Below are 55,206 nucleotides of genomic sequence, written 5' to 3' on the forward strand. Positions count from 1 at the left end.
GGTGTCGCTGGTGGTCGGGGTCGTCTTCCTGCTCTGGTTCCTCGCGCACGTCCGCTCCCTGGAGCGCGCGGGCAGGGAGCCGCTGCTGTCGACCTCGCTGTTCCGGGACCGGACCTCCAACATCGGTCTGGTCACGCAGAACATCCAGTGGGTGATCCTCATGGGGACGTCGTTCGTCGTCGCGGTGTTCCTGCAGACCGTACGGGGCTACAACGCGATCGAGACGGGGGTCATCTTCACCCCGGCGACCGTGGGTGTCCTGATCTCGTCGCTGGCCGCGGAGCGCCTCGCGGCGAGACGCTCGCAGAAGACCCTGATCGTGACGGGGTTCGTCGTGGCGGTGGCCGGGATCGTGGTCCTGCTCGCCCTGGTGCGGGCCTCGTCGAGCGTCATCGCGTTCGGGCCGGGGCTGCTGCTGATCGGCCTGGGCCTGGGCGGGATGCTGACCCCGTCGGTCAACATCGTGCAGTCCAGCGTCCCGGAGAGCATGCAGGGCGAGATCTCCGGGCTGTCGCGCAGCGTCTCCAACCTCGGCTCGTCGTTCGGCACGGCCATCGCCGGCACGATCCTCGTCTCCGGCCTGGCGACGGGAAACCGGGCCTACGCCCTGGCGATGGCCACGCTCGGCGTCTTCGCCCTGATCGGTCTCGTCGCCGCCACGCGCCTTCCCCGGTCCAAGCAGCCTTCAGGACCGGCGCACCTGCCCGGTTAGCCCTGGCAGGCCAGGGTGATGCCCTGGCAGGCAGGGTGATGATCGGTCAGGCCAGGGTGATGATCGTGACCCCGATGACGAGGTCCACGACCGCGCACCATTCGGCGTAGCCGCGCGGGACGACGCGGCGGGTGACGAAGTGGGCCGCGTCCCAGGCGGCGTGGGCCAGCCAGCCGGCGCCGATCAGGTACCGGGCCGTGTCCGGGTCCGCCGCGAGCGCCGCCACCGTGAGGGCGGCGTACCCGGCCAGGCCGGCGAGCTGGAGCGCGACGACGCCGGGGCCGCGCAGCGTGCGGCGGAGCAGCCCGATCGCCAGGTACGCGCCCGGCAGCACCAGCAGGATCGGCGCGGGCGTGACCGCCGGGTCCAGCCAGCAGCCGACCGTCATGACCAGGCCGAGCAGCGTCGGCCAGCGCCGCGCCAGCGCCCCCCGCGAGCCGGTCGGGTGGTGGTGCGCGGCGCGGTACTCGTCCCGGCGCCGCAGCATGACCAGCAGCATGGCCGGGAGCATGAGCACGTGGCCGCCGATCATCAGGGCGTCCCCGGGCAGCAGCCCCATCCAGTACGGCACCAGCAGGACGGCGAACGGGACGTACATCGCCGCGCCCATCTCGGCGATCGGGGCCCAGCCGTGGCCGCGGTAGCGCATCCACAGGGACATGCCGATGGTCATGTCCGTGGCCATCGCCAGGGCGCCGGCGTCGGGGCGGGCGAGGAGCGCGGGGCCGCCGGGCAGCGCGTTCCAGACCGGGTCGAGGAGCAGCATCCCGGCCAGCATCGCGACCACCATCTCGGCGAAGTGGCCCAGGAAGCGCCACCGGCTCGCGGGAGCGTGGGCCCCCGCGTCGCTCTGGGGGGAAACGTGAGTCGTCATGCCCACACTGTCGGGCCGCCCGGGGCCGCGCCGGGGCCCGTGGGCATGGCTGGTCCGAAAACGCGCGCCACCACCCACTGGCAGTGGGCGCGGACGTTCGCCGTGCGCTACCCGGCCGTCTCCTTCGACCCGGATCCGATCTTCGTCAGGGACGGGCGGGTGGCCACCGCCGCCGGCGTGACGAGCGCGCTCGACCTCACCCTGGCGTTCATCGAGGAGGACCACGGCGGCGAGGTGGCCAGGGCGGTGGCCCGCGAGCTGGTCACGTACCTCCAGCGGCCGGGCAACCAGGCGCAGATGAGCATGTTCACGGCGGCGCCGCCGCCGGGCGACGGCGTCGTGCGGCGGGTGGTGGAGCACATCACGAGCGATCCGGGCGGCGACCTCGCGACGGCGGCGCTGGCGCGGCGGGCGGGGGTGAGCGAGCGGCACCTGTCGCGGCTGTTCCTGCGGCAGCTGGGCGTCACGCCGGGCCGGTTCGTCCGGCGGGCCCGCACGGAGGCCGCGGCCCAGCTCCTCACGACCACCCGGCTGCCGATGGCGGCCGTCGCGGCGCGCTGCGGGTTCGGCAACGCGGAGACGCTCCGGCAGGCGTTCCTGGACCACTACGGCGTGCCGCCGTCCCACTACCGCTCGACCCAGTCCGCGCGCTCCTCCTGAGAGCGGCGATTTCCCGCACGGGCCATGGCAGATCTCTCCTTTGTTCGGCCCGCCGATTTGTCAGCTTCGCAATAATCCATTTCGCCGCACCGGCCATACTCCGGGGACGCGGCCGCATTAACCGGGGTCGCATCTCGCGATGAAGGCGATGGGCCAGGATGCGGCGGCCATGGCCAGGGCTCCCCACGGCCGGCCTGGATCGTTCCCACGGTCGCGTGACGGCGTCGCCCGCCCGCCGCCTGCCGTTCACCTGGCGCCACGCGGTCCGACCGGGGGCGAAGAGGACAGAGACCGCCCCCTATCCCTCACCCGAAGAAGGCCCATCGAACGTGAAACTTCCACGCGTCTTTCGTGAGATCTTCATGTGCCGATATGTCGGATACACGCTTTTGTGGAGGATATGTCCTTAACGTGGTCAGAATGGTGAAGTCCCACCCGGCGGGTCGAGGCGAGAGAAGTCCCGCCAGATCGTGACCGAATTTCCGAGAGCACGTTAAGGGGGACGTTCTCCCAATGGAAGTCAAGCTGTTAGGACCACTCGTCGCGTACCAGAACGGGATGTCGATCACCCCCATCCCACGCAAGCCCCGGCAGGTCTTCTCGCTGCTGGCGCTGCACGCCGGCACCGTGGTCACGGTGTCGTCCTTCGTCGAGGAGCTGTGGGGGATGCACCCGCCCACGAGCGCGCTGTCCACCCTGCAGACCTACATCCTCCAGGTCCGCCGGGGGATCGCCGCGGCGCTCGGCGCCAACCGCACGGACGCGGCGAAGACCGTCCTGCGGACCTGCTACGGCGGATACCTGCTCGACATCGACCCGGGTGACGTGGACGTCCACCGGTACGAACACCTCTCCGGCGCCGGCAAGCAGGCCTTCGAGGCCGGCCGGTGGGAGGCGGCCTCCGAGTTCTTCCGCGAGGCCCTGGGCATGTGGCGCGGCGAGGCCCTCGTCGACGTGCACGCGGGGCTGCGGATCGGGGTCGAGGTCGCGCGGCTGGAGGAGAGCCGGCTCGGCGTGCTGGAGGCGCGCATCGAGACCGACCTCAGGCTCAACCGGCACGTCGGACTGCTGGCCGAGCTGTCCGCGCTGACCGCCCGGTATCCGATGCACGAGAACTTCTGGGCCCAGTTCATGATCGCGTTGCACCGGTCCGGCCGTAAGAGCCAGGCCCTGGAGAACTTCATCAAGCTGCGCACCACGCTGGTGAGCGAGCTGGGAGTCGAGCCGTCGGCCCGCCTCCAGCACCTCCAGCAGGCCATCTTGCGCTCGGACCCGAAGCTCGACCTGGTCAGGATCGCCGGATAAGGAGAGCCCCATGTCAACCTATGTGTGGAACTATCTGCAGGAGTATCACGAGGAGCGCGCCGACATCCTGGACGCGGTGGAGACCGTTTTCGAGTCCGGCCAGCTCGTGCTCGGCAAGAGCGTGGAGGCGTTCGAGCGGGAGTTCGCCGCCTACCACGGCCTGCCCCATTGCGTCGGCGTCGACAACGGCACCAACGCCATCGTGCTCGGTCTGCAGGCGCTCGGGATCGGCCCCGGCGACGAGGTGGTCACCGTGTCCAACACGGCGGCGCCCACGGTGGTGGCGATCGACGCGGTGGGCGCCACGCCGGTGTTCGTGGACGTCAGGGCCGAGGATTACCTCATGGACACCCGGCAGCTCGAAGCGGCGATCACCTCGCGTACCCGCTGCCTGCTCCCCGTCCACCTGTACGGCCAGTGCGTCGAGATGCGCCCCGTGCTGGAGCTGGCCGAGCGGCACGGGCTGCGGGTGCTGGAGGACTGCGCGCAGGCCCACGGCGCCCGTCATCACGGCGCGCCGGCCGGCACCATGGGCCACGCGGCGGCCTTCTCCTTCTACCCGACCAAGGTGCTGGGCGCGTACGGCGACGGAGGCGCCACCGTGACCCGGGACCCGGAGGTGGACGCGAACCTGCGCCGGCTGCGGTACTACGGCATGGAGCAGCAGTACTACGTCGTCAGGACGCCCGGCCACAACAGCAGGCTCGACGAGGTGCAGGCCGAGATCCTGCGCAGGAAGCTCCGGCGGCTGGACGCCTACATCGCCGGGCGGCGTGAGGTCGCCCGGCGCTACGAGGAGGGACTGGGCGGCATCCCGGAGCTGGCGCTGCCCTCGCTCGCCGAGGGCAACGACCACGTCCACTACGTCTACGTCGTCCGGCACCCGGAGCGGGACCGGATCATCGAGGCGCTCGGCGCCTACGACATCCACCTGAACGTCAGCTACCGGTGGCCGGTGCACACCATGACCGGCTTCGCCCACCTCGGCTACGGCGAGGGGTCGCTGCCGGTGACGGAGCGCCTGGCCGGCGAGATCTTCTCGCTGCCCATGTACCCGTCGCTGCCCGCCGAGACGCAGGACAAGGTGATCTCCGCCCTGCGCTCGGTGCTGGACGTGTGAGCCACGGGGTGACCCCGTGACCCGTGACCGGGCCCGGCGGGGGCGGCTCAGGCCGTTTCCGCCGAGGCCAGCCACATGGCCCGGATCGACTCGCGCGGCGCGATGCGCGGCCGCCACCCCAGGCGCTCGCGGGCGCGCCGGATGTCGAGCCGGGTCCAGTCCCCGCCCTTGCTGCGCACCTCCTGGTCGAGGTGCTTGATCCGGTCGTGGGGGAAGGCCGCGGCCTCGATCAGCCACTCGACCAGGGACCCGATCGGCAGGGCCTCCCCCCGGCCGATGTTGATCACCTGGCCGCCCACCGGCGCCCTGGCCGCCCGCTCGACGGCGTCGGCGACGTCGCGCACGTCGACGAAGTCCCGCCGCGCGTCGGCGACGCTCAGCTCCAGCGTGTCGCCGGTCTCCAGGGCCCGGTGGATGCGCGCCACCAGGGCGGCGAGGAAGCTCTCCTGCGGCGGGTACGGACCGGACATGTTGGCCGCCCGCAGGACCACCGCGTCGATCCCGTGCTCCCGCGCCGCCGACAGGACCGCCCGGGAGGTGGCCAGCTTGGCCCGCGCGTACGGGGTGACGGGCGCGGGGTCGACGTCCTCGGTGAGCAGCGTGCCGTACGGCACCGGACCGTACTCGTGCACCGATCCCACGTGCACCAGCCGCGGCCGGCCGGAGGCCGACGCGAGCCCCTCCAGCAGCCGGTCCACCAGCCTGATGTGCGAGTACGTCATCTCCTCGGTGGTGTCGCCCCACCCGCCGGCCGCGTTGACGACGGCGCGGGCGCGCGAGAGCAGCTCGGCGACGCGCCGCGGCTCCGTCGCGGTGACGTCCAGGGGCGCGAACGGGTACGGCTCCAGGTGCGGGGCCCACCGGCGGGCCACCGCGAGCACCTCCCAGCCCCGGGCGGCGAAGGTCTCGCACACCTGCCTGCCGACGCTGCCCGAGCCGCCGAGGACCACCACCCGGCCGGGCGCCCCCTCCCCGTTCACCGACCGGACCACAGCGCCCGCTCCACCGCCCGTGAGGCCGCGTAGTCCGGCAGCAGCCCCGCCTTCCTCGCCTCCTCCAGCGTCGGCGCCGCCCGGTCCCGGGGCGAGACGACCGGCTCCCCCAGCTCCTCGGGGATGGGCAGGCCGAGCGCCGGGTCCAGGGCCGACAGCGCCAGCTCGTGCTCGGGCGTGTACGCCTGGGAGAGCATGTAGGACATCACGGTGTCGTCCTCCAGGGCGACGAACGCGTGGCCCACGCCCACCGGGAAGTACATGCAGCGGAAGTCCCGGGGGTCGAGCAGCACCGCCTCCCACCGGCCGTAGGTCGGCGAGCCGGTCCTGACGTCCACGATGATGTCCAGCGAGCGCCCCTGCGGGCAGTAGACGTACTTGGCGGTGCCCGGCGGGGTGACGGTGTAGTGGATGCCGCGCACGACGCCGCGCCGCGAGCGGCTGTGGTTGGTCTGGTGGACGGGGAAGAGCGGGTGGCCGACCGCCGCCTCGAAGGCGGCCTGCTGGAACGGCGAGACGAACAGCCCCCGCTCGTCGGGGAAGATCTCCGGGACGAACTCGTAGGCGCCGGCGACGGCCAGCTCGCGGGCCTTCACCGCAGCGCCTGGCCGCTCAGGTAGTCGACCGCGTCGGCGTGGTTGTAGGGGTGCATGAAACCTCCTGCCCGGACGTCCCGGTACAGACGCGACAGCGGGTGCGAGCCCGTGTAGGCGGCTCCGCCGACCACGGTCATGCAGTCGTCCACGACGGCCACCGCGTGCTGGTTCACCAGGAGCTTGGCGTACTGGAACGGGGTCATCATGGCACGCCCGCGCTCGCCGGGGTCGCCGCTGTGGTCCTCGGCCAGCCGGTCGGCCTCGCCCAGCGCGTCCGTGACGGCGCAGCGCAGCGCGTACAGGCGGGCGTCGACCTCGGCGAGCAGCGTCCGCACGCCCGCCTGGGCCTGGCCGCGCCTGCGCACGGCGGCCACCGCCAGATCGCGGGCGGCCTCGGCGAGGCCCACGTAGATGCCGAGCATGGTGATCGAGGACACGGTCTGGCCGGCCAGGGCGGCGTCGCTGGGCTCGTCGAGCAGCCCGCGCGGCAGCACGTTCTCCTCCGGTACGGGACAGTCGCGGAAGACGATGTCCACGCTGCCGGAGGAGCGCATCCCCATGCCGTCCCAGTTGTCCTCGACGGTCATGCCGGGGCTGTGCCGCGGGACCACGGGCGCCGCCAGCCGTACCGGCCGGCCCTTCTCGTGGAGCTGGGCGGAGATCACGAAGTGGGTGGCGATCTGGGCCATGCTGACCAGCGTCTTGCGGCCGGTCAGCCGGTACGTGCCGTCGTCCGCCCTGGTGAGGGTCGTCACCTGCTTGGTGTCCTTGACCGCGCCGCAGAGCACGGCCTCGCCGGCGGCCATCTGGCGCAGCATGTCACCGGCCAGCCGCCGGGCGTTCGGGGCGCCGTGCTTCCACTCGTAGGTCATCGTCAGGCCCCGGCTGAGCTGCATGTGCAGGGCGAGGGCCACGCCCGCGTCGGCCTGGGCCAGCTCGCGCAGCGCCACGGCGACGTCGTGCATCCGCGTGACCCCGACCCCGCCGAGCTCACCGGGTACGGTGGCGCCCATGATGCCGTCCTTGCGCATCCGGGCGAAGACGTGCGCGGGCAGGGTGGCCGCGCGGTCGTTCGCCGCCGCCTCCGCCTCGAGGATGGGCAGGTAGGGGCGCAGGAGTTCGAGCAGGCGCCGCCCCTCGGCGGACACCGGTGTTCGCAGATCAGCTGACATGGTCGCTCCGTGGCTCGTCGGGTGGACCGTTCTCGTCGGGTGGACCGCTGAGGCCAGCGTGCTGATCGTCACCTCAACGTCACTGGAGAAGCGCTTCGGCCCGTTTGGTCCACCCGCGCTCCAACCGCCCTCCAGGGTCCGCCGGTGTGCTCGTAGACGACGATCCCGCTGGTCCGCGGGACGGGCCGCTGATGAGCGGCGGGACAGGCGGCAGGGAGGCATCGGTGCGGTTGGTCGACATCAGCAGCGCGGTGGACGCGGCGGCGTGGGAACCGGATCCGGTCGAGCACGAGATCCTCACCCCCGCGGAGGGGGCCGCGCACATGGCCGAGGAGATGAAGGAGCACTTCGGCGTGCACTTCGACCCGGCCGAGCTGCCCGACGGGGAGTTCCTGTCGCTCGACCGGATCAAGCTCACCTCGCACACGGGCACGCACGTGGACGCCCCCTCCCACTACGGGTCGCGCGCGGCCTACGGCGACGGCAGGCCGCGCGACGTCCACGAGCTGCCGCTGGAGTGGTTCTACGGCCCGGGGCTGCTGCTCGACCTGACCGGCTGCGAGACGTCGGTGGCCGGCGTGGCCGAGCTGGAGAAGGCCATGGAGCGGGCGGGGCGGCGGCCGGCGCCGGGCGACATCGTGCTGCTGAACACCGGCGCGTCGGCGTGGGCGGGCACCCCCCGCTACTTCACCGAGTTCACCGGGCTGGACGGTCCCGGCGTCCATCTCCTGCTGGACCACGGGGTGCGGGTCATCGGGACCGACGCGTTCAGCCTGGACGCGCCATTCGGGGACGTGATCGCCCGCTACCGGGCCGGCGGCGACCGCTCCGTGCTGTGGCCGGCGCACGTCATCGGCCGCAGCCGGGAGTACTGCCAGATCGAACGGCTGGCCAACCTGGACGCGCTGGAGCGGCCGTACGGCTTCCAGGTCGCGTGCTTCCCCATCAAGATCACCGGCGCCGGGGCGGGCTGGGCCCGCGCGGTCGCCATCTTCGCCGAGTAGAAAGAGCCCGATGTGACCAGATGCCGTATCTGTGGTGGCCAGGTCAGGAAGTTCTTCGACTTCGGCAGGCAGCCGCTGTCCGACGACTTCCGCGCCGAGGAGGATGTCGCCGGCGCGTACTACTTCCAGCTCGCCGTGGGAGCGTGCGCGTCGTGCTCCATGGTGCAGCTCCTGGAGGAGGTGCCCCGGGAGCGGATGTTCAACTACGACTACCCGTACCACTCCTCGGGCTCGCAGCGCATGCGCGAGCACTTCGCCCAGACCGCGCGCGACCTGCTCGCCGCCGAGCTGACCGGTCCCGACCCGTTCTGCGTGGAGATCGGGTCGAACGACGGCGTCATGCTCGGCGTGGTCAAGGACGCGGGGGTGCGCCACCTCGGGGTCGAGCCGTCCGGCGGCGTCGCCGAGCTGGCCAGGAAGGACGGCGTGCGGGTGCGGACCGACTTCTTCGAGGAGTCGACCGCGGCGCAGATCGCCGCCGAGGAGGGCCGCGCGGACGTCATCTACGCGGCCAACACGATCTGCCACATCCCCTACCTCGACTCGGTCTTCCGCGGCGTCGACGTCCTGCTCGCGCCGGACGGGGTGTTCGTGTTCGAGGACCCGTACCTTGGCGACATCGTCGAGCGCCACACCTTCGACCAGATCTACGACGAGCACTTCTACCTGTTCACCGCGACGTCGGTGCGGGACGTGGCGCGGCGGTTCGGCTTCGAGCTGGTCGGCGTGAAGCGGCTGCCGGTGCACGGCGGGGAGGTGCGCTACACCATCGCCCGCGCCGGGGCCAGGCCGCCCGCGCCCGAGGTGGAGGCGCTGATCTCCGAGGAGGCCCGGCGCGGGCTGCACGACCTCGACACGCTGAAGGGGCTCGGCGCCGGCATCGACCGGATCTGCGAGGACCTCGTCGCGCTGCTGCGCGACCTGCGTGACCGCGGGGCCCGCGTGGCCGGCTACGGGGCGACGGCCAAGAGCGCCACGGTGCTCAACTACGCGGGCATCGGCGCGGACCTGCTGCCCTGCGTCTACGACACGACGCCCGCCAAGATCGGCCGGCTGATGCCGGGCTCGCACATCCCGATCCGGTCCGCGGCGGAGTTCGGCCGGCCGTACCCGGACTACGCGGTGCTGTTCGCCTGGAACCACACCGAGGAGATCGTGGCCAGGGAGGCGGAGTTCACCGCGCAGGGCGGCCGGTGGATCGTGTACGTGCCGAGCGTGCGCATCCTCTGACCTCAGGGCCTTCTCACTCAGGGCCTTCTCGGGGCCGGGACGCCGGGCGGCAGCGGGCCGCCCGGCGTCCTGCCGTCCGCTACGCGCTGCCGTCCGCTACGCGCCGGGCGGGCGCACCGACAGCGCGTGCCGGAACACCTCGCGCGGGTCCCAGCGGCCCTTGACCTCCTGCAGCCGCGCGTAGTTGCCGCGGAAGTACAGGCGGTGCCACGGGACCCCGCTGCGGTTCAGCTCAGGGTCGGTGAAGTCGGCGTCGGCGTAGTTGACGAACGCGCCGCCGTACCCGCGGCCCGGGTCGGGCACGCCGCCGGCGTCGGCGAACAGCTCGTGGTAGGTCTCGCGGATCCAGCCCAGGTGGACGTCGTCCTCGCGCTCGTCCCACCAGAACACCGACCCGTACGCCTTGAGCACGGCGTCGCGATGGGCCATGGCCGTCTCCCCCTCCCCCACCGCGTTGATCGCGCCGCCGTGGGAGAGCAGGTAGAACGCCGCGGCCGGGTGGTGGTAGCCGGACCGGTCGGTGAGCCGGCGGTACAGCCGCGCGACGGCGTCCTCGTCCCAGCAGGCGCGCAGGAACGCCGCCTTGGACTTGAACCGGCCCTTCACCCCGGCGAACTCGTCGGGCACGAGAGTGGCCGCCAGGAAGGGCCGCGTGTCGGCCGCCACCTCGGGCGTCGTCCCGGCGGCCCGGCAGACCTCGGCGATGAGGGCGTCGGCCTGCTCGGCGGCGTCCGGGCGGCCGGCGTCCACGGCCGTCTCCAGGGTGATCTCGCCCCCGCCGGCCCGGGGCAGGGTGAGGCTGTTGTCGAGCTGGGCGCCCGGGTCGCCGGGGGCGCTGTTGCGCTCGTGCCACCGGCCGAACGCGCGGACCAGCGCAACGAAGCGGGTCTCGTCGAGGTCGTCCCACGACCAGCGGACGGTCTTCTTCGTGACGGCGGCCGGCGCCGGCGGGAGCACCCTGCGCCCCTCGGCCTCCTCGGAGCGGAACAGGTAGCGGGTGACGATCCCGAAGGCGCCGGCGCCGCCGCCGGTGTGCGCCCACCACAGGTCCCGGTTCGGGTCGCCAGGCTCCCTGGTCGCGGTCACGAGCCGGGCCCGGCCGGAGCCGTCCGCGACCACGACCTGCACGCCGTAGAGGTGGTCCACGGACAGGCCGTACCGGCGGGACAGCGCGCCGCCGCCGCCGCCGGGCACGTGGCCGCCCAAGCCGATCTCCGGGCAGCGGCCGGCCGGGACGGTGAGGCCCCAGCCGAGGAAGAGCGTCCGGTACAGGGCGCCCAGGCTCGCGCCCGGCTCGACGGCGAAGGCCCGCGTCTCCGGGTCGAAGCCGACGGCCTTCATCTCCGACAGGTCGATCACCACGTCCACCTCGGCGTGGTCGACGAGCGACTCGAAGCAGTGCCCTCCGCTGCGTACGGCCAGCCGCCGGCCCGTGTCCACGGCGTCCTGGACCAGCCGGACCACCTGGCCGGCCGTGGCGGGCAGGCCGATCGCGGCCGGAGCGGCGGGGAAGCGGGCGTTGACCCCCCGGCCCACCAGGTCCGGGTAGCGCGGGTCGGCCTTGTCGACGGTCACGGGCTCCGGCCACGGGCCGGGGGCGGTGCGGGTGTTGTCGTCCACGGAACTCCTCATCGGTGTGGGGGGAAGGGGAGATCAGGACCACCAGCCGGGGTGGGCGGCGTACCAGCGGACGGTCTCCGCCAGCCCCGTCTCGAAGTCGATCTTCGGGGCGAAGCCCAGCGACCTGAGCCTGGTGTCGTCGAGGGAGTAGCGCCGGTCGTGACCCTTGCGGTCCGCCACGAACTCGACCCTGTCCCAGCCGGCGCCGCAGGCGGCCAGCAGCCGCCCGGTCAGCTCCCGGTTGGTCAGCTCGGCCGTCCCGGCGACGTGGTACACCTCGCCGGGCTCGCCGGCCTCGGCCACCAGCCGGACGGCCGCGCAGTGGTCGTCCACGTGGATCCAGTCGCGGACGTTGCCGCCGTCGCCGTACAGGGGGACCTTGCCCCCGCTCAGCAGCCGGGTGACGAACAGCGGGACGACCTTCTCGGGGTACTGGCGGGGGCCGTAGTTGTTGCCGCACCGGGTGACGCAGACGGGCAGGCCGTGGGTGACGGCGTAGGCGCGGGCCATCAGGTCGCCGCCCGCCTTCGAGGCCGCGTACGGCGAGCGGGGCGCGAGCGGGGCGCCCTCGTCCCAGGAGCCGGTCTCGATCGAGCCGTACACCTCGTCGGTGGAGACGTGCACCACCCGGGGCGTGCGCGCGTCCAGGCACGCCTGGAGGAGCCTCTGCGCGCCCAGCACGTTGGTGCGCGCGAACTCCCCCGCGTCCGCGATCGAGCGGTCCACGTGCGACTCGGCGGCGAAGTTGACGACCAGGTCGTGGCCGGGCACGACCGCGGCCAGCAGCGCGGCGTCGCAGATGTCGCCGCGCACGAACGTGTGCGGCACGCCCGCCAGGTTGGCGGGGTTGCCCGCGTAGGTCAGCTTGTCGAGGACCGTCACCTCGGCGCCGTCACCGGCCGCCGTCCGGGCGAACGCCGAGCCGATGAACCCGGCGCCGCCGGCGACCAGGACCCGGGAGAACGTCATGAGCTCATCCGGACTCTGCTGTGGTCGCCGAGCACGAGGCGGTGCGCCCGCGGGGCGCCGGACGCGGGCGTCACCTGCACGTCGTGGCCGATCAGGGACCCCTCGACCCTCGACACGCCGGTGATCGACGAGCGCGGCAGCACGATCGAGTACTCGATCTCGCTGTCCACGATCGCGCAGTCGTGGGAGATCGAGGTGAACGGTCCGACATAGCTGCCCGACACCAGCGAGCCCGCGCCGATGATGGCCGGGCCGAGGACCCGCGAGCGCTCCACCACGGCCCCGTCCTCGATGACGACGCGGCCGATCAGCTCGCTGTCCCCGTCCACCCGCCCGTCCGTGCGGGCCTCCAGCGACTCCAGCACCAGCCGGTTGACCTCCAGCATGTCGGTGACGTTGCCGGTGTCCTTCCAGTAGCCGGAGACGACCAGCGACTCGACCCGCCGCCCGTCGTCGATGAGCCGCTGGATCGCGTCGCTGATCTCCAGCTCGCCGCGCGCCGACGGCTTGAGGTCGGCCACGACCTCGTGGATGTCGGGGGTGAACAGGTAGACGCCGACCAGCGCCAGGTCGCTCTTCGGCTCGCGCGGCTTCTCCTCCAGGCCGATCACCCGGCCCGAGCCGTCGAGCTCGGCGACGCCGAACTGCCGGGGGTCGCCGACCCTGGTGAGCATGATCTGCGCCGACGGCCGGTTACGGGTGAACCGGCCGACGATGTCGCCGATGCCGCCGAGGAGGAAGTTGTCCCCCAGGTACATGACGAAGTCGTCGTCGCCCAGGTAGTCGCGGGCGATGAGCACCGCGTGGGCCAGCCCGAGCGGCGCGTGCTGGTGGAGGTAGGTCACCTCGACGCCGAAGCGCGAGCCGTCGCCGACGGCCGCCTCGATCTCGGCGTGGGTCTCCCCCACGATGATGCCGATCTCGGTGACGCCGGCGGCGGCGACGGCCTCCAGGCAGTAGAAGAGGACGGGTTTGTTGGCCACGGGGACGAGCTGTTTGGCGGAGGTGTGGGTGATCGGGCGCAGTCTGGTGCCGGACCCCCCGGCCAGCACGAGCCCCTTCACGGAATGCGTCCTTTCTCCACGTGGTCGTCCAGGAAAGGCATTAAGGGTCGCCATTCGTGCCGATGGAAAAGGTCCATATCTCTCCTCGGACTCCTTGACATGATTTGACAATGCGGCCATAAGGTGGCCGCGTCGCATGACACGATGCGGGCATGGCCAACACGCCGTTGCGCATGCTCCGCCTGCTGTCGTTGCTGCAGAACTGCCGGAACTGGTCGGGTCCCGAGCTGTCCGAGCGGCTGGAGATAAGCCCGCGCACCCTGCGCAGGGACATCGACCGGCTCCGCGAGCTCGGCTACCCGGTGCACGCCACGCCAGGGGCGCACGGCGGTTACCGGCTGGAGGCGGGCACCGCCCTGCCGCCGCTGCTGCTCGACGGGGAGGAGGCGGTCGCGATCGCGATCAGCCTGCGCACGGCGGCCGGCGGCACGGTCGCCGACATCGAGGAGACCTCCGTGCGCGCGCTGGCCAAGCTGGAGCAGGTGCTGCCCGGCCACCTGCGCAGGCGGGTGAACGCCCTGCAGACCTACACGGTCCCCGTCGTCGCGACGGGCCCGACCGTCGACCCCGAGTTCCTCACCGTGCTCGCCCAGGCGTGCCGCGACCGCGAGCGGCTCCGCTTCGGCTACAGCACGCGCGAGGGCGCCGAGAGCAACCGGCACGTCGAGCCGTACCGGCTGGTGTACGTCACCAGGAAGTGGTACCTGATGTGCTGGGACCTCAAGCGGGAGGACTGGCGCACGTTCCGCGTGGACCGGCTGTCCTCGCCGTACGCGACGGGCGAGCGCTTCAAGCCGCGCGAGCTGCCCTCGGAGGACGTCGCCGCCTACGTCACCGAGGCCATCACCTCGTCGCTGGCCCGCCACCGCGCGCTGGTCACCCTGCACGCCCCGGTCTCGGTGATCGCCGAGCGCATCCGGCCGAGCGACGGCGTCCTGACGGTCGTGGACGACCGGACCTGCATGCTGCGCACCGCGGCCGACTCGCTGCAGTGGCTGGCCCTGACCATCGGCATGTTCGACGTCGAGTTCGAGGTGCACGAGCCGCCCGAGCTGAGGGAGTACGTCCGGGAGCTGTCCGGCAGGCTCGGCCGGGCGGTGACGCCGTCCTCGCCGGCCCAGCCGGTCCCGCCGGCGCAGCCCGTCCCGTCGGTCCAGCCGGTTCCGCCGGTCCAGCCGGTTCCGCCGGTTCCCTGGTGACGGCGCGGTGACCGGCTCAGGCATGGGCGCTCCTCGCCGGCACCCTGGCCAGCACCTGGTCCAGGACGGCGCGGAAGGCGGCGTCGTGGCCCGCCGGCCCGCCCGGCGTCACTCCCGCCCGCCCGGCTTCCGCGGGCTCGCCTTCCGCGGGCCGGCCTTCCGCGGGCTCGCCTTCCGCCCGCCAGGCGACCACGCCGTCGGGGCGGACCAGGCTGGCGCCGGCCGGGCCGAGCCCGTAGGCGCTCATCAGCCGGCCCGTGGGATCACGCAGGTCGCGACCCAGCGTGTGGACGTCCAGGCGGACGCCGAGGTCGCGGGCGGCCCCGGCGGCGGCCGAGGCCCACGCGCCGCCCTCGGGCCCGGCGATCAGCACCCAGCCGTCCCCGTACAGCTCGATCGTGGACACGCGGGCTCCGTCGCGCTCCACCCAGACGTGCGGGGCGCGGAAGCCGGGGCGGCCCGTGGGACGCAACGGGTTCTCGACCGGCTCCGGGTCGTCGTCCTCGGCGACCACCGCGCCGGAGCGGTAGCGGAACCCCATGAGCACCTCGGCGGTCCCGCGCCCGCGCGGCAGGACGCCGGCCAGGTGCGGGGCCATGCGCTCGGCGTAGATGCCGAGCGACTCGTCCACCACCAGCCAGGCGACCTGCGCGCGTTCGAGGCCGTAGCTGTCCAGCAGGCCCTCCCCCGCCTCGCCGGCCACCACGGCGGCGAGCTTCCACGCCACGTCGAACCCGTCGCCTATGGCGGTGTTGCCGCCCATCCCGCCGGTCGGCGGGGTGACCTTGGCCGCGTCCCCCACGAGCAGGATCCGGCCGTCGCGCCAGCGGTCGGCGATGTAGGCGGCCATCTCCCACGTCTGCACGTCGAGCAGCCGCAGCCGCAGGTCCGGCGCGTTCACCGCCAGGCGGATGAGCTCCTCGCAGCGCCGCGGCGGGAAGTCCTCGGGGCGCTCGCCGCGCTCCGGGTCGTACCGGACGTAGAAGGTGTGCCGGTCCGGGCGGTCGGTCGGGCCGAACGTGCCGGTGAAGGCGGGGTTCTGCAGGTAGTACCAGCCGGTGGAGCCGGGGGGCAGCACCGCGGACAGGTCGGCCTCGAAGATGATGCCGACGAAGTGGGCCAGGGAGCCGTGGCCGTGCCGCGGGATGCCGAGCCGTTCCCGGACCTCGCTGCGCGGGCCGTCGGCCGCCACGAGGTAGCGGCCGCGGACCGTGGTCTCCGCGCCGCTCGCCACGGTGCGCAGGCGTACCGTGACGCCGTCGTCGTCCTGGGCGAAGTCCGTCAGCTCCGTGCCGAAGCGGATGTCGGCGCCGTGCTTCTCCGCCTGAGCCAGCATGATCGGCTCGACCCGGTCCTGGGAGGCCAGGGCCCACGGCATGGGCGTGCAGTCCTCGGTGGCGCCCACCAGCTCCTCGAAGCTCTCGGCGAAGGTGCGCAGCGTCCGGCCGCCCACGGTCTCGGCCACCTTGACGGTGAAGTCGCCCTGCCGGCCGCGGATGTCGGTGGCCGCCATGACCTCGCCGGCTATGCCGCCGACGCGCAGCAGCTCCATGGTGCGCGGGTTCTGGCCGGCCGCCTTGGGGTAGATCGAGGTGCCCTCGTGCCGCTCGGCCAGCAGCACGCGCACGCCGCGCCGGGCGAGGAACATCGCCGTGGACAGCCCGCCGAGCGCGCCACCGACGATCACCACGTCAACGTCCGGTTCCATCACTGGGGTCTCCTTGACTCGTGCGGAATTTCATGGTCCGAGGCGCGAATCAAGTAATCACTGAGAACGGCTGGACAATTTCCCGCTCCGCGGCCAATGCGGTCAGGAGATGACCGCGCTGCTGGTTATCGTCCTGGCCATGAGGAAAAACGGCGGGAACGACGGGAGCCCACGATGAGCTCTCCACCCACACTCGCGATAGAGACTTCCGATCTGCGGAAAATGTACGGGCAGACGAAGGCCGTCGACGGGATCGATCTGCGCGTGCCCCCCGGGATCGTCTACAGCGTCCTCGGGCCGAACGGCGCCGGGAAGTCGACGCTGATCCGTATGCTGGCCACGCTGCTGCGCCCCGACGGGGGCAAGGCCACGGTGTTCGGCCACGACGTGGTGCGCGAGTCCGACGCGGTGCGCCGCCGCATCAGCGTGACGGGGCAGTACGCCTCGGTGGACGACGCGCTGACCGGGATGGAGAACCTCGTCCTGATGGGCAGGCTCCAGGGCTACTCCTGGCCGAAGGCCAGGGAGCGGGCCACCGAGCTGCTGGACGCCTTCGGCCTGGTCCACGCGGCGGGGCGGCTGGTCAGCACGTACTCCGGCGGCATGCGGCGGCGGCTGGACATCGCGGCCAGCATCGTCGTCACCCCTGACCTGATCTTCCTGGACGAGCCCACCACCGGTCTCGACCCGCGCAGCCGCAACCAGGTGTGGGAGATCGTCCGGGCGCTGCTGGCCGGCGGCACCACGATCCTGCTCACCACCCAGTACCTCGACGAGGCCGACGAGCTGGCCGACCGCATCGCGGTCGTCGACCAGGGCAAGGTCATCGCCGAGGGCACCACCGACGAGCTCAAGGCCTCGGTCGGCCAGGTCGCCCTGCACGTCCGGCTGCGCGACCCCGGCCTACGGGGCAAGGCGGAGGAGTTGCTCGTGCGCGAGCTGGGCGTCCCCGTGCACATGGAGGGCGACCACGCCGAGCTGTCGGCCCGGGTGGAGGACAGCTCCCGGGTGGTCCAGGCGCTGAGCGCGCTGACCGGCGCCGCCGTCGAGCCGGCGGAGTTCTCCATGACCCGGCCGAGCCTCGACGAGGTCTTCCTGACGCTCACCGGCCACAAGGCCGACGACCAGTCCGCCGCCGCGGCCGATGAGGAGGATGCCGCATGACCTCGTCGATCGAACGCGTGGACGACCGGGTGATCTCGGCCGTGTCCACGCATGACCGGCCGCCGAAGGCGAGCGCGCTGGCCGCGACGACCACCCATCTGTGGCGCGGGCTGATGGCGTTCAAGCACTTCCCCGCCCAGCTCATCGACATCATCCTGCTGCCGGCGATCTTCCTGCTGCTGTTCACCTACCTGTTCGGCGGCGCCTTCGCCGGCTCCCCCGGCCGCTACCTGCAGTTCTTCCTGCCGGGCATCGCGGTGCAGAGCGTGATCCTCATGACGGTCTACACCGGCACCGCCATCAACACCGACATCAACAAGGGCGTCTTCGACCGTTTCCGCACGCTGCCGTTCTGGCAGCCCGCCGCCATCGCCGGCAACCTCGTCGGCGACGTGCTGCGCTACGTGATCGCGCTGACCATGACCATCGGGCTGGGCCTGGCGCTCGGCTTCCGGCCGGGCGGCGGCATCCTCGGCGTGCTCGCGGCCATGGCCGTGCTGATCGTGTTCGCCTTCAGCGTGAGCTGGATCTTCGCCGCGATCGGCGTGGTGGCGAGCGTCCCCGAGCGGGTCTCCGGCACCAGCATGATCGTGATCTATCCGCTGCTGTTCATGAGCAACATCTTCGTGCAGCCGGAGACCATGCCGTCGTGGATGCAGGTGCTGGTGCGGATCAACCCGATGAGCCACGCGGCGACCGCGTCCCGGACCCTCATGCACGGCACGGCCGGGTTCTGGGACGTGATGTGGGCGCTGATCACCTCGCTGATCATCACCGTCGTGTTCGCGCCGCTCGCCGTCCGCCTGTACCGGAACAAGAACGCGCACTGACCGGCGGTCGCCGCCCCTCATTCCAGCGCCTCATCGCAGATATTTTCGATGAGGCGCTGCACACGTTAAGTAAGCGATCACTTACATCGTAGCACTTGCGCGTTACCGGATGGGGTTGACAAAGGACACAGGGCATATTTAGCCTATCAGAGAAAGCTGAGGACGATTCAATGTTGAATCGTCTTCTTTCGTGTGTGGCAGGAAAGAAGGAACGACCGAGACAATGGAGTGACAATGACTGGACCTCCGCTTTCCTCGTCCTCCTTGGTGTCGCGGACCCGGCCCGCGGACGTCCGGCACCGCATCGACACGCTGACCGACCCCGACTCCTTCGTGGAGTTCGGCAGCCAGGCTCGGCACAGGGTCACGGCCTTCGGCATGCACGCCAGACGGCCCGCCGGCGACGGCGTCGTGACCGGGCACGCCACGATCGACGGCCGGCCGATCGGCGTGTTCGCCCAGGACCCCTCCGCGCTCGGCGGCTCGCTGGGCGAGATGCACGCCGCCAAGATCGAGGCGGTCCTCCGGCAGGCGGAGCGCGCCAGGATGCCGGTGGTCGGGCTGCTCGACTCGGGGGGCGCCCGCATCCAGGAGGGCCTGGCGGCCCTCGACGGCTATGGCGCCATCTTCCGCGCCAACGTGCAGCTCTCCGGCCGGGTCCCCCAGCTCAGCCTCATCCTCGGGGCGTGCGCCGGCGGCGCGGTCTACTCCCCGGCGCTCACCGATGTGATCATCATGCTGCGCGAGAACGCCCACATGTTCCTGACCGGCCCCCAGGTGGTCAAGGCCGTCACCTTCGAGGACGTCAGCCCGGCCGACCTCGGCGGCAGCGAGGTGCACACCCGCCGCTCCGGCGTGGCCCACCTGGTGGCCGCCGGCCCCGCGGAGGCCATGGACCTGGCCCGCCGCGTCCTGTCCTACCTGCCCGACTCGTGCTGGGACGAGGTACCGATGGGCGTCCCGGCGCCCGCGGGCCCGATGCCCCGGCTCCCGGACAGCCCCCGCACCCCCTATGACGTCCGGCAAGTGATAACGGGAATCGTGGACTCCGACAGTTTTCTCGAGCTCCAGCCGCGTTTCGCGCGCAACCTGGTCATCGGATTCGCGCGGATCGAGGGCCGCCCGGTCGGCGTGGTGGCGAACCAGCCGATGGCTCTCGCGGGGGTTCTGGACATCTCCGCCTCCGAGAAAGGGGCGCGTTTCGTCCGGCTCTGCGACGCGTTCGGATTGCCGTTGGTGACCCTGGTGGACACCCCGGGTTTTCTGCCCGGAACCAAACAGGAAACAAATGGGGTGATACGCAAGGGCGCGAAACTTCTTTACGCGTTCTCCGAGGCGACCGTGCCGCGGCTGACCGTGGTGCTGCGCAAGGCGTTCGGCGGCGCGTACATCGTCATGAATTCCAAGTCGTTGGGAGCGGACGCCGTGTTCTGCTGGCCGAGGGCGCAGATGGCAGTGATGGGCGCGGAAGGAGCGGTCGACATCGTCTACCGGCGTGAGTTGCGCGAGAATCCGGGGGTCCGCCCGGACCTCGTGGCGGGCTACGAGCGCGAGGTGATGGCCTCGCACCTGCCGGCCGAAAGGCTGTCCGTGGACGAGGTCATCGAGCCGGAGCAGACCAGATCCGTGCTGGCCGCGACCTTGCGGACGCTGGCCAGGGCGATCCGGCCCCGGTTCCGTCACGACAATCTCCCCCAGTGAAGGCGGCGTTCCCCGCTCGGGTCTCCTCCACCGAGCCGGGAAACGGGACGATCCGCGTCGTCATCGCCGAGGACATGGACATGGTGCGCGGCGCGCTGGTCGCCCTGCTCAATCAGGAGGCGGACATCCAGGTGGTGGGCGCCGTGTCCGACGGCAGGCAGATCCTGGCCACCGCGCGGAGCGGTGCGCCCCACGTCGCGGTCATCGACGCCGACCTGTGCTGGAAGGACCGGTTCGCGGCGGCCGTGGAGCTCAAGGAGACCCTGCCCGGCTGCGACACCCTGCTGCTCAGCAGCCTGGCCCGGCCGGCCACCGTGCGCCAGGCGCTCTCGGCGGGCGTGGGCGGCCTGATGCTGAAGACCTCGCCGCCCGAGCAGCTCGCCGACGCCGTCCGGCGGGTGGCGGCGGGCTACCGGGTCTTCGACGCGGATCTCGCGCTGGTCGCGTGGGGCTCCACCGCATGCCCGCTCACCGACCGCGAGCTGGAGGTGCTCCAGCTCGCCGCGGAGGGCGACGAGATCAAGGAGATCGCGAGCGCGCTCTTCCTGTCGCCGGGGACCGTGCGCAACTATCTGACGGTCGTGGTGAGCAAGCTGAAGGCCCGCAACCGCATCGACGCGATCCGCATCGCCCGCAAGTCCGGCTGGATCTGCTAGGACTCCCCGCCGCGGCCGGGGCGCGCCTCGCGGTGTCACGGCCCGGCGGGCGCCACGGCCCGGGCCGGGGTCACGGGACGAACCGCCCGAAGCGTCCCTGGTGGTAGAGCAGCGGGCAACCCTTCTCGTCGATCCACGTGCCGGTCACCAGGCCGACGACCAGGATGTGGTCGCCGATGTCGTCGGTCCGGTACGGGGTGCAGGTCAAATGGGCCGTGACGCCGTCCAGCAGGGGCGTGCCGAACTCGTCCGCGCTCCACCGGGTCGGCGGCGCGAACCGGTCGGCGCGGGCACGGGCGAAGCGGGCCGCGGTCTCCCCCTGGTCCCCGGCCAGGACGTTGACCGCGAAGCGACCGGCCTCGCGCAGCCACGGCCAGGTGGAGGAGGACCGGCCGATGTAGAACGACACGAGCGGCGGGCGCAGGCTGACCGAGGAGAAGGAGGTGGCCGTCACCCCGACCGGGACTCCCCCGACCGAGGCGGTGACCACCACCACCCCCGCCGCGTGCCCGGCCAGCGCGCGGCGGAACTCCTCCTCGCCGACCGCCCGATCGGGGTACGCCCGGCTCATCGGCGCGCGGCCACCGGGCCGGACAGGACGCCGCGGTGCGCCGCGGTCAGGTCCTCCAGCGTCGGCACGACCTCGTTGGGAGTGGGACAGTCGAGCATCTCCTCCCGGATCCGGGCCGCGCCGTCGCGGAACGACGCGTCGCCCAGCAGGTGGGCCAGGCCGTCCCGCACCGCTCCCGGCCGGCGGGCGGGGCCCGGAGGGAGGTACATGCCGGCGCCGAGCTTCTCCAGGCGCAGCGCGCGGAACACGTCGTCCCACTGCCAGGCGAGGGCGAGCTGCGGGACCCCGTACAGCGCCGCGCCGGCCCACGTGCCCGCGCCGCCGTGGTGCACGACCGCGTCGCACGTCGGCAGGACCACGTGCAGCGGAACGCTGTCCACCACGCGGACGTTGCCGGGCAGCGGCCGCATCCGCTCGCCGGCCTTGACGGTCGCGATCACCTCGACGTCCAGCTCGGCGACCGACTCCAGCAGCTCGGCGACCGCGTCCAGCCCGGAGAAGCCGGTCGTGCGCTCGGTCATGCCCTGGGTGACGCACACCCGCGGCCGGTACGGGTCGATCCTCGTCCACGGCGGCACCACCGCGGGCAGCGGCCCGTTGTAGGGGATGTAGCGCATCGGCACGAGCGGCTGGTCCAGCTCGAAGCGCACGCTCGGGGGCATCTGGTCGATGGTCCACTGCCCGGTGACCACCTCGGGGGCGAACTCGGCTCCGAAGCGGCCGAGCGTCCAGGTCAGCCAGTCGCGCACCGCGTCGTCCCTGCGGTCGGCGGGCAGCGGCGCGAGGAGCCGCTGGAAGCGCTGGTACACCTGGAGGAACAGGTCGGGCCCCCACAGCAGGCGGGCGTGCGCGGCGCCCGTGACGTGGGCGGCGACGGCCCCGGCGAACGTGAAGGGCTCCCAGATCACGAGGTCGGGCCGCCACCAGCGGGCGAAGGCCACCATCTCGTCGACCATCGAGTCGTTGTTGATCTGGGCGTAGAACATCGCCGTGAGCATGGTGGTGGAGCTCTCCAGGAAGTCCAGGTCGAGCAGCTCCGGCCGGCCCTCCAGGTAGTCGGGGTTCTGGTGCAGGGTGAACACGCCGGGAGCGGCGGCGGCCATCGCCCGCTCCACCTGATGGTCGTCGCCCACGGGCACGGCGGTGAGCCCGGCCCGGGCGATGCTCGGGGTCAGCGCGGGCTGGCTGGCCACCCGGACCTCGTGCCCCGCGGTGCGCAGCGCCCAGGCCAGCGGCACCATGCCGTTGAAGTGGGCGTCCATGGCGAAGGACGTGACCAGCACGCGCATCGTCGAATCTCCTTACGACACAGGTCTCCGGACGGCACAGGTCGTTCACCGGCGCACGTCTCCGGACAGCACGGGAAGTTCACCGGCACAGGGGGAGCCTGACCACGGCCCGTACGACGGGCGAGCGCATGCGGCGCACGACGGCGCCGTCCGCGCGCAGGCCGGGCCACCGGGTGGCGGCGACACGGACGATCTCGGTGGCGACCACGCGGGCCAGCGGCGCGACCAGCTCCTCGTATCCGCCGCCGGTCAGGGAGAGGCGGGGCGCCCCCGCGTGGGCGAGGTCGTAGCGGTCCGGGTCCGGGAGCCCGGCGAGGTCGCGGTTGGCGGCGTCCACGACGATCACGACGTGGCCGTCGGCGTCGATCTCCTGGCCGTGCAGGGCGATCGGCTCCTGCGCGATCCTGCTGACCAGCCGCACCGGCGGCGACCAGCGCACCGTCTCCTCGACGGCGTCCGCGGCGAGCTCCGGCGACCGGCACACGGCCGCCCACTGGCCGGGGTGGTCGAGCAGCGCCACGAACGTGTCGGCGGCGACGGCCGCCGCGATCTCCGCTCCGGCCACCAGGTGCAGCAGGCAGACCGCCGCCACGTCGGCCGGGCCCAGGCCGGTGGCGAGCATCGCGCTCACCGCGTCGTCCCCCGGCTCGGCCGCGCGCTCCGCCACGAGGTCCCGGACGAGCTCCCGGGCGCGGGCGACGGCCTGCTCCAGGTCGTGGGCGACGGGCAGCCGCGGCGGGCACAGCACGGCGTCCAGCGCGACGCCCAGCCTCGGCAGCAAGTCCGCCACCTCCCGCCCGGCGGCACCGACCACACCGGCCTGCGGGGACAGGCCGAGGACGCGGGTCAGGGATTCGGCGACCGCGGGCCCGACCAGGTCGCCGGCCAGGTCGAACGCCTCGCCGAGCCCGCCCGCGATCCGGTCGGCGGCCCGCCGGACGTCCTCGCGCCACGCCCCGGCCACCACCGGGCCCAGCACGGGCCGGTTGACCCGGTCGAGCCGCCGGTAGTCGGCCAGCGGCAGCGTCAGCAGGGCGCCGTCCATCGGCGTGACGTGGCAGGTGCGCCAGGTCTCCCACAGGTTCTCGCCCAGATGCTCCCGGTCACCGCCCGGGTGGCGGACGTCGAGGCGGGGGTCGCGCAGCAGCTCGGCGGCCGCCTCACCGCCGGCCACCACCCACGTGCCGAGGTCGCTGCGGTAGAGGGGGCCCTTGCCCCTGATCTCGTCGCCCAGCGCCGCCGCGTCGTCGCCCTCGCCGCGCAGGAGCCGGGCGTACGGGTCGCCCAACGAGCCCAGGACGAAGTGGAAGCCGCGGATCGTGAGCAGGTGACGGCCGAGCTCGCTGGGGGTCACGGTCGAGGACTCCGGCGCGGACGCGGCGACCGGCTCTGAGGCCGGCCGCGGGTCCGGCGCGTGGCTCGACGCTGGAGCCGGGGTCGACACCGGGGTCGGGGCTGTGGTCTGCGGCGTGGTCGGCATCGTGGTGCTCCTCAGGTCGTGACGCGACGGGGCGTACGGAGGGTGTGCGAGCAGATCGCGGCGGCCAGCGGCTCGTGGACGGCCGAGGTGAGCGCGTGTCCCATCCCGGCCAGCTCCACGACCTGCGCCCCGGGGATGAGGTCGGCGACGTGCCGGGCGTGCGGCGGCGGCGCGGCGGGGTCGCGCATCGCCTGGATCGCCAGCGTGGGCACGCTCACCCCGGCCAGCCCCGCGGCCCGCGAGACCGGCGGCTGCGGGATCATGTGGTGGTTGATCGGCTCCTGGAAGGCGCCCGCGTGCGCGATGGCGCGCAGCTCCAGGCGACGGAACTCGTCGGCGTCGAACGGCTGGTCCTCACCGTTGAGCAGCCGCCACTTCTCCACCCGCCGCTCCAGCTCGGCCTCGGGCCCGTCCACCGGCTGCGACATCAGGGTGATGACCTCCAGGAAGCGCCGCGTGGGCAGCGGCAGTCCGTCCTCGGACGGCCCGCCGCTCATGGCGCGCCCGATGTTGGCGTCGAAGTCGACGTCGAGCGCGCCGCCGAGCATGAGCGTGAGGCTCAGCAGCCGGTCGGGGTGGTCGATGGCGAGCAGCTGCCCGATGGTGTGGCCCAGGGACATGCCGACGACGTGCGCGGCAGGGACGTCCCACCCGTCGAGCACGGCCAGCGCGTCGGAGACGAGCTCGTCGAAGCCGTACGGGCGTCGCTGGAAGTCGGTCGTGGTGGAGCGGCCGGTGTCGCGGTGGTCGTACCGGATGACGTGGTGCCCCTGCTCGGCGAGCCGCGCCACGAACGCGTCGGGCCAGGACTTGGCCGACAGGTTGCCGCCGGCGACGAGCAGCAGCGGCGGGGCGGCGGGGTCGCCGAAGTCCTCGCTCCACAGGGACACGTCGCCGTTGGCGATGACACGGGCCGTCACGAGACCTCCTGGGCCGGCGCGAGCACGAGCAGGGACAGCTCGAAGGGGATCGTCGGGTTGGGCAGGCGGCGCACGGACTCCACGACCAGCCCGGCGCGGGCGGCCAGTCCGGCCCAGTCGTCGCGGGTGCGCAGCCGCCCGCCGAGGAACACGAGCATCCGCAGGTCCAGCTCGGTGAACCGCTCGTTGCCGCAGTTCTCGGCCAGGTCGTCGCGCTCGTGGACGAGGATCCGGCCACCGGGGTTCAGCGACTCGGCGCACCGGGCGAGGATCCGCGCGGCCTCCTCGTCCGGCCAGTTGAGCAGCACGAACGACAGCAGCATGACGTCGGCCTTGCAGGGCAGCGGCTGGAAGAAGTCGCCCTCGATCACGTCGGCCCGGTCCGCCAGGCCCTCGGCCGCCAGGTGGTCGCGCGCGGCCTGCGCGGTGCCGGGCAGCTCCACGACCGTGGCGGTCAGGTGCGGCGCGGCCCGCGCGATGGCCGCCACGAACCCGCCCGTGCCGCCGCCGACGTCGCACACGTGGCGCACGCCGCTCCAGTCGTAGGCGGCGGTGGGCGCGTCGTAGGCGACGTGCTGGTCGCAGGCCATCAGCGTCTCGAACGACTCCCGCAGGTGCGGCTGCGCGGCCAGGTCGTCGTAGAAGGGCTTGCCGTAGACGTCGGCGTACGTGGGCCGGCCCGTGCGGACGGCGTCCAGCAGCCGGGTGAAGCCGACGTCGGCCCTGGCCACGATCTCGCCGAGGTCGTGCCAGGCGCGCTGGGCGGCGGGATGGTCGTCGGCGAGGACCCTGCCGACCGCCGTCGGCGCCAGCCTCCCGGGCTCCGGCTCCTCCAGCACGCCGACCGCGACGAGGTGGCGCGCCAGCCGGGCCAGCGCGTCCGGGTTCGTGCCGGTCCGCTCGGCCAGCTCACGGGGGCTGGTGGCGCCGGCCTGGATGTGGTCGACCAGGCGGAGGGTGGCCGCCACGCGCACGGCCATCGGGGTGTGCAGGCTGCCGAGGCGGATCAGCGTCCACAGCGCGTCGTCGTCACGGGGCCCGGCCATCAGGGACGCCAGCCGCCGTTCGCGGGCCAGGGCATGTCGAGCTGCCGGTACGTGCCGAGGTAGTCGGGCCAGTCGCGGTGGTCGCGGATCTTGCCGTCCACGATCCGGATCAGGTGGATCTGCTCGCCGGAGAACCTGCGGCCGGTGGCCGGCATCCCGACGAGGTCGCCGACGTGGCGGCCGTAGAGCACGAGGCGGGCGCGCACCCACTCGCCGTTCTCCTCGTAGCCGATCTCCTCCAGGTGGGCGTCCTCGGAGAAGGCGTACTTCAGCCACTTGACCGCGCCCGCGAACGCCTCGGGGCCGCGCGCGTCGGGATGGTGCTCCAGCGCGCCGGGATTCAGATATTCCGGATGAATGTACTCGTCGACGTCGCCTGTTTCGCCGCTGTTGTACGCCGCCACCATGCGGCGGACCGTTTCGATCTGCTTGCTCATCGGCGCTCCACTGAAAGGGTGAGTGTCCGCGTTCGATCGCCCGCGTTCGATTGCTCGCTTCGATTGTTCGCTCGGGGCCGTGCGCGGGACAAGCGGGAAGGGCGGGGGTGAACCCGTTCTCGACCCGTTCTCCAGAGGCGCTCGAATACTGGTGATTGTGCAGACGGGAGGGCCTATGGACAGCTCGGCGTACAAGCGACAGGTCGCGGTGGTCTTCGACGACTCCGCCGCGCGCTATGACCGGATGGGGGTGGAGTTCTTCACCCCGATGGGCCGCCGGCTCGTCGAGCTGGCGGCTCCAGCCGCAGGTGAGAGGGTGCTCGACGTGGGGTGCGGCAGGGGCGCCAGCCTCTTCCCCGCGGCGGAGCGGGTGGGTCCGCGCGGCCGCGCGCTGGGCATCGACCTGGCCCCGGCCATGGTCGCGGAGGTGGACAGGGAGATCGCCGCCCGGGGCGCGGCCAATATCGAGGCGCGGGTGATGGACGCGGAAAATCCGGAGCTGCCGGCCCGCGCTTTCGACGTGCTGCTGGGCGGTTACAGCATCATTTTCCTGCCCGACGCTCCGGGGGCGCTTTCCCGGTATACGGAATTGCTGGCGGACGGCGGCCGGATCGCATTCTCCAGCCCGGTTTTCCGGGCCGGGACTTTTCCGTTCCTGCCGCCGGAGTTCACGCCGCTCATTCCGCCCGCGCTGCTGGAGCACCTGCCGCCGGAATGGCGGCCGGAGGCACTCGTACGGCGTTTCAACAGCTGGCTGGAGGACGCCGGCGACCTGGCGAGGACGCTGGAGGGCGCCGGCTACGGCGAGGTGCGGGTGCTGGACGAGCCGGTGCTGATGACCGCCGAGTCGCCCGAGCGATGGGTGGAGTGGTCCCACACCCAGGGCATGCGGCTGCTGTGGCAGAACCTGCCCGCCCCGCAGCGCGAGGATCTGCGCGAGCGGCTCGTCGAGGGGCTCGACCGGCTACGCGGTGGGAGCGGGTCGCTGGCCATCGAGGTCCCGGTACGCTTCGTCACCGCGCGCGTGGCCCGGTAGCCGTTCCGGCGGCGCGTGGCCCGGCAACCGCTCCGGCGGCGCGGCGCCCGCCGGCCGCTCCGGCGGCGCGTCGCCGGTCAGCCGGGCCAGCCGGGCCAGGGCCGCGTCGAAGGCGGCCCGGTCCGCGCCGGGCCCGCCGGGCCGGGCGGGCAGCAGCGGCACCACCTCGCCCCGGCCCGCGCGCATCGCGCGGTGCCGCCGGGCGACGGTGCTCAGCCCCTGCCCCGGTCCGGCCTCGACGCAGACGACGTCGTCGCGGGAGGACAGGATCGCGTCGAGGGCGGGCCAGAACAGCACCGGCCGCACCGGATGGGCGGCCCAGTACCCGGGGTCGGCGGCCGTCTCCGCGGTCAGCGGCTCGGCCGTGTAGCAGGAGCGCAGAGGGATGCCGGGAGCCCGTACCGGGGTGGTGGCGAAGCCGTCGACGGCGGCGGACGCGACGGCCTGCAGGGAGGGGCTGTGGAAGGCGGTCAGCGCGGGCACCGGGGCGGTGATGAACCCGTCCTCCCGCAGCCGCTCCTCGACCCGGGCGAGCGGACCGGACGGCCCGGCCAGGATCGTCTGCCGCGGCGCGTTGACCGCGGCGACCACGACCTCGTCGGTCAGCAGCCCGTCCAGCGCGGCGGCCGCGGCCGAGACCGCGAGCATGCCGCCCGGCGGGGCCTCGGCCAGCAGCCGGACGCGCTCCTGCAGCAGGCGCGCGCCGTCGCGCAGGGTGAAGACGCCGGCCAGCACCGCGGCGGCCATCTCACCGACGCTGTGGCCGAGCATCACCCACGGCCGCACCCCGTACTCCATCAGGGTCCGGCCGAGCGCGTAGTCGAGGGCGAACAGCAGCGGCTGCGACCGGGTGACGTGGTCGAGCGGGACCCGCGGGTCGTCGCTCAGCCAGTCGCCGCGCAGCGCGTCGCCGTCGTCGAAGGCCGCGAGCACCTCGTCCAGGGCGGCGGTGAAGCGCGGCTCACTGCCGTACAGGCCCCAGGCCATCCGCGGGTGCTGCGACCCCTGCCCCGGCAGCATCACCATGGTGACGGTCACGTCTCGCCCCTCTCCCCCGCCCACGCCGGGCGGCTCAGCACCTCCACGACCGCGCACGACCAGGAGAACCCCGCCCCCACACTGGCCAGCAGGCACAGCTCGCCGGGGCCTACCGCGCCGGTGGTGACGAGGCGGTCGAATCCGGCGATCGGGTCGCCGGCGCCCAGGTGGCCGACGTGCCGGCTCCACGGCCAGGTCGTCCGCTCCGGGTCGATGCCGAACGGGGTGAAGAAACCGGCGCTGAGCCGGCGCAGGCCCATGTGCGGCAGCGCGAACCCCCGGATGTCGCCGAGCGCGGCCCCCGCGGCCTCCAGGGCCCCGGTCAGCGCGGCCTCCTGGCCGGCGCTCACCTTCGCGGCGGTCGCGGCCCGCCCCACCTCGCGCACGTAGGCGCGCTTGTGCAGGTCCAGGTCCACCGTGGCCGGCTCGTCCAGGGACGGGGCGCCGAACGCGTCACCGCCCCGGTGCATGCCCTCCAGCTCCGGGTCGGAGACGGTCACGAGGCTGCGGACGCGGGCGAACCCGGCCGTGCGCGACAGCACCAGCGCCGTGCCGCCGTCGGCGTAGACGGTGCCCGGGTCGCTGCGCCAGCGGTCGAAGCCGGGCGGGTTCATCCGGTCGCCGGTCGTGACCAGCGCCCCCGTGCGGTCTCCGGAGGCTTCCAGATAGGCGGTGGCCAGTTCGAGGGCGGCCATCCCGCCGTTGGACACCTGCCTGACCTCCATGGCCGGGCAGGCGTTGCCGACGGCGGCCCGCTGCACGTACGAGGCGGGCGCCCACAGGTGGTGGCCCTGGAAGTAGAGGCTGGCGTGCAGGACCAGGTCGATGCCGGCCGGGCCGGCGCCGGCCCGCGCGAGGGCCGTCCGGGCGGCCCTCGCGGCCATCTCCGGCCCGGTCTCCTTGTCGGCGACGGCCACCGCCAGCATGCCGGTGGAGGCGGCGAGCGAGGCGTCGCACTCGCCCGCAGCCAGCGCCCGCTCCGTGGGTACGGCCGGCGGCAGCCAGGCGGCGCACCCGGCGATGAACGGCCCGCCGGTCATCGGCGCACGACCATCGCGCTGTTGAAGCCGCCTTCGCCCCGGGCGACCACGAGCGCCGCGTCCCCGCTGACCGGCCGCGGATCGCCGAGCACGAGGTCCACGGGCAGCTCCGGGTCCACCTCCCGGACGTTCGCCGTCGCCGGGGCCACGCCCTCGCGCAGCGCCAGCAGGGCCGTCACCACGTCCAGCGGGGCCGCACCGGAGTACAGCCGGCCGGTCAGTGTCTTGGGTGCCGTCACCGGCACCCCGCGCGGCCCGAAGACGGCGGCCAGCGCCTCGGCCTCGGCGGCGTCGAGGCCGGGGTCGGCGGCGGCGTCGGCGATCACCAGGGCCACGTCCCGCGGCCGGACTCCGGCGTCGGCCAGCGCCGCCTCGACGGCCCGGACCAGAGCAGGCGGCCGTCCGGAACCGGGCGGCGGGTCGAAGCTGGCCCCGTGCCCGGCGATCCGCCCGTACACGCGGGCGCCGCGCGCGCGGGCCGCCGCCGCGTCCTCCAGGGTGAGGATGGCGCCGCCCTCACCGGGCACGTGCCCCCGCGCCCCGCGGTCGAAGGGCAGGTACGCAGCGGCGGGGTCGGTCACCGGGCTGAGCCGGCGCGAGCGCACCTGGGCGGCCAGCCCGTACGGGCACAGCGACGAGTCCATGCCCCCGGTGACCATCATCCGCGCGCCGGCCGCGACCTTGCGGCGGGCGTGCGCGATCGCGTCGAGCCCTCCGGCCTGCTCGGTCACCATCACGCCGACCGGTCCCCGCAGGTCGTGCCGGATGGAGATCTGGCCGGTGTTGACCGCGTAGAACCAGGCGAACGACATGAAGGCGCTGACGTGGTCCGGGCCGTCGTGCCACAGGTGCTGGAGCTCGCGCTGGCCGAAGCCGAACCCGCCCGAGGCGCTGGCGGTGATCACGCCCACGTCCAGCGGCGAGCCGGGCTCGAACCCGGACTCGGCGATGGCCCGGTCCGCGGCGTACAGCGCGTACTGCGTCATGAGGTCGGTCTGCGGCAGCAGCCGGGCGGGCAGGTGGTCCCTGGCCACGAACCCCTCCACCTCGCCGGCCAGCGGCGAGGGCAGGCGGCCGGGGTCGAACCGGCGGATGGGGCGGATGCCGTTGCGCCCGCTCAGCACGGCCGTCCAGTACTCCTGGACGGTCAAACCGATGGGGGCGACCACGCCCACCCCGGTGACGACGACATCCCGGGTCTCACCCATGCGATCACTCCCTCGGGCGCCCTGCAGGCACCCGTCAGAAACGGCGGAGCAGCATGGCGCTCTGGAAGCCGCCGAAGCCACTGCCCACGGTCAGTGCGACGTCCACGCGCCGCTCCCGCGCGACCAGCGGCACGTAGTCGAGGTCCAGCTCGGGGTCCGGCTCGTGCAGGTTCGCGGTGGGCGGCACGGCGCCCCTGGTCACCGCGAGGGCGCCGGCGGCCACCTCGATCGAGCCGATGGCGCCCAGCGAGTGGCCGATCATGGACTTGATCGAGCTGATCGGCACCCGGTAGGCGTCCTGGCCGAGCGCCGTCTTGAGCGCCGCGGTCTCGTGCCGGTCGTTCTGCTTGGTGGCCGTGCCGTGCGCGTTGACGTAGTCGATCTCGGACGGGTCGCAGCGGGCCTCGGTGAGCGCCGCGGTGATCGCGGCGGCCATCTCGGCGCCGTCGGCGCGCAGGCCCGTCATGTGGTACGCGTTCCCGCGCGAGGCGTAGCCGGTGATCTCCGCGTACACCTGTGCCCCGCGCCGTCTGGCCGCCTCGGCCTCCTCCAGCACCAGCACGGCCGCCCCTTCCCCGAGGACGAACCCGTTGCGGGTGCGGTCGAAGGGCCGGGAGGCGCTGCCCGGCGTGTCGTTGTAGCTGGAGGTGGCCTTGATGGCGTCGAAGCAGGCGACGGTGATGGGCGCGATCGGCGCGTCGGTGCCGCCGGTGATCATCGCGTCGGCGCCGCCCTCGCGGATCAGCTCGCAGGCGTAGCCGATCGCGTCGATGCCGGAGGTGCACCCGGCCGAGACCATCGACACCGGGCCCTGCGCGCCGACCCTCCAGGCCACCTCGGCGGCCATCGAGCTGGGCACGAAGTAGTCGTACAGGTACGGCGAGGCCAGCGTGTGGTCCACCTCCCAGGTGGCGCCCCGGCCGCTGATCGCCACGTACTCCGACTCCAGCTTCTGGGTGCAGCCGACGGCGCTGCCGATGCTGACCCCCACCCGGTGGGCGGCGGACTCCTCCACCCGCAGGCCGCTGTCGGCCATGGCCTCGCCGCAGGCGGCCAGCGCGAACTGGGCCGCGCGGTCCAGTCGCTCCACCGCGTCGGCCGGCAGGCCGGCCTGGACGGGGTCGAAGTCCGCCTCGGCGGCCATCTGGGAGCGGAAGGGCGAGGGGTCGAACGTGGTGATCCTGCGCGTGGCGGTGGCGCCGGACATCAGCAGGTCCCAGAACGGCTTGACCCCGATGCCGCCCGGGGCGACGACGCCGAGGCCGGTGATGACCACCCGCCTGGTCATGGACGTTCCGTCTCGGCGGCGCGGGTCTGCCGCGTCTCGTACAGGGCGGGCTCGCTGGTGCTCAGCGCCCGCAGCGCGCCCGCGTGCGGGGCGAAGCCGGGGTCCGCCACCGCCGCGCGGAACGCGGCCTCGTCCCGCCAGGCGGCGACGTTGACGTAGTGGCGCTCCTGCCCGGTCTCCATGGGCCGCAACAGCATGTGCCACAGGAAGCCGGGCCTAGAGCCCATGAACTCCGAGGTGGCGGCGAACACGCGCTCGAACTCCTCGGGCGGGCCGTGCAGGAGGAACCTGTTCACGAACGTGACGGCTCCCCCGAACTCCGTGTGCGGCATCCGTACTCCTCGATCGGCGCCCGTTCGGCAAGGGCGATCAGGTGCTCTCGCCATGACGCTGCGGCACGACTCTCGCGACCCGCTCGAACTCAGGTCGTCCACCGCCATTCGAGCAGCCGGTGTGACCCTTGCGCCGACCGAAAGGAGAACCCCATGTCCGAGGAAGGCCGGGTCGCCCTCGTCACCGGCGGCACCAGCGGCATCGGGCTGGCCGTGGCCCGGGCCCTGGGAGGCGCCGGGACGCGCGTCTACCTGTGCGCGCGCACGCCGGACGCCGTCGAGCTGACCGTCAAGGGGCTGCGGGAGTCCGGGGCCGAGGCCGACGGGCGGGTCTGCGACGTCCGCGACCCCGTCGCGATCCAGGAGCTGGTGCGGGCCGCCCGTGACCGGTACGGGCCCATCGACATCCTGGTCAACAACGCCGGCCGCGGCGGCGGGGGCGTCACCGCGGAGATCCCCGACGAGCTGTGGCTGGACATCCTGGACACGAACCTCACCAGCGTGTTCCGGATGACCAAGGCGGTGCTGACCACCGGCGGGATGCTGGAGCGCGGGCGGGGCCGGATCATCAACGTCGCCTCGACCGCGGGCAAGCAGGGCGTGGTGCTGGGCGCGCCGTACTCGGCCTCCAAGCACGGGGTGGTCGGCCTGACGAAGGCGCTGGCCCTGGAGCTGGCCAAGACGGGCATCACGGTCAACGCCGTCTGCCCGGGTTACGTCGAGACCCCGATGGCGCAGGGCGTGCGCCAGCGGTACGCGGCCTTCTGGGGCGTCACCGAGGACGAGGTGCTCGCGAAGTTCCAGGACAAGATCCCGCTGGGCCGGTACTCCACGCCCGAGGAGGTCGCCGGGATGGTGGGCTACCTCGTCTCGGACACGGCGTCGTCCGTCACCGCGCAGGCGATCAACGTCTGCGGCGGGCTCGGCACCTTCTGATCCGACCGACCCGACCCGACCTGACCCGACCGACCTGATCCGAGCGACCCCTCCGAAGTGACAGGAGCGCCCGTGGCGACCTCACCCACGCACGAGACCGAGCACCAGATCACCCTGTCGGCAGACCCGCGCGCCGTCTACGCGGTCCTCGCCGACGCGACCGCGTGGCCGGCGGTCTTCCCGCCGACCGTCCACGTCGAGCGGATCGAGCAGAGCGGCGGGGAGGAGCGCATCCGCATCTGGGCGACCGCCAACGGCCGGCCCAAGACGTGGACCTCGCGGCGCGAGCTGGACCCCGAGGGGCTGCGCGTGCGCTTCCGGCAGGAGGTGCCCGCGCACCCGGTGGCCGCGATGGGCGGCGAGTGGATCGTCGAGCCGGTCGGCGCCGGCACCACCCGGGTCCGGCTGACGCACGACTTCAGCGCGGTGGACGAGGACGGCCTGGACTTCGTCGCCAAGGCCGTCGACCGCAACAGCGAGGCCGAGCTGGCCTCGCTGCGGGCCGCTCTCGAAGGCGCCGGACAGGGCGCCGGGGCGGGCGACCGGCTGGCGACGTTCGAGGACACGGTACGGGTGGACGGCGCGGCGAGCGACGTCTACGACTTCCTCCACCGCGCCGACCTGTGGCCGGAGCGGCTGCGGCATGTGGCCAGGATGGCGCTCGAGTCCGAGACGCCCGACGTGCAGCTCATGGAGATGGACACCCGCACGGCCGACGGCTCGACGCACACCACGGCCTCGGTGCGGGTGTGCTTCCCCGAGCACCTGATCGTCTACAAGCAACTGCGGACGCCGAAGCTGCTGGCCGTGCACACGGGCCGCTGGACGGTACGGCCGGACGGCGACGGGGCCGTGGTCACCTCGCAGCACACGGTGGCGATCGCCCCGGAGGCCGTCACGGGCGTCCTGGGCGAGGGGGCGACGGTGACCGACGCGCACGCGTTCGCACGGGAGGCGCTGAGCCGCAACAGCATGACGACGCTGCTCGCGGCCAAGGAGTACGCCGAGGGCCGCCGGTCGGCGACCGTGTGAGCCTGCGCGTGTGAGCCTGCGCGTGTGAGCCTGCGCGGACGCACGGCGGGCCGCGTCCCCGGAGGGACGCGGCCCGCCGTGCGTGCTCCTGCCTCAGGTCACCGAGAGGGCGCCGTCGACAGCGAACACCGTCCCGCTGGCGTAGGCGGCCTCCGGGGAGGTGATCTGGACGATCCACCAGGCGATCTCCTCCGGCCGCCCGACCCGCCCGGCCGGGATCCGCCCGCGCATCCCCTCCAGGAACGCGGCGTAGTCCTCCTCGGACATCCCCGCCCGGACCCCGGCGGCCGTGTCCACGATCCCGGGGGCCAGGCCGACCACCCGGATCCCGCGCGGCCCCAGCTCGACGGCCCAGGACCGGGTCAGCACGTCCAGGCCCGCCTTCGTGGCCCCGTACACCGCGTTGTGCGGCCAGGAGCGCAGCCCCAGGGAGCCGGCCGAGCTGACGTTGACCACCACTCCCCCGGTGGCGGCGAGATCGTCGAGGACGGCCTGGGTGAGCATGACCGGCGCGACGAGGTTGACCGCTACCTGCGCCTCGACCTGGGCCCGGTCGAGGCCGCCCAGCGCGCCGAAGACGCCCGCGCCCGCGTTGTTGACCAGCACGTCGACGCGGCCGAAGCGCTGTCTGGCGGCCTCGGCCACGGCCTCGGGCGCGCCGCTGTCCGTCAGGTCGGCGCTGAACGGCTGCACGCGGTCGTGGCCCGCAGCGGTCTCCTTGAGCGCGCCGGCGTCGCGGCCGACGACGAGCACGTCCCAGCCCCGCTCGGCGTAGGCGTGCGCGGTGGCCCGCCCGATGCCCGACCCGCCTCCGGTGACGATCGCCGTCCCGCTCATCCGGCCTTCCCCTCCCTGTGCAGCAGCGTGAGCCGTTCCAGGACCGGAACGATGTCGTTGGGGCTCGGCGTGCCGACCACCTCGGCCCGCATCCGCGCCGCCGCGGCGGCGTAGGACGGGTCGTCGAGCAGCCCGAGGATCCGCTCGCGCAGCCGCTCGGGCGACAGCTTGTCCTGGTCCTCGATGTACGTGCCGGCCCCGGCGGCGGCCAGCCCCGTGGCCTTCTCCATGGAGTCCCACATCATGTCGGGGACGATGAGCTGCGGGACGCCGTGGGCGAGCGCCGTCATGAACGTGCCGGAGCCGCCGTGGTGCACGATCGCGTCGCACGACGGCAGCAGCGCGTTGAGCGGCACGAAGTCGACGGCCCGCACGTTCGCCGGCAGGGTGCCCAGCCGCTCGCGCAGGTCGGCGGGCAGCAGGGCGACCACCTCGACGTCCAGCCCGTCCACCGCGGCGAGCAGGTCGGCCGCGGCGACCGTGCCGCCGTCCTCGACCTCGCCCAGCGACACGCCCAGCGTCAGGCAGATCCGCCGCGGGTACGGCGGCGGCTCCCGCAGCCAGCCGGGCAGGACGGAGCGCCCGTTGTAGGGCACGTAGCGCACGCCCACGTAGTGCAGGTCGAGCGGGATGCGCAGGGAGGCCGGGGTCGGGTCGATGGTCCACTGGCCGAGCACCAGCTCCTCGTCGTGCTCGCGGACCCGCTCGCCGTGCCGGCCGAGCGTCCAGTCGAGCCACTCGGCCAGCGGGTCGTCCCTCAGCTCGGGCGGCCGCCGGTCGAGCATCTCGCGGAAGCGGATACGGTTGCGCCCCATCTGGTCGGGCCCGAACAGCAGCCGGGCGTGGGCGGCGCCGACGACCCGGGCCGCCACGGGCCCCGCCAGCGTCAGCGGGTCCCAGATCACCAGGTCCGGCCGCCAGTCACGGGCCAGCGCCACGAGGTCGTCCACCATGGGCTCGGCGCACACGTTCTGGAACACGAACGCCGTCATCGCGCTGAACATGCCGATGGCGTGCTCCCAGGGGAACGGGTCGTGGCGGGAGTTGCTCATGGCCAGCCCGCCGAGGTTGCGGTCGTCGGAGAAGCTGGAGGTGGCCTTCTGCGTCTCCGGCTCCAGCTCCAGCCACGGGCCGACGGAGACCGCGGGCAGGCCCGCGGCCGCGATGGTGTCGGCCAGGTCCGGCTGGCTGGCGACGACGACCTCGTGGCCGGCGGTGCGCAGCGCCGAGGCCACGGTGACCTGGGCGTAGAAGTGGGACGGCGCGGCGAACGTGGTGAACAGGACACGCATCGGCATCTCACCTTCGGACCTGGGCGGCGACGGACGGCGAGGAGAGGCTGTGCAGGCAGGCCACCAGGCTGCGCGCCTGCACGTTGAGGTAGTTGCTGTGCCGGAGCAGCTCGGCGAGCTGGTGCAGGGTCATCCAGCGGTAGTCGGCACCGTCCACCACGTCCACGTCCGCCTCGACCACGACGTACGTGTTGACGGCGTTGTAGAAGCGGCCGCCCTCCTCCGACAGCGCCACCGAGTACCTCACCAGCTCGGGCGGGGCGTTCAGCACGACGTCCAGGAACCGGGGGCGGGCCTCGGGCGGCAGCGCCCCCAGGTTGCCCGGGGTGCTCTGCACGGTGGGCGCCAGCTCCATCACGTTGACGTAGCCGGGCTCGACGCGGGCGTGCACGAGGACGTGCAGCACCCCGTCGATCCGGCGGACGACGAACGCCACGATGCCGTTGCCCGACGGCTCGATCATCGGCTGGCTCCACGAGGCGACCTCCCGCGAGCCGCCGGCCACGTCCACGCCGATCACCCGGAAGAACAGGCCGCTCTCGTGCGCGATGACCCCGTCCGCCCGGTGCCATCGGGGCACGCGCGTCAGGTGCGTGACCCGGGTGACCACCTCCGACTGCGCCCTGATGCCGGTGATCCAGCTCAGGATCTCCGGCATCGAGTGCAGGCTGCCCTCCACGGCGCTGCACGAGCGGACCAGCGCCTGGTGGAAGTCGTCCTCCGGGACGACGATCAGGGGATGGCTGTCCTGGCTGGTGAACGGCAGGCAGGACAGCACCGTGCGGGTGTCCATGTTGACCAGGTTCTCCACGCTCAGGAGCCGGTGGAGCTGCCCCAGGGTGAGCCAGATGAAGTTCTCGCCCACCGGGACGTCGCCGTCCACCTCGACGATCATGTTGCGGTTGCGCTTCTGGTAGAACCACGCGCCCTGCTCCGACTGGAGCACGTCGGCGAGCACCCCGTGCCGCGCGCTGTCGCGGAAGAATTCCAGGTACGGCACCGCCTTGCCGCGGTGCACCCGCTGGAAGTTGCTCTTCGTGGCCTGGACCGTGGGCGACAGTTGCAGCCCGTTGGCGTTGCCCGGCTCGAACTTGGCCTGCATCAGGCAGTGCAGCACCCCGTCGAACTCCTTGACCAGGATGCCCAGGATGCCGACCTCGGGCTGGACGATGATGGGCTGGCTCCAGCGCGGCACCGGGGCGCCCGGGATGTGCACGTCGATGCCGGTGACGCTGTAGAACTTGCCGCTGTCGTGGCCGAGGTCGCCCGTCTCCGGGTCGCGGGTCCATCCGGCCAGCTCGTCCAGGGGGACGCGCGTGACGCGGTGGGTGCTGCGCGCGGCCCGCTCGGTGTACCAGGACCAGAACGTCTCCAGCCCGTCGCCGGCCAGCATGGACCGGGCGATGCGGGCCGTCAGCCGCCCGTTGGGCCGGGACCGGATCGCGTAGGTGGGCGGGGCGCCGCTCATGCGGGGTCCAGCCCGTCCCGGCTGACCCGGCGGTGCCTGACCCGCCAGCCGCCGTCCGACCGGACCAGCCGGTCGGTGCACACGGTGCTGCGCCTCACCACGACGTCGCCGCCGTCGGGGATCTCCAGCACCAGGGCGTAGCTGCGGGCCGTCAGTCCCTCCCCGTCGGGGGTCACGGTCAGCATCCCGATCCAGTGCCGGCGGACGATCTTCGCCGCGGCGAACTCGTCCGCGACCTTGCGGGCCGCCTTGGCGATCTCCCCGGAGCCGTGGACCGCGGTGCCGCCGACCTCGAAGACGCCGTCCTCGGTGAACGTGGCGGCCCACTCGTCGGTCGATCCCGCGTCCAGGAGCTGCATCTGGCGCGCGTAGAAGTGCTGCGCCTCGACGTACTGAGCCTCGTTCTGCTGTGCGTTCACAGCGTTCACCGCGTTCATCTCGGCCTGCCCTCCGCGAGTCGGTCGTGCGGCCTCACGATCCCGTCCGCGGCTGGAGGGGCGCCTGACAAGCGATAGTCCATCGCCGTTCCAGCGCGACTGCACGGAGCGTCGCCAAGCTGATCGCGGGCGGACCGCCGCCCCCCGGAAACAGCCGACGACGAAGAGGCGGGAAGATGACCCAGTTCAGTCTCGGCGAGCTGAAGCAGATCATGCGGCAGGTCGCGGGCGACGACGACACGATCGAGCTGGTCGACGGGTTCGAGACCAGGACCTTCGAGGATCTCGGCTACGACTCGCTGGCGCTCCTGGAGATCGTCCACCACGTGGAGCGCGCGTGCGGGCGCAAGCTGCCGGACAGCGAGCTCGGGGACATCACCACCCCCAAGGAGCTCGTGGAGTTCGTCGGCGAGCTGGGACGGGCGTGACGGCCCGGGAGCTGGCCGGCCGCACGGTGGTGGTCACCGGCGCCACCTCGGGGATCGGGCGCGCCGCCGCCGTCGGCTTCGCCCGGCGCGGGGCCCACGTGGTCGCCGTCGGGCGGGACCCGGTCAGGCTCAGGTCCGTCGTCAGCGAGCTGACCGAGGTCGGCCGGGTCCGGCCGTACGGGCTGGGGGCCGACTTCGCCCGGCTCGACGACGTCCGCGCGGCCGGCGAGGACCTGCGCGGCCGTTACGAGCGCATCGACGTGCTGGCGAGCAACGCGGGCGGCATGTTCCGGACGCGCACGCTCACCGCCGACGGCTTCGAGAGCACGATCCAGGTCAACCACCTGTCCGGCTTCCTGCTGGCGCACCTGCTGCGCGACCGGCTGGCCGGCGGGCGGCTGATCGTCACCTCCTCCGACGCGTACACCACCGGCCGGCTCGACCCGGACGACCTCAACGCCGAGCGCGGCCGCTACGGCGCGGGCCGGGCGTACGGCGCGTCCAAGCAGGCCGGCATCCTGTTCGCCGCGGAGGCCGCCAGGCGCTGGCCCGACGTGCTCGCGGTCAGCTTCCATCCCGGCGAGGTCCGCACGCTCATCGGCCGGGGCACGATCGCGTCCTGGTACTTCCGCTTCAACCCGCTGCTGCGCACGCCCGACCGGGCCGCGGACACGCTGCTGTGGCTGGCCACGGCCCCCGCCGACGGGATCGCGCCCGGCGGCTACTACATGGACCGCCGGCCGCACCCGGTGAAGGGCCCGACGGCCGGCGCCGACCTCGCCGCGCGGCTCTGGGACGCCAGCGCCGCCGCCATCAGTGAAAGGGAATCATTGTGACCACATACGCTCCCGGCTCGCCGTCCTGGTTCGACCTGGGCTCGCCGGACGTGGCGGCCTCGGTGGCCTTCTACACCGGGCTGCTGGGCTGGACGGCGACCGAGATCAGCGAGCCCGAGGCGGGCGGCTACACGACCTTCCACCACGACGGCAAGCTGGTCGCGGCGGTGGCCTACCACCAGATCGACACCCCGTACCACCGCCCCTACGGCCCCGACCAGCAGCAGGGCATGCCGGCCATCTGGACCGTCTACTTCACCACCGACGACGCCGAGGCGCTGGACGAGCGGGTGCCGAAGGCCGCCGGGGAGACCATCATGACGCCGATGGAGGTCATGGGACTGGGCCGGATGGCCGTCTACGCCGACCCGGCGGGCGCCGCGTTCGCCGTGTGGGAGCCGATGGCGATGCAGGGGGCCGACGTGATGGGGCGGCCCGGCTCGGTGCGCTGGGTGGAGCTGGTCACCACGGACGCGGAGGGCGCCGCGTCGTTCTACCGCGACACGCTCGGCCTGACCACCGCCCCCGGCGCGGGCGGCACGGTCTGGCAGGTGGAGGGCAGGACCGTGGGCGGCGTGCGGAAGCTGGGCGAGAATGGGGCGGTCCGGCCGTACTGGGCGGTCACGTTCGGCGTCGCCGACTGCGACGAGACGGCGCGGCGGGCCGTCGAGCTGGGCGGCTCCGTGGAGAACCCGCCCACCGACACGCCGCTGGGACGCCGGGCCGACCTGCTCGACCCGCACGGCGCCGGGTTCTCGGTGCTGTCGTGAGCGCCGAGCCCGTGGTCGAGGTCAATCCGTTCGAGTGCCCGATGCAGTCGATGCGCGAGAAGCCGCAGGTGCACGACCAGCTGCGGGCCGGCGGCCCGCTGGTGCGGGCGCAGGCGCCCGCGGGCGGCCCGGTGTGGGTGGTCACGGACTACACGCTGGCCAAGTCGGTGCTGGCCGACCCCCGGTTCGTCAAGGATCCGGGGCTGGCGCCGGAGGCGTGGCACGGGATCGAGGACGGGCTCGACAGCCCCGCCCCCGAGTACCGGCCGTTCACCCTGATCGCGGTGGACGGCGAGGACCACCGGCGGCTGCGCCGCGTGCACGCCCCCGCCTTCAACCCGCGCCGGCTGGCCGCCTCGGCGGACCGCGTCACGACGATCGCCCGCAACCTGTTCACCGACCTGGCCGACGCCTCCGACGCCTCGGGTACGCCGGCCGAGCTGATCGACGGGTTCGCCTACAACTTCCCCCTGCTGGTCATCTCAGACCTGCTGGGCGTGCCGGTGACCGACCCGGCCATGGCCAGGAAGGCCGTCGGCGCGATGAAGGCGCTCGCGCTGGGCACCGCGAGCGACGCCGAGTACGACACCTCGGCCCTGGAGGATCTGCTGTCCCAGGCGGTCGGCTCGGCGATCGAGGGCACGGCCGACACGATGACCAGGGTCCTGTACGAGCGGGCCGTGGCCGAGTTCGGCGAGGTGCCGCCCGACAAGCTCATCTACATGATCATGGGGTTGATCTTCGCGGGGCACGACACGACCGGGTCCTTCCTCGGGTTCCTGCTCGCCGAGACCCTGGCCGGGCACCTCGCGCCCGACGCCGACCCGGGGACCTTCGTGGAGGAGATGCTGCGCGAGCACCCGCCCGTGCCGTACACGCTGTGGCGCTTCGCCGCGCAGGAGGTGGTGCTCGGCGGGACGCTGCTGCCTCCGGGCGCGCCGGTCCTGATCGACATCGAGGGCATCAACGCCGACCGGGCGGACCCGGCGAGCCGGCGGCTGACGTTCGGCGACGGCGCCCACTACTGCATCGGCGAGCAGCTCGCGCAGCTGGAGTCTCGGGTCATGATCAGCGTCCTGCGGGAGGACTTCCCCGGCGCGCGGCTCGCCGTGCCGTTCGAGGACCTGCGCTGGGGACGGAAGGGATCGCAGACCGCCCGGCTCACCGAGCTGCCCGCCTGGTTACGGCCGCGCTGAAATATGCGGTCAGGATGTGACCGGGTTCTCCTCTAGCGTGAACAGGAGGCCATTTCACCGGAGGCGGGGACCTATATGCAGCCGAAGTACATCACCATTCACGGGGCGCGGGAGAACAACCTCAAGGACATCTCGGTCGAGGTGCCCAAACATGAGATAACCGTTTTCACCGGCGTGTCCGGTTCGGGAAAATCGTCGCTGGTGTTCGACACCATCGCGGCCGAATCCCAGCGTCAGCTCAACGAGACGTTCACCGCGTTCGTCCGCAACCGGCTGCCCAAGTACGGGCAGCCGGACGCGGACACCATCGAGGGCCTGTCCACCGCGATCATCATCAACCAGAAGCGGATCGGCGGGAACTCCCGCTCCACGGTCGGCACCATCACCGACCTGTACGCGCTGCTCCGGCTGCTGTTCTCCCGCGCGGGCGAGCCCTACGTGGGCTACTCCAACTCCTTCTCCTTCAACGACCCCGCCGGCATGTGCATGGACTGCGAGGGGCTGGGCAGGCGCGTACAGCTCGACCTCGACAAGCTCCTCGACAGGTCCCGCTCGCTCGGCGAGGGCGCCATCGACCATCCGGCGTTCGCGGTCGGCGGCTGGTTCTGGAAGCTGTACGCCAATTCCGGCCTCTTCGACGTCGACAAGAAACTCCGCGACTACACCGACAAAGAATGGGACGCCCTGCTCCACGGCGCCGAGGGGTCCGTCCCGCTCGAATGGCAGGGCGGGCAGATCAATTCCAAGTACGAGGGCCTCGTCCCCAAGTTCGACCGGCTCTACATCCGCAAGAGCCCCGAGGAGATGAGCGCCAAGAACCGCGCCGCGCTCGAACGCGTGGTGTCGGTGTCGCCCTGCCGCACCTGCGACGGCCGGCGGCTCAACAAGGAGGTGCTGAGCTGCCGGATCAACGGCCGCAACATCGCCGAGTTCTCCGCGCTGGAGATCGGCGACCTGATGGAGGCCGTCAGGGAGATCAGCTCCACCCGGGTGACGACGCTGCGCGACAACCTGCTCGAACGGCTCGGCCACATGGTGGACCTCGGGCTCGACTACCTCACCCTCAGCCGCGAGACCTCCACCCTGTCGGGCGGCGAGTCCCAGCGGATCAAGATGATCCGCCACCTCAACAGCTCCCTGGTCGAGGTCGCCTACATCTTCGACGAGCCGACGATCGGCCTGCACCCGCACGACGTCAACAAGCTCACCACCCTCATGCGGCAGCTCCGCGACAAGGGCAACACCGTGCTGGTGGTCGAGCACGACCGCGACGTCATCGAGATCGCCGACCACGTCATCGACCTCGGCCCCAAGGCGGGCCGCCACGGCGGCGAGATCGTCTACCAGGGCGACATCGAGGGACTCCACCGGGCCGACACGCTCACCGGCGCCTGCATGCGCAAGCACCTCCCGATCAAGGAGGAGTTCCGCCGGCCCAGCGGGCGCCTGGCCGTGAAGAACGCCTCGCTGCACAACCTCAAGAACATCACCGTCGAGATCCCCACCGGCGTGCTCACCGTCGTCACCGGCGTCGCGGGCTCCGGCAAGAGCACGCTGATCCACAAGGTCTTCCGTGATCAGCACCCCTCGGCGGTCATGATCGACCAGTCGGCCGTGACCACCAACCGGCGCTCCAACCCGGCGACCTACACCGGCATCATGGACGAGATCCGGCGGCTGTTCGCCAAGGCCAACCGGGTCAGCGCCTCCCTGTTCAGCTTCAACTCCTCCGGCGCCTGCCCGGCCTGCCAGGGCGAGGGCGTCATCTACACCGACCTGGCGTTCATGGACCCCATGATCACCCTGTGCGAGGTGTGCTCCGGCAAGCGGTTCACCGAGGAGGTCCTGCGCCACAAGCTGCGCGGACGCGACATCAGCGAGGTGCTGGCGCTCAGCGCGGCCGAGGCGGCCGACTTCTTCCGGGAGCCGAGGATCGCCGAGACGCTCCGGTCGATCGTGGACGTCGGGCTCGGCTACCTCCAGCTCGGCCAGCCGCTCAACACGCTGTCGGGCGGCGAGTGCCAGCGCATCAAGCTGGCCACGGAGCTGGGCAAGAAGGGCACCGTCTACGTCATGGACGAGCCGACCACCGGCCTGCACATGTCAGACATCGACAGCCTCATGGCCGTCATCGACCACCTCGTGGACACCGGCAACACCGTCATCGTCATCGAGCACAACCTCGACGTCGTGAAGAAGGCCGACTGGCTCATCGACCTGGGCCCGCGCGGGGGCAGCGCCGGCGGGGAGGTCATGTTCGAGGGGACGCCGCTCGGGCTGCTGGAGGCCCGGAACTCGCTGACCGCCGAGTGCCTGCGCGCGTCACTGAACGGCGGCCGCCCGGCCTGAGCGCCGGTACAGGATCAGCAGGGCGACGCTGATCAGCGGCTGCAGCGTGTCCGTCGGGATGGTCCAGACATTGTTCGGCGCCGTGTTGCCGTGGGCGGCCCACTGCATGACGTGGCCGATGGCGTCACCCCAGTAGAGGACGGCCATGGCGATCACGGCGGCGGTCATGAACGACCCCCGGTTCCAGATGCTCAGGAACCCGATGAGCCCGACGGCGATGTCGGCCCACCCCACCTCCCACTGGAAGGGGCTGTGCGCCCACCCGATGCTGGCGGCGACCTGCGGCGCGTAGGGACCGATGTGCCCGAGCCCGCCGATCATGGACAGCACACCGCCGCCGGCCACGAACCACAGCAGCCACAGCTCGATCACGCGGGGCCGGGTGCGCCGCCCGGGGGCCCGGTCGAGCAGCGTGTGAACCAGCGCGCCGACCACCAGGCCCAGGAACGTGACGACGAAGAACCCCATACCAGCACCCTACGAACACCGCTGACCAGGGACGTCGCACCAGGACAGGCGTGTCGGGGAGCGCGGTCGCCGGGGAAGACGTGACGCCGGAGCCCCCCGCCGGTCCGGCCCCCGGGCTAGGAATCCAGCCGCGCGTGCACGTACAGGAAGCCGTACTGGGAGCGCAGCAACCGGTCCGGCACGGGGCCGGGCAGCCACGGGCACAGACCGCTCGCGAGCATCCCGCTGTCGTAGGTGTCGACGTGCCACCCGTGCGGGCTCAGCCAGCGGTACGGATCGACGGGCCCGTTGAACGCGCCGAGGGTCCGCATGTAGGCGACGAACCGGTCGCCGTAACCGGCGGTGTAGTAGCCGGGCCCCGTCACGTCGGCCACCAGCACGGAGCCCGGCACCGACAGGGCCGAGACGTCGGAGGCCAGCCGCTCGAGAGCCGTGTCGCCGAAGAAGTAGGTCAGCCCCTCGGCCAGCCAGAGGGTGGCCGCCCCGGGGTCGAACCCGGCCTCCAGCAGGTGGCCGCACCACGGCCGGGACAGGTCGGCGGTGACCAGCCGGTGATGGCGGTGCGCGCGGGCGCCCGCGGCGGCCAGCATGCGCACCTTGGCGCGCTGCCGCCGGGGATCGCCGTCCACCTCGAACAGCACGAGGTCGGCGGGCAGGCCGCAGCGCCACGCACGGGTGTCGCACCCGGCGCCGAGCACGACCACCTGCCGCACCCCGCGCGCCACGGCCCCGGCCATCACCTCGTCGCCCAGCCGCCCCCGGATGGCCACGGCGCCCCGCGTCATGCCGATCAGGTCGAGCGCCCGGGTCCTCCTCTTGACGGTTTCGTCGACGAAGAGGTGCGCGTACGGATCGGCGACCATCGGCTCGGGCAGCGCACACTCCTGAGCCCTGACGGCGGCCGCGACGTCACCGGACTGGACGACGTCGAGGTCGAGCCGGAGCGCGAGGTCCAGGTCCGGGTCGAGAACGGCGGGGGCGTCGGGCACGCGGGCTCCTACGGAGAGGACTCGGACACTCACCGTACTTTAGCAAACACTTTACGTTACCCATACCCAGTGTGATGAGACGGCCACGCTAAGCGTTCCGGCCCGCGGCCCTCGCCGTCACATCGCGGTGGACGGGTGCGGGGCCGGCTGGTGGCGTGGGTCGGCGAGGTCGTGGGCGGAGCGGGCCAGCCAGACCATCCCCAGGGCGCCGCCGATCACCGCGGCGGCGTCCAAGAGGGTGGCCGGGCCGAAGGGCAGCAGGCCGATCAGTGGGGCAGCCAGCGCCAGGACCACAGAGACGATGCCGTACCGGACGGTGGCGGGCTGCCAGCGGCCGTCCCGCCGCTGTGCCCGCAGGACCAGCACGGTCCAGATCAGAGCGGCCAGGCCGCAGATCACGGGCAGCAGGCCCGGCACGGGAACGTCCAGGACCACAAGGAGCGCGGCGGCGGCGGCACCCCCGTACCCCACCACGCCCACGGCCCGCACGCGATCGGCATGCGCCAGGTCGCGTGCCAGCACCGGGTGGAACCGCAGCACGAGCACCGACATCACCACGGTGTCGAGCACCGCCGCCCACCAGGGCCAGGACGCCATGAGCGGGAAGAGCAGCCAGGAGGCCGCCGCGGCGTACAGCGCCACCCGCAGCCATCGCGTGTCCCGGTCCAGCTCGGGCGGTGGACCGGCCAGCGGCCCGCGCAGGCCCTGCCACAGCGCCCAGGCCACCGCCATGCCGGCCGGCACCAGGGCGAGCACGTTCGGCCACGTCGCCGCGACGTCCTCCCCCGCCTCCACGGACAGCGTGACCCGCGACAACACGCCGAGGTCACCGGCGGTCAACGCGATCACGGCGGCGACCGCCAGCGCGACCAGGTACCCGCCCGCGACCAGCAGGGCGGGAGTGCTCAACAGGTGACGACGGGGCATGCGGCACGTCCTGGGGGGTGGGGGACCGAACGCACCACCCTAGAGGGCCGCCCCCACAAAGTCGATCAAGCATTCCGGCGGCCACCGGACCGTCACGGCCCCTTCGCACCATCGCCCGGCGCGTCCGCGTCGCCGGAAGCGTGGCCCACTCCCACCGGGAGCACGTCGAAGTGCACCACCACATGCTCCAGCGACGGGTCCGGCTCACCTGGGGAGCCCGCCAGCCGCCGGTCCGCCATGACGCGGTACCGATCCAGGACCTCCATGACCTCGTCGCGCATCTCCACCGTCTCCTCCCGCGTCAGCCGGAGCGATCGGCGGGCCAGGCCGCCGGCCTGCACCCATTCCTCGGGGGTCGTCGCCTCCTCGTCGCGCCAGCGCGTCAGCTCCTCGCCGCGCTGCCGGATGAGGTCGTCCAGCAGGAACTCGAGCGCGCTCGCCGTCTCCGGGTCGTCCTCGGGCGAAGTGCCGTACGAGAAGCCGCCCGGCACGATCCGCCAGTACTTCTCCTTGCCCTTCCCCAGCTCCGGGACCGTCTCGATCATGCCGTGCCGGGCCAGCTCCCTGAGGTGGTAGCTGGTGGCGCCGGTGTTCAGCCCGAGGAGCGCGGCCAGGCGGGTGGCGGTGGAGGGGCCGTGCTCGTCGAGCAGCTCGTACAGGCGCAGGCGCAGTGGATGGGCGAACGACTTCAGCGCCTTGGCGTCGAGGGTCCGCGCGGAAAAGCTCTTGCTTTGCACAGCTGTGCACACCTATCTTTGCAAAGAAACCTATGCACACTTTCCCTTACACACTAGCGGAGGCCCCCATGCCGCGTCTCGGGCGCGCGTTCACGTTCCTGTGGTCCTCGACGGCGTCGTCCAACCTGGCGGACGGCGTGCTGAAGGTCGGGGCGCCGCTGCTGGCGGTCTCGCTGACCCGGTCGCCGACGCAGGTCTCGCTCGTCGGGGCCGCCGTCACGCTGCCCTGGTTGCTGTTCGCGCTGCACGCCGGGGCGATCGCCGACCGTACGGACCGGCGGCGCGTCATGGTGCTCGCCAACGGCGCCCGCGCCGCGGTGCTGGCGGCGGGCGGGGCGCTGGCCGTGTCCGGCCTGCTGAACCTGTGGCTCATGCTGGGGCTTCTGCTGGTCGCCGGGGTGTCGGAGGTCTTCGCGGACACCTCCGCCCAGACGATCCTGCCGATGACGGTGCCCCAGGACCGGCTCACGGCCGCCAACGGCCGCGTGGTGAGCGCGCAGATGATCGGCAACGACTTCCTGGGCGCGCCGCTGGCCGGCCTCCTGGTGACGCTCGTACCGGCGGCCGTCTTCGGCGCCCCGGCGGCGCTGTACGGCGCGGCGGGACTGCTGCTGCTGGGCATGCGCGGCCGCTACTCCCCGGTCGCCGCCGCCTCCGGCACTCCCGGGGAGGCGCGGCGCCAGGGCGGTGTGGGGCGGGACATCGCGGAGGCCCTGCGCTACCTCTGGGGGCACCGCTTCCTGCGGACCCTGGCCGTCTCCGCCGGCCTGATGAACACCGCCAGCGCCGCCTACTTCGGCGTCCTTGTGCTGTGGCTCGTCGGCGAAGGGTCGCGGGTGGGGCTGACCCCGCAGGGCTACGGCCTCATGATGACCGCGCTGGCCGCCGGGTCCGTGGCCGGGTCGCTGGTGGCCGAGCGGCTGACCCGGCTGCTGGGCGAGGGCCGGACCCTGCTGACCGTGTGGCTGGTGTCCGCCCTGCTGTACCTGGTGCCCGTGCTGGTGCCCGTCGGGTGGCTGCTGTACCCGGTCGCCGTCGTGTGGGGCGTCACCGGCGGCGCCGCGAACGTGCTCGTGGTGTCCACCCGGCAGCGGCTCATCCCGGCCGCCCTGCTCGGCCGCGTCAACTCGGCGTACCGGTTGGTCGGGATGGGCGGGATGCCCGTGGGGGCCGCGCTCGGCGGGCTCCTGGGGGAGATCGCGGGGCTGCCTGCGGTGTTCCTGGGGTCCGCGGGCGTCTGCCTGGCCGGCGTCGGGCTCGTGTGGCGTGTCGCGCGTGAACCATTTTCCATGCCGCTGACCAGCGATCATTCAGTTCACCGCACATCCGCCTAGCTTTCGGCACACTATGACCTGTGGTGAGATGACATGATTACCTCGGGCAACGAGGGGATGGCATGCGGGAGATCGGCGGACGGTACCTCCTGACCGAGGAGGCCGGTCGTGGCGGTATGGGAGTCGTCTGGCGGGCATTCGACCAGCTACTCCATCGTGAGGTCGCGCTCAAGGAGCTGACGCTGACCGGCGAGGCCGAGATGGTGCGCCGTCGTGTCCTCCGGGAGGCCAGGATGGCCGCCCGCCTCACGCACCCGAACATCATCACGGTGCACGACCTCATCGAAGAGGGCGGCAAGCTCTGGATCGTCATGGAGTACCTCGACGGGCTCTCCCTCCACCAGCTGCTCTCACAGGTGGGCACGCTGCCCGCCCAGTCCGTGGCCGCGATCGGGCAGCACCTGCTCGCCGCGTTACGCACCGCCCACCAGGCCGGGGTGCTGCACCGCGACGTGAAGCCGGCCAACGTCATGCTGACGGGCGACCGCGTGGTGCTGACCGACTTCGGCATCGCCACGGCCGAGGGTGACATCCGGATGACGACCTCCCGCAGGCTGCGGGGCACTCCGGCGTTCATGGCGCCCGAGAGGCTGCACGGCGGGCCGGCCAGCAAGGAGGCCGACATGTGGTCGTTCGGCGCCACGCTCTACAGCGCCGTGGAGGGGCAGCCGCCCTACCCGGGCCAGGACGCGGCGACGGTGCTCGGCATGGCCCGCAGCGGCGGCTACCCGCCGCCGCGCCGCGCCGGGGTGCTGCGGCCGCTCATCGAGGGGCTGCTGCACCCGGACCCGGTGCGCCGCTTCACGCCGGAGCAGACGGCGGGGCTGCTGGCGGGCATGCGCGCCAGCAGCTACCAGGCCGCGATCTAGCGCCCCCCGGTACGGCCGGCTAGTCCTGGTCCTGCTTGGCGCGGGCCTCCGCCTCGGCGGCGTCCATGGCGGCGGCCTCCTCCGGCGTCGGCGCCGTGCCGCCCAGATGAGCGGGCTGCCACCACACGCCCTGCGGGATCTCCGGGTATGTGCGCTGCGCCCGGTCCACCAGGGCCGTCAGCCGGCCGTGCAGGTCGGTCGTGTGCGCGTTGACGTCCTCCCCGCGCTTGGGGTGCATCGGCTCCCCCACGATGATCGTGATGGGCACGTGCCGCTGCGTCAGCGCCTTGGGCCGGCCCTTGGTCCACAGCCGCTGGCTGCCCCACAGCGCCACCGGGATGAGCGGCACGTTCGTGGCCTGGGCCATGCGGATGGCCCCGTTCTTGATCTCCTTGACCGTGAACGACCGGCTGATCGTGGCCTCGGCGAAGACGCCGACCACCTCGCCCGCCTTGAGCTTGCGCAGCGCGGTCGCGTACGAGCCGGCCCCGGCGCCCCGGTCGACGGGGATGTGGTGCATGCCGCGCATCAGTGGCCCCGAGATCCGGTGCTCGAACACGTCCTGCTTGGCCATGAAGCGCACCAGCCGCCTGGACGGCACCGCGGCGAACCCCGCGAAGATGAAGTCGAGGTAGCTGATGTGGTTGCTCACCAGCACCGCTCCCCCGGTGCGCGGCACGTGCTCGGTCCCTTCGAGGTGGAAGCGGTAGTCGAGCACGCGAAAGAGGGTCCGCGCGGCGGCGATCACCGGCGGGTACACGATCTCAGCCATGTGCCGAAGGTAGCCTAGGTTCCCCCGTGATGGGCAGCCGGACCGTGTGCTCCGCACCACCCCACGACGCTTGCCGGGGGGTGAAAACGGGCACATCTCGACACCATGAAGAAGCTCATCAACTCCGCCGGGTCGCTGGTCGACGACGCCCTGGCCGGGATGGCCGCGGCGCACCCGGGACTGCGCGTGCGCGACCACGTGGTCTGCCGCGCCGAGGGCCCGCGCGCGGGCAAGGTCGGGCTGGTCTCCGGCGGCGGTTCGGGGCACGAGCCGCTGCACGCCGGTTTCGTCGGGTACGGCATGCTCGACGCGGCATGCCCGGGCGAGGTGTTCACCTCCCCCGTGCCCGACCAGATCATCGAGGCGACCCGGGCGGCCGACGGCGGCGCGGGCGTGCTCCACATCGTCAAGAACTACACCGGCGACGTGCTGAACTTCGAGATGGCCGCCGAGCTGTGCGAGGACATCGAGGTCACCGGCGTGCTCGTCGAGGACGACGTGGCCGTCCAGGACTCGCTCTACACGGCCGGGCGGCGCGGGACGGGCGCGACGCTGTTCGTGGAGAAGATCGCCGGGGCGCTGGCCGAGGAGGGCGCGCCGCTGGCCGACGTGGCCCGCGTGGCGGAGGAGGTCGGGCGGCGCAGCCGCTCGTTCGGCATCGCGCTCACCTCCTGCACGACACCCGCGGCCGGCAGGCCGACGTTCGACCTGCCGGCGGACGAGGTCGAGCTCGGCATCGGCATCCACGGCGAGCCGGGCCGCAGCCGGGTGCCGCTCGCGCCGGCCAGGGAGCTGGCGGCCGTGGCGATGGACGCCGTCCACGGTGACCTGCCGCTGGAGGGCGACCTGCTCGTCATGGTGAACGGCATGGGCGGGACGCCGCTGCTGGAGCTGTACGTGGTGTTCGCGGAGGTGGAGGCGTACGCGCGGGGCAAGGGGGCCCGGGTGGCGCGGTCGCTGGTCGGCAACTACGTGACGAGCCTGGACATGCAGGGCTTCTCGGTCACCGTGTGCCGGCTGGACGAGGAGCTGACGCGGCTGTGGGACGCCCCGGTCGAGACGCCGGCCCTGCGCTGGGGCCGCTGAATGAGCGCCGGGGCGGGCACGGGGCTGGACACCGCGTTCTTCGTGGCCTGGCTGGAGGAGACGGCCGGCGAGATCGCCCGGAACCGGGAGCGGCTGACCGAGCTGGACGCCGCCATCGGCGACGCCGACCACGGCACCAACCTCGACCGCGGCTTCACCGAGGTCCTCCGGGCGCTGCAGGAGTCGCCGCCCGACTCGCCCGCGCAGGCGCTCATGACGGCCGGCTCGACGCTGATCCGCCGCGTCGGCGGCGCCTCCGGTCCCCTGTACGGCTCGGCGCTCCGGCAGATCGGCAAGGCCCTGGCGGACCCGGTGACGCCGGCCGGGTTCGCCGAGGCGTTCGGGACGGGCGTCATGGCGGTGGAGCGGCTGGGCAAGGCGGCCGAGGGCGACAAGACGATGATCGACGCGCTGGGTCCCGCGGCCCGCGCGCTGTCGGAGGCCGTACGGGACGCGGTGGAGACGCCGGAGGCGCTGGCGCGGGCGGCGGCCGCCGCGGCGGAGGGGGCGCGGGCGACGGTGCCGATGACGGCACGCAAGGGACGGGCGAGCTACCTCGGCGAGCGCAGCGTCGGGCACGAGGACCCGGGCGCGGCGTCGTCGGCGCTGATCATGGGCGCGCTGGCCGCCGTGGCGGCGAGACGGGAGGGCGCGTGATGGTCGGGCTGGTTCTGGTCGCGCACAGCGCCGGGCTGGCGGAGGAGACGGCCGCGCTGGCACGCGGCATCGCCGGGGCCCCGACGCCCGTGGCGGCGGCGGGCGGCACCGAGGACGGCGGCCTGGGCACCAGCGTGGACCTGGTGGAGCGGGCGATGCGCGCCGCCGACCAGGGCGACGGTCTGGTGCTGATCGCCGACCTGGGCAGCTCGGTGCTCACGGCGCGCCTGGTGGAGGAGCCGGGCCGGGCGGTGCTGGCCGACGTGCCGTTCGTGGAGGGCGCGATCGCGGCGGCGGTGGCCGCGAGCGCCGGCCTGCCGCTGGACGCGGTGCTGGAGGCGGCCGAGGAGGCCCGCGGCTTCAGGAAGCTGCGCTGAGGGCGGCCGGACGCGCTAATGGCCCTTGAACGCCTCCTCCAGCCACCACGACGCCCGATCCCGGGTCACCCGGGCGTGGACCAGCAGAGGGCGCTCCCGGGCCCCCTCCAGCCATCGTGCGACGCCTGACAGGTCCGCCCGCCCGGTCACCGTGACGGCCTCGAACCCGTACCCCCTGCCGATCGCCGCCAGGTCGGCCGGCGGGAAGGTCACCAGGTCGAGCGGGTAGCCGTGCGGCCCGAAGTGGTGCACCTCCGCCCCGTACGCCTCGTCGTCGTACACCACGACCACCATGGGCAGCCCGAGCCGCACGACGGTCTCCAGCTCGGCCGCGCTCATCAGCGCGCCGCCGTCGCCGAGGGCGGCGACGGTCAGCCGGTCGGGCCGGGCGACGGCAGCCCCGATGGCGGTGGCGAGCCCGAGTCCGACCGACTGGAACGCCTGCGTGAAGCAGAAGGCCCGCTCGTCGGGCACATCCAGGAACATCGACGGGTAGCCCATGAAGTTGCCCGAGTCGACGGCCACGGTCCGCTCGGCGGGCAGCAGGTCGTCCAGGGCGATGGTCAGCGTGCGCGGGTCGATCCGGCCGCCGCCGCCCTCGTCGGTGTACGGCACGTCGCGCCAGCGGCCCTGGGCGGCGATGCGCCGGGCCAGCTCCGGCGAACGGTACCCGTACCTCTCGTCGTCGCCTTCCCCGGACAAGGTGCCTTCCCCGGAGAAGGCGACTTTCCCGGAGACGGTGGCGGCGGCGATCACGGCGCGGGCCGTGGCGGCCGTGTCGCCGGTCAGGCCGAGCCGTACGGGCCGGTGCAGGCCGATGGCGGCGTCGTCGAGGTCCACCTGCACGAGCACCGTGTCCGGGCCGATGAGAGTGCCGTGGCGGGTGGTCCACATGTTCAGCGCGCAGCCCCAGCCGACGACGAGGTCGGCGTCGCGGATCAGCTCGGCGGCCAGCGGCGTGGCGAACCCGCCGCTCACGTCCAGCTCCCAGGGGTTGCCGCGGAACAGGCCGCGCGCGACCGCGGAGGTGGCCAGCAGCGCGCCGGTGAGGCCGGCCAGCTCCTCCAGCTCGCGCCGGGCGTGCCGGGCGCCGCGGCCGGCCACGAACACCGGCCGCCGCGCCGCCGCGAGCAGCCCGGCCAGCTCCTCGACGTCACCGGCGCCCGGCACGGCGTGCGGCAGGAGCGGGACGGACGCGGCGGCCCGCCCGGCGGAGACGATCTGGTCGAGGAACTCCCCCAGCGGCCCCCGCCACGGCACGACGTCCGTCTGCGCGCCGAGCGGCAGGTTGAGCAGGACGGTGCGCCGGTCCTCCCGGGCGGTCCGGAAGGCGTTGACGGTCTGCTCGACGGCGTCGGTGCCGGAGGAGACCCGCATCGGCACGGCGCCGACGGCCCGGACCAGGGCGTCCTGGTCGATGTGGAAGTTGGAACGGGCGTCCGTGGCCTCGCCCGCCAGCACGACCAGCGGGGTGCGGCTCTTGGCGGCCTCGGCGACGCCCGTCATGGCGTTGGTCAGGCCCGGCCCCTGGTGGACCGACAGGATCCCGACCTTGCCGCTGGTGCGGGCGTAGGCGTCGGCGGCCGTCGCCGCGCCGCCCTCGTGCCGCGCGGCGACGAAGCGGGCGCCGTGCTCCACGAGGGCGTTGGTGACGTGGAAGTTGCCGCTCCCGACGACGCCGAAGACGGCCTCGGCGCCGAGCGAGGCGAGCGTCCGCCCCACCGCCTCGGCGACGATCACCCCGCCTGCCCCGCCCGCTCGTCCTGTCCCGGCCGCTCGTCCTGTCCCGCCTCGTGCTCGACGAGGGCGAGGACGCGGACCGGGCTGCCCGAGCCGCCGACGATGGGCAGCGGCGGGGCGATCACCACGGCGCCGGTGACCGGCAGCCGGTCGAGGTTGCGGAGCTGGGTCAGGCCGTACTTGCCGGCGCCCAGCAGGAACGCGTGGCACGGGAACGCCGGCTCGAAGGAGTGGGCCGCGCCCGCGTCCGTGCCGACGGTCTCGACGCCCAGCCCGAGGATGGGCGTCTCCTCGGCGAGCCAGCGCGCGCACTCCACCGAGATGCCCGGCGTGTGCGGCCCGGTCTCGTCGGCGTTGAGGAACGCGCCCTGCTCGCCCGACCGCGCGTCCCAGCCGGTGCGGTAGAGCAGCCAGCCGCCGTCGGGCAGCGGCCCGTTGGCCCGCTCCCACTCCTTGACGTGGCCGATCTGGAGCAGGAAGTCGGCGTCCTTGCCCGCCTCGGCGGAGAGGTCCAGCACGACGGCCGGGGCGAGCAGGCTGCGCGGCGGCACCTGGGAGACGTCCTGGCCGTCGCGGGCGGTCACCCAGTGGATCGGCGCGTCGAAGTGCGTTCCGGAGTGCTCGCCCGTGTGGATGTCGTTCCAGTACCAGGCCGGGCCGCGGTCGTCGTAGCGGCTGATCTCCTCCAGCCGGAACGGGATCGTGTTGCCGAACGGCTCCGGCAACCGGAGGATCGGCGTGTCCTCGGACAGGGGCGCGGTCAGGTCGACGACCTCGATCCTCCCGTCGCGCACGCTCTCCATGAGACTCCGCAGCACCGGCATGTCGTCCTCCTCGAGGTGGCCTGGCTGCATCCTCCTACGCGGGCCACGCCCGGGTCGAGCAGCCAGGGCCGGTCGGGTCCGGAGCGCTACCTGCCGCGGCAGGCGGTGCGCTTGGCGGTGAGGTCCAGGTCCTTGAGCAGGGAGTTGAAGTTCTGGGCGTTCGACCGGGCGCAGAACTTGCTCGTGGCCAGGTCGTACTCGACCTGGAAGACGGCCTTGCCGGCCTTGACGAACTGGTCGTAGCCGTGGTCACCGCCGTTCTGGGCGGTGGTGCACTCGCTGTTGGACCAGCACTCCTCGTTCACCGCGAAGTCGAAGTACGGCAGGAGCTGCGGGATCTGCTCGATGTCGTTCTTGAGCGCGACCGACATGCCGCGCTTGTGCGTCTCGTTGGCGAACCAGGTGTTGTAGGCGAGCTGGTCGGAGGCCTTGAGCGGGAAGCCGGTGTCGCTCTCGAAGCCGTCGACGAGGTCGGGCTCGACCGCGTCGAACCCGGCCGCCTTGCACATGTCCAGGCGGGCCTTCATGATGTCGCCGAGCGGGCCGTCGTACTGGCGGATGTCGAGCCAGCGCTCGCCCTTCCA

At 72.8% G+C, this 55,206-nt stretch carries 55 protein-coding genes (2 of these 55 cut by a window edge); 24 read left to right on the forward strand and 31 right to left on the reverse strand.

Going from position 1 to position 55,206, the window contains the following annotated elements:
• On the forward strand, positions 1-712 hold the 3' portion of the coding sequence (locus tag MTP10_RS24000) for an MFS transporter (protein ID WP_310711852.1). It extends 692 nt beyond the left edge of the window; the window shows 712 of its 1,404 coding nt (coding positions 693-1,404); the start codon falls outside the window, past its left edge; its stop codon occupies positions 710-712.
• 46 nt (positions 713-758) lie between these two features.
• Here the strand turns inward: MTP10_RS24000 and MTP10_RS24005 are convergent, their stop codons facing one another.
• A complete protein-coding gene (locus MTP10_RS24005; RefSeq protein ID WP_310711853.1) occupies positions 759-1,586 on the reverse strand; it encodes a hypothetical protein in 828 nt (275 codons plus the stop codon).
• A 45-nt stretch (positions 1,587-1,631) separates the two neighbouring features.
• Between MTP10_RS24005 and MTP10_RS24010 the strand changes: the two genes are divergently transcribed.
• The 3 genes from MTP10_RS24010 to MTP10_RS24020 all read left to right on the forward strand — a co-directional run bounded on the left by MTP10_RS24010 (position 1,632) and on the right by MTP10_RS24020 (position 4,671).
• Positions 1,632-2,246, forward strand: a complete 615-nt coding sequence (locus MTP10_RS24010) for a helix-turn-helix domain-containing protein (protein ID WP_310711854.1) — start codon at positions 1,632-1,634, stop codon at positions 2,244-2,246.
• A 513-nt stretch (positions 2,247-2,759) separates the two neighbouring features.
• Positions 2,760-3,551, forward strand: coding sequence for an AfsR/SARP family transcriptional regulator (locus MTP10_RS24015; RefSeq protein WP_310711855.1), 792 nt, complete (start codon positions 2,760-2,762; stop codon positions 3,549-3,551).
• A 10-nt stretch (positions 3,552-3,561) separates the two neighbouring features.
• Entirely contained in the window at positions 3,562-4,671 is a 1,110-nt protein-coding gene (locus MTP10_RS24020; protein WP_310711856.1) for a DegT/DnrJ/EryC1/StrS family aminotransferase, read from the forward strand.
• A 47-nt stretch (positions 4,672-4,718) separates the two neighbouring features.
• Here the strand turns inward: MTP10_RS24020 and MTP10_RS24025 are convergent, their stop codons facing one another.
• From MTP10_RS24025 to MTP10_RS24035, 3 genes are read right to left on the reverse strand one after another with little or no spacing between them, the layout of a single operon-like run.
• Positions 4,719-5,663 (reverse strand): NAD-dependent epimerase/dehydratase family protein, encoded by a 945-nt coding sequence (locus MTP10_RS24025; protein WP_310711857.1) that lies wholly within the window; start codon positions 5,661-5,663, stop codon positions 4,719-4,721.
• Positions 5,648-6,259 (reverse strand): dTDP-4-dehydrorhamnose 3,5-epimerase family protein, encoded by a 612-nt coding sequence (locus MTP10_RS24030; RefSeq protein WP_310711858.1) that lies wholly within the window; start codon positions 6,257-6,259, stop codon positions 5,648-5,650. The genes MTP10_RS24025 and MTP10_RS24030 overlap by 16 nt, the downstream gene beginning before the upstream one ends.
• On the reverse strand, positions 6,256-7,431 hold the full coding sequence (locus MTP10_RS24035; protein WP_310711859.1) for an acyl-CoA dehydrogenase family protein: 1,176 nt from the start codon (positions 7,429-7,431) through the stop codon (positions 6,256-6,258). The genes MTP10_RS24030 and MTP10_RS24035 overlap by 4 nt, the downstream gene beginning before the upstream one ends.
• 224 nt (positions 7,432-7,655) lie before the next feature.
• Between MTP10_RS24035 and MTP10_RS24040 the strand changes: the two genes are divergently transcribed.
• The gene (locus tag MTP10_RS24040; protein ID WP_310711860.1) at positions 7,656-8,435 is read left to right on the forward strand and encodes a cyclase family protein; all 780 of its coding nucleotides are present in this window, start codon (positions 7,656-7,658) and stop codon (positions 8,433-8,435) included.
• A gap of 12 nt (positions 8,436-8,447) precedes the next feature.
• Positions 8,448-9,665: a class I SAM-dependent methyltransferase gene (locus MTP10_RS24045; RefSeq protein WP_310711861.1), complete on the forward strand. Its 1,218-nt coding sequence runs from the start codon at positions 8,448-8,450 to the stop codon at positions 9,663-9,665.
• 96 nt (positions 9,666-9,761) lie between these two features.
• Here MTP10_RS24045 and MTP10_RS24050 read toward each other — a convergent pair whose 3' ends face one another.
• Genes MTP10_RS24050 through MTP10_RS24060 form a run of 3 tightly spaced genes read right to left on the reverse strand, consistent with a single transcriptional unit; the run spans position 9,762 to position 13,318 of the window.
• Positions 9,762-11,285, reverse strand: a complete 1,524-nt coding sequence (locus MTP10_RS24050; RefSeq protein ID WP_310711862.1) for an FAD-binding oxidoreductase — start codon at positions 11,283-11,285, stop codon at positions 9,762-9,764.
• A 33-nt stretch (positions 11,286-11,318) separates the two neighbouring features.
• Complete coding sequence (gene rfbB, locus MTP10_RS24055) at positions 11,319-12,254, reverse strand: dTDP-glucose 4,6-dehydratase (protein WP_310711863.1); 936 nt, start codon at positions 12,252-12,254, stop codon at positions 11,319-11,321.
• Positions 12,251-13,318 carry a glucose-1-phosphate thymidylyltransferase gene (locus MTP10_RS24060; protein ID WP_310711864.1) on the reverse strand — a complete coding sequence of 356 codons (1,068 nt, stop codon included), beginning with the start codon at positions 13,316-13,318 and terminating at the stop codon, positions 12,251-12,253. Before MTP10_RS24060 ends, rfbB begins: the two co-directional genes overlap by 4 nt.
• A 152-nt stretch (positions 13,319-13,470) precedes the next feature.
• Here MTP10_RS24060 and MTP10_RS24065 point away from each other — a divergent pair, with 152 nt between their 5' ends.
• Complete coding sequence (locus MTP10_RS24065) at positions 13,471-14,517, forward strand: YafY family protein (protein WP_310711865.1); 1,047 nt, start codon at positions 13,471-13,473, stop codon at positions 14,515-14,517.
• A gap of 16 nt (positions 14,518-14,533) precedes the next feature.
• On the opposite strand, the gene rdmE is transcribed toward MTP10_RS24065, so the two are convergent.
• Positions 14,534-16,225: an aklavinone 12-hydroxylase RdmE gene (rdmE, locus tag MTP10_RS24070; protein ID WP_310711866.1), complete on the reverse strand. Its 1,692-nt coding sequence runs from the start codon at positions 16,223-16,225 to the stop codon at positions 14,534-14,536.
• A 222-nt stretch (positions 16,226-16,447) separates the two neighbouring features.
• Between rdmE and MTP10_RS24075 the strand changes: the two genes are divergently transcribed.
• The 4 genes from MTP10_RS24075 to MTP10_RS24090 all read left to right on the forward strand — a co-directional run bounded on the left by MTP10_RS24075 (position 16,448) and on the right by MTP10_RS24090 (position 20,576).
• Complete coding sequence (locus MTP10_RS24075) at positions 16,448-17,389, forward strand: ATP-binding cassette domain-containing protein (RefSeq protein WP_310711867.1); 942 nt, start codon at positions 16,448-16,450, stop codon at positions 17,387-17,389.
• Positions 17,386-18,219, forward strand: a complete 834-nt coding sequence (locus MTP10_RS24080; protein WP_310711868.1) for an ABC transporter permease — start codon at positions 17,386-17,388, stop codon at positions 18,217-18,219. Before MTP10_RS24075 ends, MTP10_RS24080 begins: the two co-directional genes overlap by 4 nt.
• Before the next feature lie 234 nt (positions 18,220-18,453).
• Positions 18,454-19,920 (forward strand): acyl-CoA carboxylase subunit beta, encoded by a 1,467-nt coding sequence (locus MTP10_RS24085; RefSeq protein WP_310711869.1) that lies wholly within the window; start codon positions 18,454-18,456, stop codon positions 19,918-19,920.
• Positions 19,917-20,576: a response regulator transcription factor gene (locus tag MTP10_RS24090; RefSeq protein ID WP_310711870.1), complete on the forward strand. Its 660-nt coding sequence runs from the start codon at positions 19,917-19,919 to the stop codon at positions 20,574-20,576. The genes MTP10_RS24085 and MTP10_RS24090 overlap by 4 nt, the downstream gene beginning before the upstream one ends.
• 70 nt (positions 20,577-20,646) lie before the next feature.
• On the opposite strand, the gene MTP10_RS24095 is transcribed toward MTP10_RS24090, so the two are convergent.
• The 6 genes from MTP10_RS24095 to MTP10_RS24120 all read right to left on the reverse strand — a co-directional run bounded on the left by MTP10_RS24095 (position 20,647) and on the right by MTP10_RS24120 (position 26,319).
• Entirely contained in the window at positions 20,647-21,147 is a 501-nt protein-coding gene (locus MTP10_RS24095; RefSeq protein WP_310711871.1) for a flavin reductase family protein, read from the reverse strand.
• The gene (locus tag MTP10_RS24100) at positions 21,144-22,436 is read right to left on the reverse strand and encodes an activator-dependent family glycosyltransferase (protein ID WP_310711872.1); all 1,293 of its coding nucleotides are present in this window, start codon (positions 22,434-22,436) and stop codon (positions 21,144-21,146) included. Before MTP10_RS24100 ends, MTP10_RS24095 begins: the two co-directional genes overlap by 4 nt.
• Positions 22,437-22,515: 79 nt before the next feature.
• Positions 22,516-23,790, reverse strand: coding sequence for a P450-derived glycosyltransferase activator (locus tag MTP10_RS24105; protein ID WP_310711874.1), 1,275 nt, complete (start codon positions 23,788-23,790; stop codon positions 22,516-22,518).
• A gap of 137 nt (positions 23,791-23,927) precedes the next feature.
• Positions 23,928-24,836 (reverse strand): alpha/beta fold hydrolase, encoded by a 909-nt coding sequence (locus MTP10_RS24110; RefSeq protein ID WP_310711875.1) that lies wholly within the window; start codon positions 24,834-24,836, stop codon positions 23,928-23,930.
• Complete coding sequence (locus tag MTP10_RS24115; RefSeq protein WP_310711876.1) at positions 24,833-25,882, reverse strand: methyltransferase; 1,050 nt, start codon at positions 25,880-25,882, stop codon at positions 24,833-24,835. Before MTP10_RS24115 ends, MTP10_RS24110 begins: the two co-directional genes overlap by 4 nt.
• Positions 25,882-26,319 carry an ester cyclase gene (locus tag MTP10_RS24120; protein WP_310711877.1) on the reverse strand — a complete coding sequence of 146 codons (438 nt, stop codon included), beginning with the start codon at positions 26,317-26,319 and terminating at the stop codon, positions 25,882-25,884. The genes MTP10_RS24115 and MTP10_RS24120 overlap by 1 nt, the downstream gene beginning before the upstream one ends.
• A 175-nt stretch (positions 26,320-26,494) precedes the next feature.
• Here MTP10_RS24120 and MTP10_RS24125 point away from each other — a divergent pair, with 175 nt between their 5' ends.
• On the forward strand, positions 26,495-27,355 hold the full coding sequence (locus MTP10_RS24125; RefSeq protein WP_310711878.1) for a methyltransferase domain-containing protein: 861 nt from the start codon (positions 26,495-26,497) through the stop codon (positions 27,353-27,355).
• On the opposite strand, the gene MTP10_RS24130 is transcribed toward MTP10_RS24125, so the two are convergent.
• The 5 genes from MTP10_RS24130 to MTP10_RS24150 are packed head-to-tail and all read right to left on the reverse strand — an operon-like array spanning position 27,284 to position 32,261.
• Positions 27,284-28,393, reverse strand: a complete 1,110-nt coding sequence (locus tag MTP10_RS24130; RefSeq protein WP_310711879.1) for an acyltransferase domain-containing protein — start codon at positions 28,391-28,393, stop codon at positions 27,284-27,286. The genes MTP10_RS24125 and MTP10_RS24130 overlap by 72 nt on opposite strands.
• Positions 28,390-29,433 (reverse strand): ketoacyl-ACP synthase III family protein, encoded by a 1,044-nt coding sequence (locus MTP10_RS24135; protein WP_310711881.1) that lies wholly within the window; start codon positions 29,431-29,433, stop codon positions 28,390-28,392. Before MTP10_RS24135 ends, MTP10_RS24130 begins: the two co-directional genes overlap by 4 nt.
• Positions 29,430-30,641: a ketosynthase chain-length factor gene (locus tag MTP10_RS24140; protein ID WP_310711882.1), complete on the reverse strand. Its 1,212-nt coding sequence runs from the start codon at positions 30,639-30,641 to the stop codon at positions 29,430-29,432. The genes MTP10_RS24135 and MTP10_RS24140 overlap by 4 nt, the downstream gene beginning before the upstream one ends.
• 34 nt (positions 30,642-30,675) lie before the next feature.
• The gene (locus MTP10_RS24145) at positions 30,676-31,929 is read right to left on the reverse strand and encodes a beta-ketoacyl-[acyl-carrier-protein] synthase family protein (protein WP_310711883.1); all 1,254 of its coding nucleotides are present in this window, start codon (positions 31,927-31,929) and stop codon (positions 30,676-30,678) included.
• Complete coding sequence (locus MTP10_RS24150; protein WP_310711884.1) at positions 31,926-32,261, reverse strand: antibiotic biosynthesis monooxygenase family protein; 336 nt, start codon at positions 32,259-32,261, stop codon at positions 31,926-31,928. The genes MTP10_RS24145 and MTP10_RS24150 overlap by 4 nt, the downstream gene beginning before the upstream one ends.
• A 153-nt stretch (positions 32,262-32,414) precedes the next feature.
• Here MTP10_RS24150 and MTP10_RS24155 point away from each other — a divergent pair, with 153 nt between their 5' ends.
• Positions 32,415-33,197 (forward strand): SDR family NAD(P)-dependent oxidoreductase, encoded by a 783-nt coding sequence (locus MTP10_RS24155; protein ID WP_310711885.1) that lies wholly within the window; start codon positions 32,415-32,417, stop codon positions 33,195-33,197.
• 72 nt (positions 33,198-33,269) lie between these two features.
• Positions 33,270-34,229: an aromatase/cyclase gene (locus tag MTP10_RS24160; RefSeq protein WP_310711887.1), complete on the forward strand. Its 960-nt coding sequence runs from the start codon at positions 33,270-33,272 to the stop codon at positions 34,227-34,229.
• 93 nt (positions 34,230-34,322) lie between these two features.
• Here MTP10_RS24160 and MTP10_RS24165 read toward each other — a convergent pair whose 3' ends face one another.
• The 4 genes from MTP10_RS24165 to MTP10_RS24180 are packed head-to-tail and all read right to left on the reverse strand — an operon-like array spanning position 34,323 to position 38,254.
• Entirely contained in the window at positions 34,323-35,066 is a 744-nt protein-coding gene (locus MTP10_RS24165; protein ID WP_310711888.1) for an SDR family oxidoreductase, read from the reverse strand.
• Positions 35,063-36,358: an activator-dependent family glycosyltransferase gene (locus tag MTP10_RS24170; protein ID WP_310711889.1), complete on the reverse strand. Its 1,296-nt coding sequence runs from the start codon at positions 36,356-36,358 to the stop codon at positions 35,063-35,065. Before MTP10_RS24170 ends, MTP10_RS24165 begins: the two co-directional genes overlap by 4 nt.
• A 7-nt stretch (positions 36,359-36,365) precedes the next feature.
• On the reverse strand, positions 36,366-37,826 hold the full coding sequence (locus MTP10_RS24175) for an NDP-hexose 2,3-dehydratase family protein (protein ID WP_310711890.1): 1,461 nt from the start codon (positions 37,824-37,826) through the stop codon (positions 36,366-36,368).
• The gene (locus tag MTP10_RS24180) at positions 37,823-38,254 is read right to left on the reverse strand and encodes a nuclear transport factor 2 family protein (protein WP_310711891.1); all 432 of its coding nucleotides are present in this window, start codon (positions 38,252-38,254) and stop codon (positions 37,823-37,825) included. The genes MTP10_RS24175 and MTP10_RS24180 overlap by 4 nt, the downstream gene beginning before the upstream one ends.
• 185 nt (positions 38,255-38,439) lie before the next feature.
• On the opposite strand from MTP10_RS24180, the gene MTP10_RS24185 reads away from it, so the two are divergent.
• The 5 genes from MTP10_RS24185 (at position 38,440) to MTP10_RS24205 (ending at position 43,842) form a co-directional block, all read left to right on the forward strand.
• On the forward strand, positions 38,440-38,691 hold the full coding sequence (locus tag MTP10_RS24185) for an acyl carrier protein (protein ID WP_310711892.1): 252 nt from the start codon (positions 38,440-38,442) through the stop codon (positions 38,689-38,691).
• Positions 38,688-39,527: an SDR family NAD(P)-dependent oxidoreductase gene (locus MTP10_RS24190; protein ID WP_310711894.1), complete on the forward strand. Its 840-nt coding sequence runs from the start codon at positions 38,688-38,690 to the stop codon at positions 39,525-39,527. Before MTP10_RS24185 ends, MTP10_RS24190 begins: the two co-directional genes overlap by 4 nt.
• Positions 39,524-40,297, forward strand: coding sequence for a VOC family protein (locus MTP10_RS24195; protein ID WP_310711895.1), 774 nt, complete (start codon positions 39,524-39,526; stop codon positions 40,295-40,297). The genes MTP10_RS24190 and MTP10_RS24195 overlap by 4 nt, the downstream gene beginning before the upstream one ends.
• Positions 40,294-41,493 carry a cytochrome P450 gene (locus MTP10_RS24200; RefSeq protein ID WP_310711897.1) on the forward strand — a complete coding sequence of 400 codons (1,200 nt, stop codon included), beginning with the start codon at positions 40,294-40,296 and terminating at the stop codon, positions 41,491-41,493. The genes MTP10_RS24195 and MTP10_RS24200 overlap by 4 nt, the downstream gene beginning before the upstream one ends.
• Positions 41,494-41,568: 75 nt before the next feature.
• Positions 41,569-43,842: an excinuclease ABC subunit UvrA gene (locus tag MTP10_RS24205; protein ID WP_310711898.1), complete on the forward strand. Its 2,274-nt coding sequence runs from the start codon at positions 41,569-41,571 to the stop codon at positions 43,840-43,842.
• Here the strand turns inward: MTP10_RS24205 and MTP10_RS24210 are convergent.
• The 4 genes from MTP10_RS24210 to MTP10_RS24225 all read right to left on the reverse strand — a co-directional run bounded on the left by MTP10_RS24210 (position 43,816) and on the right by MTP10_RS24225 (position 46,963).
• Positions 43,816-44,310, reverse strand: a complete 495-nt coding sequence (locus MTP10_RS24210) for a DUF6790 family protein (RefSeq protein WP_310711899.1) — start codon at positions 44,308-44,310, stop codon at positions 43,816-43,818. The two genes, MTP10_RS24205 and MTP10_RS24210, sit on opposite strands and share 27 nt — an antisense overlap.
• Before the next feature lie 116 nt (positions 44,311-44,426).
• Entirely contained in the window at positions 44,427-45,299 is an 873-nt protein-coding gene (locus MTP10_RS24215) for an SAM-dependent methyltransferase (protein WP_310711900.1), read from the reverse strand.
• Between the two features lie 117 nt (positions 45,300-45,416).
• A complete protein-coding gene (locus MTP10_RS24220) occupies positions 45,417-46,226 on the reverse strand; it encodes a hypothetical protein (protein ID WP_310711901.1) in 810 nt (269 codons plus the stop codon).
• A gap of 92 nt (positions 46,227-46,318) precedes the next feature.
• A complete protein-coding gene (locus MTP10_RS24225; protein ID WP_310711902.1) occupies positions 46,319-46,963 on the reverse strand; it encodes a helix-turn-helix domain-containing protein in 645 nt (214 codons plus the stop codon).
• 68 nt (positions 46,964-47,031) lie between these two features.
• On the opposite strand from MTP10_RS24225, the gene MTP10_RS24230 reads away from it, so the two are divergent.
• Together MTP10_RS24230 and MTP10_RS24235 are read left to right on the forward strand one after the other, a co-directional pair.
• Complete coding sequence (locus tag MTP10_RS24230; protein ID WP_310711903.1) at positions 47,032-48,297, forward strand: MFS transporter; 1,266 nt, start codon at positions 47,032-47,034, stop codon at positions 48,295-48,297.
• 62 nt (positions 48,298-48,359) lie between these two features.
• Positions 48,360-49,166 (forward strand): serine/threonine-protein kinase, encoded by an 807-nt coding sequence (locus MTP10_RS24235; protein WP_175599181.1) that lies wholly within the window; start codon positions 48,360-48,362, stop codon positions 49,164-49,166.
• A gap of 19 nt (positions 49,167-49,185) precedes the next feature.
• Here the strand turns inward: MTP10_RS24235 and MTP10_RS24240 are convergent, their stop codons facing one another.
• Positions 49,186-49,938, reverse strand: a complete 753-nt coding sequence (locus tag MTP10_RS24240) for a lysophospholipid acyltransferase family protein (RefSeq protein WP_310711905.1) — start codon at positions 49,936-49,938, stop codon at positions 49,186-49,188.
• Between the two features lie 105 nt (positions 49,939-50,043).
• Here MTP10_RS24240 and dhaK point away from each other — a divergent pair, with 105 nt between their 5' ends.
• The 3 genes from dhaK to MTP10_RS24255 are packed head-to-tail and all read left to right on the forward strand — an operon-like array spanning position 50,044 to position 52,058.
• Entirely contained in the window at positions 50,044-51,024 is a 981-nt protein-coding gene (dhaK, locus tag MTP10_RS24245; protein WP_310711906.1) for a dihydroxyacetone kinase subunit DhaK, read from the forward strand.
• On the forward strand, positions 51,025-51,681 hold the full coding sequence (gene dhaL / locus MTP10_RS24250; RefSeq protein WP_310711907.1) for a dihydroxyacetone kinase subunit DhaL: 657 nt from the start codon (positions 51,025-51,027) through the stop codon (positions 51,679-51,681).
• Positions 51,681-52,058 carry a phosphoenolpyruvate--protein phosphotransferase gene (locus MTP10_RS24255; RefSeq protein WP_310711943.1) on the forward strand — a complete coding sequence of 126 codons (378 nt, stop codon included), beginning with the start codon at positions 51,681-51,683 and terminating at the stop codon, positions 52,056-52,058. Before dhaL ends, MTP10_RS24255 begins: the two co-directional genes overlap by 1 nt.
• Positions 52,059-52,073: 15 nt before the next feature.
• Here the strand turns inward: MTP10_RS24255 and MTP10_RS24260 are convergent, their stop codons facing one another.
• From MTP10_RS24260 to MTP10_RS24270, 3 genes are all read right to left on the reverse strand, one after another.
• The gene (locus MTP10_RS24260) at positions 52,074-53,798 is read right to left on the reverse strand and encodes a thiamine pyrophosphate-binding protein (RefSeq protein ID WP_310711908.1); all 1,725 of its coding nucleotides are present in this window, start codon (positions 53,796-53,798) and stop codon (positions 52,074-52,076) included.
• On the reverse strand, positions 53,795-54,622 hold the full coding sequence (locus tag MTP10_RS24265) for a cyclase family protein (RefSeq protein WP_310711909.1): 828 nt from the start codon (positions 54,620-54,622) through the stop codon (positions 53,795-53,797). The genes MTP10_RS24260 and MTP10_RS24265 overlap by 4 nt, the downstream gene beginning before the upstream one ends.
• A gap of 86 nt (positions 54,623-54,708) precedes the next feature.
• On the reverse strand, positions 54,709-55,206 hold the 3' portion of the coding sequence (locus MTP10_RS24270) for an endo alpha-1,4 polygalactosaminidase (RefSeq protein WP_310711944.1). Its footprint extends 171 nt past the window's final position; the window shows 498 of its 669 coding nt (coding positions 172-669); its start codon lies beyond the right edge, outside the window — the gene reads right to left on this strand; it ends in the stop codon at positions 54,709-54,711.

The sequence above is a fragment of the Nonomuraea sp. 3-1Str genome (assembly GCF_031570565.1).
GTDB lineage: Bacteria > Actinomycetota > Actinomycetes > Streptosporangiales > Streptosporangiaceae > Nonomuraea.

Coding starts and splice junctions, on each gene's coding strand:
- MTP10_RS24005 (WP_310711853.1), bottom strand. CDS start 1,586: ATGACGACTCACGTTTCCCCCCAGAGCGACGCGGGGGCCCACGCTCCC.
- MTP10_RS24010 (WP_310711854.1), top strand. CDS start 1,632: ATGGCTGGTCCGAAAACGCGCGCCACCACCCACTGGCAGTGGGCGCGG.
- MTP10_RS24015 (WP_310711855.1), top strand. CDS start 2,760: ATGGAAGTCAAGCTGTTAGGACCACTCGTCGCGTACCAGAACGGGATG.
- MTP10_RS24020 (WP_310711856.1), top strand. CDS start 3,562: ATGTCAACCTATGTGTGGAACTATCTGCAGGAGTATCACGAGGAGCGC.
- MTP10_RS24035 (WP_310711859.1), bottom strand. CDS start 7,431: ATGTCAGCTGATCTGCGAACACCGGTGTCCGCCGAGGGGCGGCGCCTG.
- rfbB (WP_310711863.1), bottom strand. CDS start 12,254: ATGACGTTCTCCCGGGTCCTGGTCGCCGGCGGCGCCGGGTTCATCGGC.
- MTP10_RS24065 (WP_310711865.1), top strand. CDS start 13,471: ATGGCCAACACGCCGTTGCGCATGCTCCGCCTGCTGTCGTTGCTGCAG.
- rdmE (WP_310711866.1), bottom strand. CDS start 16,225: ATGGAACCGGACGTTGACGTGGTGATCGTCGGTGGCGCGCTCGGCGGG.
- MTP10_RS24075 (WP_310711867.1), top strand. CDS start 16,448: ATGTACGGGCAGACGAAGGCCGTCGACGGGATCGATCTGCGCGTGCCC.
- MTP10_RS24080 (WP_310711868.1), top strand. CDS start 17,386: ATGACCTCGTCGATCGAACGCGTGGACGACCGGGTGATCTCGGCCGTG.
- MTP10_RS24085 (WP_310711869.1), top strand. CDS start 18,454: ATGACTGGACCTCCGCTTTCCTCGTCCTCCTTGGTGTCGCGGACCCGG.
- MTP10_RS24095 (WP_310711871.1), bottom strand. CDS start 21,147: ATGAGCCGGGCGTACCCCGATCGGGCGGTCGGCGAGGAGGAGTTCCGC.
- MTP10_RS24100 (WP_310711872.1), bottom strand. CDS start 22,436: ATGCGCGTGCTGGTCACGTCCTTCGCCATGGACGCCCACTTCAACGGC.
- MTP10_RS24115 (WP_310711876.1), bottom strand. CDS start 25,882: ATGGCCGGGCCCCGTGACGACGACGCGCTGTGGACGCTGATCCGCCTC.
- MTP10_RS24120 (WP_310711877.1), bottom strand. CDS start 26,319: ATGAGCAAGCAGATCGAAACGGTCCGCCGCATGGTGGCGGCGTACAAC.
- MTP10_RS24125 (WP_310711878.1), top strand. CDS start 26,495: ATGGACAGCTCGGCGTACAAGCGACAGGTCGCGGTGGTCTTCGACGAC.
- MTP10_RS24135 (WP_310711881.1), bottom strand. CDS start 29,433: ATGACCGGCGGGCCGTTCATCGCCGGGTGCGCCGCCTGGCTGCCGCCG.
- MTP10_RS24140 (WP_310711882.1), bottom strand. CDS start 30,641: ATGGGTGAGACCCGGGATGTCGTCGTCACCGGGGTGGGCGTGGTCGCC.
- MTP10_RS24145 (WP_310711883.1), bottom strand. CDS start 31,929: ATGACCAGGCGGGTGGTCATCACCGGCCTCGGCGTCGTCGCCCCGGGC.
- MTP10_RS24150 (WP_310711884.1), bottom strand. CDS start 32,261: ATGCCGCACACGGAGTTCGGGGGAGCCGTCACGTTCGTGAACAGGTTC.
- MTP10_RS24155 (WP_310711885.1), top strand. CDS start 32,415: ATGTCCGAGGAAGGCCGGGTCGCCCTCGTCACCGGCGGCACCAGCGGC.
- MTP10_RS24165 (WP_310711888.1), bottom strand. CDS start 35,066: ATGAGCGGGACGGCGATCGTCACCGGAGGCGGGTCGGGCATCGGGCGG.
- MTP10_RS24170 (WP_310711889.1), bottom strand. CDS start 36,358: ATGCGTGTCCTGTTCACCACGTTCGCCGCGCCGTCCCACTTCTACGCC.
- MTP10_RS24175 (WP_310711890.1), bottom strand. CDS start 37,826: ATGAGCGGCGCCCCGCCCACCTACGCGATCCGGTCCCGGCCCAACGGG.
- MTP10_RS24185 (WP_310711892.1), top strand. CDS start 38,440: ATGACCCAGTTCAGTCTCGGCGAGCTGAAGCAGATCATGCGGCAGGTC.
- MTP10_RS24205 (WP_310711898.1), top strand. CDS start 41,569: ATGCAGCCGAAGTACATCACCATTCACGGGGCGCGGGAGAACAACCTC.
- MTP10_RS24210 (WP_310711899.1), bottom strand. CDS start 44,310: ATGGGGTTCTTCGTCGTCACGTTCCTGGGCCTGGTGGTCGGCGCGCTG.
- MTP10_RS24220 (WP_310711901.1), bottom strand. CDS start 46,226: ATGCCCCGTCGTCACCTGTTGAGCACTCCCGCCCTGCTGGTCGCGGGC.
- MTP10_RS24230 (WP_310711903.1), top strand. CDS start 47,032: ATGCCGCGTCTCGGGCGCGCGTTCACGTTCCTGTGGTCCTCGACGGCG.
- MTP10_RS24235 (WP_175599181.1), top strand. CDS start 48,360: ATGCGGGAGATCGGCGGACGGTACCTCCTGACCGAGGAGGCCGGTCGT.
- MTP10_RS24240 (WP_310711905.1), bottom strand. CDS start 49,938: ATGGCTGAGATCGTGTACCCGCCGGTGATCGCCGCCGCGCGGACCCTC.
- dhaK (WP_310711906.1), top strand. CDS start 50,044: ATGAAGAAGCTCATCAACTCCGCCGGGTCGCTGGTCGACGACGCCCTG.
- dhaL (WP_310711907.1), top strand. CDS start 51,025: ATGAGCGCCGGGGCGGGCACGGGGCTGGACACCGCGTTCTTCGTGGCC.
- MTP10_RS24255 (WP_310711943.1), top strand. CDS start 51,681: ATGGTCGGGCTGGTTCTGGTCGCGCACAGCGCCGGGCTGGCGGAGGAG.
- MTP10_RS24265 (WP_310711909.1), bottom strand. CDS start 54,622: ATGCCGGTGCTGCGGAGTCTCATGGAGAGCGTGCGCGACGGGAGGATC.